This is a genomic window from Streptomyces sp. NPDC015171 (assembly GCF_043079545.1).
In the GTDB taxonomy this organism is placed as follows: Bacteria; Actinomycetota; Actinomycetes; order Streptomycetales; family Streptomycetaceae; genus Streptomyces.
Map to the genome: position 1 here is coordinate 61623 of NZ_JBIBUO010000001.1, position 55656 is coordinate 117278.

Annotated in this window: 54 protein-coding genes and 1 tRNA gene (1 of these 55 cut by a window edge); 18 read left to right on the forward strand and 37 right to left on the reverse strand. The window is 71.2% G+C overall.

Going from position 1 to position 55656, the window contains the following annotated elements; translation table 11 throughout:
• Window positions 1-527: 527 nt before the first annotated feature.
• From ACF073_RS00295 to ACF073_RS00310, 4 genes are all read right to left on the reverse strand, one after another.
• Window positions 528-3071: an ATP-binding protein gene (locus ACF073_RS00295; protein ID WP_392065393.1), complete on the reverse strand. Its 2544-nt coding sequence runs from the start codon at window positions 3069-3071 to the stop codon at window positions 528-530.
• 280 nt (window positions 3072-3351) lie between these two features.
• Entirely contained in the window at window positions 3352-3675 is a 324-nt protein-coding gene (locus tag ACF073_RS00300) for an STAS domain-containing protein (protein WP_392065395.1), read from the reverse strand.
• Between the two features lie 157 nt (window positions 3676-3832).
• On the reverse strand, window positions 3833-4681 hold the full coding sequence (locus ACF073_RS00305; protein ID WP_392065397.1) for a 3-hydroxyacyl-CoA dehydrogenase family protein: 849 nt from the start codon (window positions 4679-4681) through the stop codon (window positions 3833-3835).
• 124 nt (window positions 4682-4805) lie between these two features.
• Window positions 4806-5447 carry a TetR/AcrR family transcriptional regulator gene (locus ACF073_RS00310; RefSeq protein ID WP_392065399.1) on the reverse strand — a complete coding sequence of 214 codons (642 nt, stop codon included), beginning with the start codon at window positions 5445-5447 and terminating at the stop codon, window positions 4806-4808.
• An 80-nt stretch (window positions 5448-5527) separates the two neighbouring features.
• Here ACF073_RS00310 and ACF073_RS00315 point away from each other — a divergent pair, with 80 nt between their 5' ends.
• The 3 genes from ACF073_RS00315 to ACF073_RS00325 are packed head-to-tail and all read left to right on the forward strand — an operon-like array spanning window position 5528 to window position 7660.
• Window positions 5528-6313, forward strand: a complete 786-nt coding sequence (locus ACF073_RS00315) for an ABC transporter ATP-binding protein (RefSeq protein ID WP_392065401.1) — start codon at window positions 5528-5530, stop codon at window positions 6311-6313.
• A gap of 11 nt (window positions 6314-6324) precedes the next feature.
• On the forward strand, window positions 6325-7074 hold the full coding sequence (locus tag ACF073_RS00320) for an ABC transporter permease (RefSeq protein WP_392065403.1): 750 nt from the start codon (window positions 6325-6327) through the stop codon (window positions 7072-7074).
• Window positions 7075-7087: 13 nt separating this feature from the next.
• Entirely contained in the window at window positions 7088-7660 is a 573-nt protein-coding gene (locus ACF073_RS00325) for a cob(I)yrinic acid a,c-diamide adenosyltransferase (RefSeq protein ID WP_392065405.1), read from the forward strand.
• A gap of 18 nt (window positions 7661-7678) precedes the next feature.
• On the opposite strand, the gene ACF073_RS00330 is transcribed toward ACF073_RS00325, so the two are convergent.
• On the reverse strand, window positions 7679-8182 hold the full coding sequence (locus ACF073_RS00330; RefSeq protein ID WP_392065407.1) for a DinB family protein: 504 nt from the start codon (window positions 8180-8182) through the stop codon (window positions 7679-7681).
• The gene (locus ACF073_RS00335) at window positions 8179-8775 is read right to left on the reverse strand and encodes a hypothetical protein (RefSeq protein ID WP_392065409.1); all 597 of its coding nucleotides are present in this window, start codon (window positions 8773-8775) and stop codon (window positions 8179-8181) included. Before ACF073_RS00335 ends, ACF073_RS00330 begins: the two co-directional genes overlap by 4 nt.
• Window positions 8776-8927: 152 nt before the next feature.
• On the opposite strand from ACF073_RS00335, the gene ACF073_RS00340 reads away from it, so the two are divergent.
• The 3 genes from ACF073_RS00340 to ACF073_RS00350 all read left to right on the forward strand — a co-directional run bounded on the left by ACF073_RS00340 (window position 8928) and on the right by ACF073_RS00350 (window position 12684).
• Window positions 8928-10100 carry a sensor histidine kinase gene (locus ACF073_RS00340; protein WP_392065411.1) on the forward strand — a complete coding sequence of 391 codons (1173 nt, stop codon included), beginning with the start codon at window positions 8928-8930 and terminating at the stop codon, window positions 10098-10100.
• The gene (locus ACF073_RS00345; RefSeq protein WP_392065412.1) at window positions 10097-10738 is read left to right on the forward strand and encodes a response regulator; all 642 of its coding nucleotides are present in this window, start codon (window positions 10097-10099) and stop codon (window positions 10736-10738) included. Before ACF073_RS00340 ends, ACF073_RS00345 begins: the two co-directional genes overlap by 4 nt.
• A 125-nt stretch (window positions 10739-10863) precedes the next feature.
• Entirely contained in the window at window positions 10864-12684 is a 1821-nt protein-coding gene (locus ACF073_RS00350) for a glycosyl hydrolase family 18 protein (protein ID WP_392065414.1), read from the forward strand.
• An 80-nt stretch (window positions 12685-12764) separates the two neighbouring features.
• Here ACF073_RS00350 and ACF073_RS00355 read toward each other — a convergent pair whose 3' ends face one another.
• The 25 genes from ACF073_RS00355 to ACF073_RS00475 all read right to left on the reverse strand — a co-directional run bounded on the left by ACF073_RS00355 (window position 12765) and on the right by ACF073_RS00475 (window position 39213).
• Complete coding sequence (locus ACF073_RS00355) at window positions 12765-13211, reverse strand: DUF2550 domain-containing protein (RefSeq protein WP_392065416.1); 447 nt, start codon at window positions 13209-13211, stop codon at window positions 12765-12767.
• Between the two features lie 154 nt (window positions 13212-13365).
• Window positions 13366-13740: a F0F1 ATP synthase subunit epsilon gene (locus ACF073_RS00360; protein ID WP_030339282.1), complete on the reverse strand. Its 375-nt coding sequence runs from the start codon at window positions 13738-13740 to the stop codon at window positions 13366-13368.
• Window positions 13741-13850: 110 nt separating this feature from the next.
• On the reverse strand, window positions 13851-15287 hold the full coding sequence (atpD, locus tag ACF073_RS00365; RefSeq protein ID WP_392065418.1) for a F0F1 ATP synthase subunit beta: 1437 nt from the start codon (window positions 15285-15287) through the stop codon (window positions 13851-13853).
• On the reverse strand, window positions 15287-16204 hold the full coding sequence (locus ACF073_RS00370; protein WP_392065420.1) for a F0F1 ATP synthase subunit gamma: 918 nt from the start codon (window positions 16202-16204) through the stop codon (window positions 15287-15289). Before ACF073_RS00370 ends, atpD begins: the two co-directional genes overlap by 1 nt.
• Before the next feature lie 21 nt (window positions 16205-16225).
• On the reverse strand, window positions 16226-17818 hold the full coding sequence (gene atpA, locus ACF073_RS00375) for a F0F1 ATP synthase subunit alpha (protein WP_392065422.1): 1593 nt from the start codon (window positions 17816-17818) through the stop codon (window positions 16226-16228).
• 140 nt (window positions 17819-17958) lie between these two features.
• Complete coding sequence (locus ACF073_RS00380) at window positions 17959-18774, reverse strand: F0F1 ATP synthase subunit delta (protein WP_392065424.1); 816 nt, start codon at window positions 18772-18774, stop codon at window positions 17959-17961.
• The gene (locus ACF073_RS00385) at window positions 18771-19319 is read right to left on the reverse strand and encodes a F0F1 ATP synthase subunit B (RefSeq protein WP_392065426.1); all 549 of its coding nucleotides are present in this window, start codon (window positions 19317-19319) and stop codon (window positions 18771-18773) included. Before ACF073_RS00385 ends, ACF073_RS00380 begins: the two co-directional genes overlap by 4 nt.
• Before the next feature lie 39 nt (window positions 19320-19358).
• Window positions 19359-19601 carry a F0F1 ATP synthase subunit C gene (locus ACF073_RS00390; protein ID WP_392065428.1) on the reverse strand — a complete coding sequence of 81 codons (243 nt, stop codon included), beginning with the start codon at window positions 19599-19601 and terminating at the stop codon, window positions 19359-19361.
• Window positions 19602-19679: 78 nt separating this feature from the next.
• A complete protein-coding gene (gene atpB / locus ACF073_RS00395; protein WP_392066820.1) occupies window positions 19680-20450 on the reverse strand; it encodes a F0F1 ATP synthase subunit A in 771 nt (256 codons plus the stop codon).
• A 273-nt stretch (window positions 20451-20723) separates the two neighbouring features.
• Window positions 20724-21161, reverse strand: coding sequence for a hypothetical protein (locus ACF073_RS00400; protein ID WP_392065430.1), 438 nt, complete (start codon window positions 21159-21161; stop codon window positions 20724-20726).
• Between the two features lie 303 nt (window positions 21162-21464).
• The gene (locus ACF073_RS00405; protein ID WP_392065431.1) at window positions 21465-22796 is read right to left on the reverse strand and encodes an MraY family glycosyltransferase; all 1332 of its coding nucleotides are present in this window, start codon (window positions 22794-22796) and stop codon (window positions 21465-21467) included.
• Between the two features lie 182 nt (window positions 22797-22978).
• Complete coding sequence (glyA, locus tag ACF073_RS00410) at window positions 22979-24217, reverse strand: serine hydroxymethyltransferase (protein WP_392065433.1); 1239 nt, start codon at window positions 24215-24217, stop codon at window positions 22979-22981.
• 92 nt (window positions 24218-24309) lie between these two features.
• Window positions 24310-24969 (reverse strand): protein-tyrosine-phosphatase, encoded by a 660-nt coding sequence (locus tag ACF073_RS00415; RefSeq protein ID WP_392065435.1) that lies wholly within the window; start codon window positions 24967-24969, stop codon window positions 24310-24312.
• A 61-nt stretch (window positions 24970-25030) separates the two neighbouring features.
• Window positions 25031-25678 carry an L-threonylcarbamoyladenylate synthase gene (locus ACF073_RS00420; protein ID WP_392065437.1) on the reverse strand — a complete coding sequence of 216 codons (648 nt, stop codon included), beginning with the start codon at window positions 25676-25678 and terminating at the stop codon, window positions 25031-25033.
• 52 nt (window positions 25679-25730) lie between these two features.
• Window positions 25731-26576 (reverse strand): peptide chain release factor N(5)-glutamine methyltransferase, encoded by an 846-nt coding sequence (prmC, locus tag ACF073_RS00425; RefSeq protein ID WP_392065439.1) that lies wholly within the window; start codon window positions 26574-26576, stop codon window positions 25731-25733.
• A gap of 35 nt (window positions 26577-26611) precedes the next feature.
• Complete coding sequence (gene prfA, locus ACF073_RS00430) at window positions 26612-27688, reverse strand: peptide chain release factor 1 (RefSeq protein ID WP_392065441.1); 1077 nt, start codon at window positions 27686-27688, stop codon at window positions 26612-26614.
• A 106-nt stretch (window positions 27689-27794) separates the two neighbouring features.
• Window positions 27795-28016 carry a 50S ribosomal protein L31 gene (rpmE, locus tag ACF073_RS00435; protein WP_161291551.1) on the reverse strand — a complete coding sequence of 74 codons (222 nt, stop codon included), beginning with the start codon at window positions 28014-28016 and terminating at the stop codon, window positions 27795-27797.
• Window positions 28017-28194: 178 nt separating this feature from the next.
• On the reverse strand, window positions 28195-29325 hold the full coding sequence (locus ACF073_RS00440; protein WP_392065442.1) for an LCP family protein: 1131 nt from the start codon (window positions 29323-29325) through the stop codon (window positions 28195-28197).
• Between the two features lie 362 nt (window positions 29326-29687).
• Window positions 29688-31733, reverse strand: coding sequence for a transcription termination factor Rho (gene rho, locus ACF073_RS00445; RefSeq protein ID WP_392065444.1), 2046 nt, complete (start codon window positions 31731-31733; stop codon window positions 29688-29690).
• A gap of 404 nt (window positions 31734-32137) precedes the next feature.
• Window positions 32138-33055 carry a homoserine kinase gene (gene thrB, locus ACF073_RS00450; RefSeq protein WP_392065446.1) on the reverse strand — a complete coding sequence of 306 codons (918 nt, stop codon included), beginning with the start codon at window positions 33053-33055 and terminating at the stop codon, window positions 32138-32140.
• A gap of 273 nt (window positions 33056-33328) precedes the next feature.
• A complete protein-coding gene (gene thrC, locus ACF073_RS00455) occupies window positions 33329-34387 on the reverse strand; it encodes a threonine synthase (RefSeq protein ID WP_392065448.1) in 1059 nt (352 codons plus the stop codon).
• 6 nt (window positions 34388-34393) lie between these two features.
• Entirely contained in the window at window positions 34394-35686 is a 1293-nt protein-coding gene (locus ACF073_RS00460) for a homoserine dehydrogenase (protein ID WP_392065450.1), read from the reverse strand.
• A 154-nt stretch (window positions 35687-35840) separates the two neighbouring features.
• Entirely contained in the window at window positions 35841-37232 is a 1392-nt protein-coding gene (lysA, locus tag ACF073_RS00465) for a diaminopimelate decarboxylase (RefSeq protein WP_392065452.1), read from the reverse strand.
• Window positions 37233-37288: 56 nt separating this feature from the next.
• Window positions 37289-38296, reverse strand: a complete 1008-nt coding sequence (gene nrtL, locus ACF073_RS00470) for an ArgS-related anticodon-binding protein NrtL (RefSeq protein ID WP_392065453.1) — start codon at window positions 38294-38296, stop codon at window positions 37289-37291.
• Window positions 38297-38631: 335 nt separating this feature from the next.
• A complete protein-coding gene (locus tag ACF073_RS00475; protein WP_392065455.1) occupies window positions 38632-39213 on the reverse strand; it encodes a response regulator in 582 nt (193 codons plus the stop codon).
• A gap of 166 nt (window positions 39214-39379) precedes the next feature.
• On the opposite strand from ACF073_RS00475, the gene ACF073_RS00480 reads away from it, so the two are divergent.
• A tRNA-Arg gene (locus tag ACF073_RS00480) sits at window positions 39380-39451 on the forward strand.
• A 238-nt stretch (window positions 39452-39689) separates the two neighbouring features.
• The gene (locus ACF073_RS00485; RefSeq protein ID WP_392065457.1) at window positions 39690-40439 is read left to right on the forward strand and encodes a hypothetical protein; all 750 of its coding nucleotides are present in this window, start codon (window positions 39690-39692) and stop codon (window positions 40437-40439) included.
• A 28-nt stretch (window positions 40440-40467) separates the two neighbouring features.
• Here ACF073_RS00485 and ACF073_RS00490 read toward each other — a convergent pair whose 3' ends face one another.
• Complete coding sequence (locus tag ACF073_RS00490; RefSeq protein ID WP_392065459.1) at window positions 40468-40902, reverse strand: nuclease-related domain-containing protein; 435 nt, start codon at window positions 40900-40902, stop codon at window positions 40468-40470.
• Complete coding sequence (locus tag ACF073_RS00495; protein ID WP_392065461.1) at window positions 40833-41258, reverse strand: hypothetical protein; 426 nt, start codon at window positions 41256-41258, stop codon at window positions 40833-40835. The genes ACF073_RS00490 and ACF073_RS00495 overlap by 70 nt, the downstream gene beginning before the upstream one ends.
• 150 nt (window positions 41259-41408) lie before the next feature.
• Here ACF073_RS00495 and ACF073_RS00500 point away from each other — a divergent pair, with 150 nt between their 5' ends.
• The 3 genes from ACF073_RS00500 to ACF073_RS00510 all read left to right on the forward strand — a co-directional run bounded on the left by ACF073_RS00500 (window position 41409) and on the right by ACF073_RS00510 (window position 44306).
• Complete coding sequence (locus tag ACF073_RS00500; RefSeq protein ID WP_392065463.1) at window positions 41409-42209, forward strand: FkbM family methyltransferase; 801 nt, start codon at window positions 41409-41411, stop codon at window positions 42207-42209.
• A gap of 342 nt (window positions 42210-42551) precedes the next feature.
• Window positions 42552-43400 (forward strand): alpha/beta fold hydrolase, encoded by an 849-nt coding sequence (locus tag ACF073_RS00505; protein ID WP_392065465.1) that lies wholly within the window; start codon window positions 42552-42554, stop codon window positions 43398-43400.
• A 357-nt stretch (window positions 43401-43757) separates the two neighbouring features.
• Window positions 43758-44306, forward strand: a complete 549-nt coding sequence (locus tag ACF073_RS00510) for a DUF1062 domain-containing protein (RefSeq protein WP_392065467.1) — start codon at window positions 43758-43760, stop codon at window positions 44304-44306.
• Between the two features lie 137 nt (window positions 44307-44443).
• On the opposite strand, the gene ACF073_RS00515 is transcribed toward ACF073_RS00510, so the two are convergent.
• Entirely contained in the window at window positions 44444-45016 is a 573-nt protein-coding gene (locus tag ACF073_RS00515; protein WP_392065469.1) for a hypothetical protein, read from the reverse strand.
• Window positions 45017-45131: 115 nt separating this feature from the next.
• Window positions 45132-45539: an ArsR/SmtB family transcription factor gene (locus tag ACF073_RS00520; protein WP_392065471.1), complete on the reverse strand. Its 408-nt coding sequence runs from the start codon at window positions 45537-45539 to the stop codon at window positions 45132-45134.
• Between the two features lie 118 nt (window positions 45540-45657).
• Between ACF073_RS00520 and ACF073_RS00525 the strand changes: the two genes are divergently transcribed.
• Entirely contained in the window at window positions 45658-46914 is a 1257-nt protein-coding gene (locus ACF073_RS00525; protein WP_392065473.1) for an MFS transporter, read from the forward strand.
• Window positions 46915-47012: 98 nt separating this feature from the next.
• Here the strand turns inward: ACF073_RS00525 and ACF073_RS00530 are convergent, their stop codons facing one another.
• On the reverse strand, window positions 47013-48038 hold the full coding sequence (locus ACF073_RS00530; RefSeq protein ID WP_392065475.1) for a Ku protein: 1026 nt from the start codon (window positions 48036-48038) through the stop codon (window positions 47013-47015).
• Window positions 48039-48091: 53 nt separating this feature from the next.
• Here ACF073_RS00530 and ligD point away from each other — a divergent pair, with 53 nt between their 5' ends.
• Window positions 48092-48979: a non-homologous end-joining DNA ligase gene (gene ligD, locus ACF073_RS00535; protein ID WP_392065477.1), complete on the forward strand. Its 888-nt coding sequence runs from the start codon at window positions 48092-48094 to the stop codon at window positions 48977-48979.
• A gap of 210 nt (window positions 48980-49189) precedes the next feature.
• Here ligD and ACF073_RS00540 read toward each other — a convergent pair whose 3' ends face one another.
• A complete protein-coding gene (locus ACF073_RS00540) occupies window positions 49190-49993 on the reverse strand; it encodes a nuclease-related domain-containing protein (protein ID WP_392065479.1) in 804 nt (267 codons plus the stop codon).
• A gap of 101 nt (window positions 49994-50094) precedes the next feature.
• On the opposite strand from ACF073_RS00540, the gene ACF073_RS00545 reads away from it, so the two are divergent.
• From ACF073_RS00545 to ACF073_RS00565, 5 genes are all read left to right on the forward strand, one after another.
• On the forward strand, window positions 50095-50601 hold the full coding sequence (locus ACF073_RS00545) for a protein phosphatase (RefSeq protein WP_392065480.1): 507 nt from the start codon (window positions 50095-50097) through the stop codon (window positions 50599-50601).
• Window positions 50602-50725: 124 nt separating this feature from the next.
• Window positions 50726-51508, forward strand: coding sequence for a hypothetical protein (locus ACF073_RS00550; RefSeq protein ID WP_392065482.1), 783 nt, complete (start codon window positions 50726-50728; stop codon window positions 51506-51508).
• Complete coding sequence (locus tag ACF073_RS00555; protein WP_392065485.1) at window positions 51505-52749, forward strand: ATP-binding protein; 1245 nt, start codon at window positions 51505-51507, stop codon at window positions 52747-52749. Before ACF073_RS00550 ends, ACF073_RS00555 begins: the two co-directional genes overlap by 4 nt.
• A gap of 83 nt (window positions 52750-52832) precedes the next feature.
• Window positions 52833-54194, forward strand: coding sequence for an FtsW/RodA/SpoVE family cell cycle protein (locus ACF073_RS00560; RefSeq protein WP_392065487.1), 1362 nt, complete (start codon window positions 52833-52835; stop codon window positions 54192-54194).
• Window positions 54191-55656, forward strand: partial view of a penicillin-binding transpeptidase domain-containing protein gene (locus ACF073_RS00565; protein WP_392065489.1) — the 5' portion only. Its footprint extends 31 nt past the window's final position; the window shows 1466 of its 1497 coding nt (coding positions 1-1466); the start codon lies at window positions 54191-54193; its stop codon lies off the right edge, out of view. The genes ACF073_RS00560 and ACF073_RS00565 overlap by 4 nt, the downstream gene beginning before the upstream one ends.

Genomic DNA, 55656 nt, shown 5'->3' on the forward strand with positions numbered 1-55656 from the left:
GAGCCGCCCGCCGGCACCGCCTCCGCCAGGTCTAGCCGCCCGCAGCGGACCCGTCGGCGGTGCCCGCCGTGCCCGCCATCGTGCCGCCCGCCGTCGTACCGCCGGTGTCTCCGGCCGCGCCGCCGCCTTCGGTCGTAGTGCCAGTCGTCCCGCCTGCCGAGCCCCCGGAGCCCCCTGGGCGTGCCGCCCGACGAGTCTCTGGTGCAGGTGCCGCCCGACGAGCCTCCGGTGGGGGCGCACCGCCCGGTGAGCCGCCCGCCGGCACCGCCTCCGCCAGGTCTAGCCGCCCGCAGCGGACCCGTCGGCGGTGCCCGCCGTGCCCGCCATCGTGCCGCCCGCCGTCGTGCCGCCGGTGTCTCCGGCCGCGCCGCCGTCGTCGGTCGTAGTGCCAGTCGTCCCGCCTGCCGAGCCCCCGGAGCCCCCTGGGCGTGCCGCCCGACGAGTCTCTGGTGGGGGTGCCGCCCGACGAGCCTCCGGTGGGGGCGCACCGCCCGGTGAGCCGCCCGCCGGCACCGCCTCCGCCTGATCTAGCCGCCCGCAGCGGACCCGTCGGCGGTGCCCCCCGTGCCCGCCGTCGTGCCGCCGGTGTCTCCGGCCGTGCCGCCGCCGTCGGTCGTGGTGCCGGTCGTACCGCCCGTCGTACCGCCCGAGCCGCCGGTGGTGGTGCCACCACCGGTGCCGCCCGTGGGCGTACCGCCCGTCGAGCCGCCGGTGGGCGTGCCGCCGGTGGAGCCTCCGGTGGGGGTTCCGCCGGTGGAGCCGCCGGTCGGTGTACCGCCGGTCGAGCTACCCGTCGTACCGCCGCCGGACGGGCTGGTGGAGCCCGACGGCTTGGGTGACTTGGACGGCGAGCCGGACGGGGAGCCGGAGTCGGACGGCCCGGTCGTCTCCGAGGGGCGCTGCGAGGCCGTCGGCGGCGGCGCCGGATCGTCCGCCGTGCCGTACGTGCCGTCGGGGCCCGGCGAGGCGGGCCGGCCGACGGTCGTGCCGGTGCCGCCGCCCCCACCCCCGCCGGTGTCGGCCGGGTCCGCGTCCGGGCCGCCCTCCTCCAGGCCCTGGGTCGCCGAGGGGTTCACCTCGACCTTGCCCGCCGGGTTCCCGCCGTCCGCGTCGGAGGTCATGCCGAGCGCGATGACGGTGCCGAGCACGGCGGCGAGCAGCGCGCCCGAGCCGACCGCCACCAGGTTGCGCCGGACCATGGAGCGGACGCCGCCGCCCCGCGCCCCGGGCGGCGGGAACTGCCGGGCGACCAGGGTGTCGCCCGCGGGGCCGTACGGCGCGGGCGCAGGCTCCTGCCGGGCCGCCGCGTGCCATGACTCCGGCTGCCGCTCCTGCGCCGGCTCCTCCTCCGCCGGCGCCAGCGGCCCGGGTACCGTGCCGGCGCGGTCGGCGAGCAGCGCGAGGGCGCGGCGGCCGGCGACCGTACCGCGCTTGTCGGCGAGGGCGCCGCGCAGCCCGCCGGAGGACTCCAGCTCGGCGCGGGCCCGGTCGAGCTGTCCGGCGCAGAGCGCGAGGATGCCCAACTCATGGTGGAAATAGGCTTGATCGGGTACCTCTCCGGCCAGCCGGGAGGCCTCCGCGCCGGACCGCAGGGCCCGTTCCCAGGCGCTCCAGTGGAGTCCGGCGGCGAACGCGGGGGCGGCCGTGCGGGCCAGCCGTACGGCGCTGCTCTCCTCGCCCTCGGCGGGCGGGGACGTCTGCGGTACGACGGCGGCGAGCGCGGCCAGGACGGCGTCGGCCTCCGCGCACACCCGCTCGGGGGTGACGGAGGGGTGTCCGGCCCACCAGGCGTAGTGCTGGGCGGCGGTGAGGGCGTGGCCGGCGGCGTCCGCGGCGTATCCGGCCGCCTCCAGCTGGGTCTGCACACCGGCCGCGAGCCGGTAGCGGGAGCCGACCGGGGAGACCAGGCCGCAGCTCGCCAGCTCGCCGAGCGCGGCGTCCGCGTGGGTGTCGCCGACCAGGGCGGGCAGATGGGCCTGGTGGGGTATCTCGCCGCCGAGGGCGACGGCGAAGCGCAGGGCGGCGCGGGCGGAGGCGGTCAGCCGGGAGGCGAGCAGCGGGGCGGGGGCCGCGGCCTCGCCGAGCGAGGGCAGCGGAACCTCGTTCTCCAGGTCCACGGGTATGTCCGCGGGCGGCCGTACGTCCTCGAAGACGCCGTACTCGTCCACCGCGCCGGTGCTGGCCCGCAGCTGGTCGCGCTGCTGGAGCAGGGCGCCGGCCTGCACGAACCGCAGGGGCAGCCCCTCGGACTCGAACCACAGGTCACCGGCCCAGTTGGCCTCCTCCTCGGTGAGCACCCGGCCGATGGCGCGCTCCAGGATCTCCACTCCGGCGGCGCGGTCGAGGCCGCTGAGGAAGACCTCCTCCACCTCCGACTCGGCGGAGGGCGCGGGCACATCGGGGGTGGCGCCGAGCAGGAACGCGCACTCGGGGGTGGCGTCGAGCAGCTCGTCCAGGGCGGCGCCGCCGAACTCCAGGTCGTCCAGGACGACGACCGCGCCGATGTCCTGGACGCAGGCGACCAGTTCGTCCCGGTCGGGGCGGTGGCCGGGGGCGTCGTGGACGGCGTGGAACAGATCGTGCAGGACGTCGCCGGCGGTGCGGCGGAAGCCGCTGAGGCGGACCAGGCCGTCGGGGGCGAGGTCGAGGCAGTCCTCGGCGACCAGGTCGAGCAGGGCGCTGCGGCCGGAGCCGGCCGGCCCGGTGACGCGGACCGAGCGTCCGCGGGCGAGCAGCCGGACCAGGCGCTCGCGTTCGTCCTGGCGTTCCAGCAGGGAGAGCGCGGGCTGGGCGGGGCCCGGCGGTACGGGCGGACGGGCGGCGCGTTCGGCCTCGGCACGCTCCTGGGCGGTGCGCCTGCGGGGCCGGCCGGGGCGCCGGGCCGGCGGGCACGGCTCGATCTCGCTGCCGTCGACCGGATTGACCGTCACCTGCAGGTCGCCGGAGACGAGCTGAGCGGTGCGGGCGGGCGCGGGCGTGCCCGGGGCGAGGTCGGCGGTGAGGGACTCCCGGGGCTGGCGGCGGTTGTGTGCCCGGCCGTGCTCCTCGGGTCCCGGGTTGATCGGGTCCATGGGTTCAAGCCCCCCAAAAGCGTCGTGTGCCCGTGTTTCCGGCCCTCCCGGCCTTGTCGCACACCGCGCTGTCGCTTCTGGTCCGGGCCCGCTCGGTCGAGGGTTGCGAGAGGCGGGCGACCGCACCCTAATCCTTCGGCCGGTGTCTCCGACAGGGCGGGGTGCCATGCGGTCCGAGACGTCACGGTCTCATGGGGAATGCCCTCGACGGGTGCTTCGGCGGGTGCGCCCGGGTCTCCCCCCTCGCCCGCTTCACCGCCGCACGCGCCTCATATCCGGGTCATACCCGGGGCAGCGACTCCACGCCGATGCCGCCCTCGATGGCCAGGATGCGGTGCAGCCGGGTCGCCACCAGCAGGCGCTGCATCTGCGCCGGCACGCACCGCAGCACCAGACGGCGCCCGCAGCGGCCGGCCCGCCGGTGGGCACCCATGATCACCCCGAGCCCGGTGGCGTCCCAGGAGTCCAGTTCGGACAGGTCGAGCACCAGGTCGCCGACACCGGTGTCGACGGCCGAGTGCAGGGCCGTACGGGCGTCCGCCGCGCTGCGGACGTCGAGGCGGCCCCCGACGACCAGCTCGGCGTGGTCGCCCCTGATGTGCATATGCGCTCCCCGTTGAGTGCGGTTGGCGTCTCGATGGACGTTGGTGTGCAACGTCTGACTGTGCGAGTGGCGGTGCGGTTGCTGTTTGTAAGCGAACCGATACCGAATTCACCCCCGGGAGTGATGCTCCCGGGGCGGTCGGGCGTGGGCGGGTGACTCAGTACGTGTAGAAGCCCTGCCCGCTCTTGCGGCCGATGTCACCGGCGTCCACCATCCGGCGCATCAGCTCCGGCGGGGCGAACTTCTCGTCCTGGGACTCGGTGTAGATGTTGCCGGCGGCGTGCAGCAGGATGTCCACGCCGGTGAGGTCGGTGGTGGCCAGCGGGCCCATGGCGTGGCCGAAGCCCAGCTTGCAGGCGAGGTCGATGTCCTCGGCGGTCGCGACGCCGGACTCGTAGAGCTTGATGGCCTCGACCACGAGGGCGGAGATCAGCCGGGTGGTGACGAAGCCGGCCACGTCGCGGTTGACGACGATGCAGGTCTTGCCGACGGACTCGGCGAACTCCCGGGCGACGGCGAGGGTTTCGTCGCTGGTCTTGTAGCCCCGGACCAGCTCGACGAGCTGCATCATCGGTACCGGCGAGAAGAAGTGGACGCCGACGACCCGCTCGGGGCGCTCGGTGACCGCCGCGATCTTGGTGATCGGGATGGCGGAGGTGTTGGAGGCGAGCACGGCGTCCTCGCGCACGATCTTGTCGAGCGCGCGGAAGATCTCGTGCTTGACCTCCAGCTTCTCGAAGACGGCCTCCACGACGACATCGGCGTCGGCGGCGGCGTCCAGGTCTGTGGTCGCGGTGATGCGCGCGAGGGCGGCCTGGGCGTCCTCGGCGGACAGCTTGCCCTTGCCGACGAATTTGCCGTACGAAGCCTCGATGCCGTCGGTGCCGCGCTTCAGTGCCTCGTCGGTGACGTCCCGCAGGACGACGTCCCAGCCCGCCTGCGCGGCGACCTGAGCGATGCCGGAACCCATGAGACCGGCCCCGATGACAGCGAGCTTGCGTGCCACTCCGACTCCCTTGAACGCGCTGGATGGTCTGCCCCTCCGGCGGACCATAGCGCTCCGACGCCGCTGTGTGACCGGTAAGTAACGCGCGTCACGTCTCATTTGACGGACATCACACCGGCAGGGGTCAGGACGCTCCACGGACGGCGTAGTTGAGCACCTTTTCGCTCAACAGGTCCTCGATGTCATCGAGGAGAGCCAGTACCTCTCGTGATACTTCGCCCGGATCACGCTCCTTGACCATCTCGCGTGAGATGACCGCCATGACCGTACTGTGCACCCAGCTGATCTGACCTGCCATCAGCTGGGGCAGCTCGTCGCCGTCGGCCGCGCCGGTCTCCTCGCGCAGCGCCCGCGCCAGGGCGGCCTGCGCCTCCTGGGCGAGGGCCCACAGCCGGGAGCGCAGGGGCGGGGCCTCGTCGATGACCCGCATGAAGCCCGCGTATCCGGCGATCAGTCCCATCCGGGGCGAGACGGCCTGGACCTCGCCGCGCAGCTCGCGCAGTACGGCCCGGGCGGCGGACTCCCCCGCGTCCCGGGCCCGCACCCAGCGGGCGAGCCGGTCCACCACGCCGGACGAGCGGTCGAAGAAGAGGTCCTCCTTGGCCGGGAAGTAGTTGTAGACGGTGTTCACCGACACATCGGCGGCGTCGGCGATCTCGGCGACGGTCACCGCGTCGAATCCGCGCTCCAGGAAAAGACCCGTGGCGACATCCGAGATGTACTGCCTGGTCTGCCGCTTCTTCCGCTCCCTGAGTCCCTCAGCCATGCCCGCATCCTAACTTCACTGGGTCGACTGAAAATTTGGAGTCATTGCAAAATTTCAGGGACTCTGTTTTTCTGTGGGGCATGGCAGCAGTCATCAGCGCGGCCGGCCTGGCCCGCGCCTTCCCGAGCAGACAAGGCCCCGTCGAGGCCGTGCGCGGCGTCGACCTCACCGTCCGCGAGGGCGAGATCCTCGGCTTCCTCGGCCCCAACGGCGCCGGCAAGACGACCACCCTGCGGATGCTCACCACCCTGCTCAGGCCCACCGGCGGCACGGCCGCGGTCGCCGGGCACGACCTGGCGGGCGACCCGGCGGGCGTGCGCCGGGTCTCCGGCTATGTGGCCCAGTCCGGCGGGGTGGACCCGCGGATCTCCGTCCGGGAGGAGCTGGTCACCCAGGCCCGCATGTACCGCCTGTCGAGGGCCGAGGCGGCCCGGCGCACCGCCGAGCTGGCCCGGGACCTGGACCTCACCGGGCTGCTCGACCGGCGGACGGGCGCCCTCTCCGGCGGCCAGCGCCGCCGCCTGGACATCGCGATGGCGCTCACCCACCGCCCGAAGGTGCTCTTCCTCGACGAGCCGACGACCGGCCTCGACCCGGGCAGCCGCGCCGACCTGTGGGCCCTGGTCCGCCGGCTGCGCGACGAGCACGGCACCACGGTCTTCCTGACCACCCACTACCTGGACGAGGCCGAAGCCCTCGCCGACCGGATCGTGATCGTCGACCGGGGCGTGGTGGCGGCCGACGGCACGCCGAGCGCGCTCAAGCTGGCGCACGGCGGCTCGCTCGACGCCACCCTCCAGGACACCTTCCTCGCCATCACCGGCCGCGGCCCCGCCCCCGCCGGCTCCGCCCCCGTCGCCGTATAGGACCCGCCCGCATGCTTCTGCACGACACGGCCCTCGTCTACGGCCGCTATCTGCGCCAGTCCCTGCGCTCCCGCTTCGCGCTGCTCTTCGGCGTACTGACCCCGCTGCTGTACCTGGTCTTCTTCGGGCCCCTGCTCACCGGCCTGCCGCTGGGCGGCGAGGGCAGCTCCTGGCAGGTGCTCGTCCCCGGGCTGCTCCTCCAACTCGGGCTCTTCGGAGCCCTGTTCGCCGGATTCACGGTCATCATGGAGAACGCCCAGGGGGTGGTGGAGCGGATGCGGGTGACGCCGGTCAGCCGCCTCGCGCTGCTCCTCGGCCGGGTGCTGCGGGACGCCACGGTCTTCGTCTTCCAGGCGGTGCTGCTGGTGCTCGCCGCGGTGGTGATGGGCCTGCGCGCGCCCCTGCCGGGCGTCCTGATCGGCTTCGGGTTCGTCGCCCTGCTCACCGTCTCGCTGGCCTCGCTGTCGTACGCGCTGGGCATGAAGGTCCGCACCCCGCAGGAGTTCGGGCCGCTGATCAACGCGGTGTCGATGCCGTCGATGCTGCTGTCCGGCCTGATGCTCCCGATGACGCTCGCGCCCGCCTGGCTCGACGTGCTCTCGCACTTCGTCCCGTTCCGCTATCTGGTGGACGCGGTGCGCGACGCCTACCTCGGCCAGTACACGAGCGCGCACATGCTGTACGGCGTGCTGGTCGCGGTCGGCTTCGCGGGACTCGCCGTGACGGTGGGCACACGCGTGTTCCGTACCGCCGGGGCATAACTACGCTGGTCGCATGGTCAATCTGACGCGCATCTACACCAGGACCGGAGACCAGGGCAGCACCGCCCTCGGTGACATGAGCCGGGTCGCCAAGACCGACCTCAGGATCTCGGCGTACGCCGATGCCAACGAGGCCAACGCGGTGCTCGGCACCGCCCTCGCGCTGGGCGGTCTCGACGAGGAGATCGCCAAGGTCCTCACCCGGGTCCAGAACGACCTGTTCGACGTGGGCGCGGACCTGGCGACGCCGGTGGTGGAGAACCCGGAGTTCCCGCCGCTCAGGGTGGAGCAGTTCTACATCGACAGGCTGGAGGCGGACTGCGACCGCTTCAACGAGCGGCTGACGAAGCTGCGCTCCTTCATCCTGCCCGGCGGCACCCCCGGCGCCGCCCTGCTGCACCAGGCGTGCACCGTCGTACGCCGGGCCGAGCGCTCCACCTGGGCGGCGCTGGAGGTGCACGGCGAGACGATGAACCCGCTCGCCGCGACCTACCTCAACCGCCTCTCGGACCTGCTGTTCATCCTGGCCCGCACCGCCAACGGCGCGGCCGGCGACGTGCTGTGGGTGCCGGGCGGTGAGCGCTAGAAAGCCGCCCCCTCCCGGTCAGTCGCCGGTCCGGCCGTCGATCAGCTCGCGCAGGATGTCGAGGTGGCCGTTGTGCCGGGCCGTCTCCTCGACGAGGTGCAGCAGGATCCAGCGGAGGTCCACCGGGTCGCCGTCGGCACGCGCGCGCCGGGCCTTGGTGTCCAGGTCGTGCGCGGCGACCAGCTCGTTGTGCCGCGCCGACTCCTCGGCGTACTCCGCGAGCAGCCGGGGCAGCGGGATGTCCACGGCGATGCGCATCTCGCGGTCCGGGTCCTCGTCCGTCCAGGGACCCTCGTCCTCCTCCCCCAGGAAGACGACCCGGAACCAGTAGTACTCGACCCAGCGCAGGTGGTTGACGAGCCCGCTCAGGGTCATCAGCGGCGAGCCGGGCAGCAGCGCCTTGCGGGCGTCCTCGTCGGAGAGCTCCTCGCACTTGTGGCGCGCGGTGGCGCGTACGTAGTCGAGGAAGGTGGTCAGCTGGGTGCGTTCGTCCCAGGCGGCAGGTGTGTCGGTGCGTGTCATCGCCTGGATGATCGCCCGGAGCCCGACTCCGCGTCGACCGGTTTTCCGGCGCCCTCGCCCTCCGGCGCCCGCTTGGGGAAGAGGGTGTAGCTGACGGCGATGACCAGGTTGATGCCGATCAGCCAGACCATGCGCAGCTGCCAGGACCGCAGCGAGCTGACATCGCCCTGGTCGCCGACGTACCAGACGGCGCCCTGGAGCAGGGCGAGGGCGACGACCGAGGCCAGGACCCAGCGGGCCGCGACCTTCCACTCGTGCACGGCGCGGGCGGTGCCGTACCTCGGCGGCCTGACCGGGGGCGGGCCGCCGGCGAAGCGGTGGGCCACCCGGGCGTCCGCCCACGCGATGGTGGAGTGGCCGAGGCCGACCGTGAAGCCGATGTAGACCGCCGCGAGGCCGTGCCGCCAGTCCGGTTCGGCCCCGTTCCTGAGGTCGATCGCGGTGACGGTGAAGAGCACCGCCTCCAGCAGCGGCTCGCACAGCAGCAGGGCCAGGCCGGTACGCGGCATCCGCAGCGCGTACCGGAAGGCCAGCCCGGCGGCGAGCAGCACCCAGAAGCCCGCCTCACAGGCGATGATCAGTCCGACGATCACGGTTCGCTCCCCTCGTTCGCCCCTCAAGGCTCCCCCGGTCCCGGGCTCGTATCGTCGTCGGCGCAGACGACACCGCCGTAAGCGAAAGTCGCAGTCGGGGACCGTTCCCGGGGAGCAGGCGGAGCGCTCCGGGGCCGTGTTGGATGGGGGGCATGGCCCACCCACTTCCCCGCCCGCACCGCCACGACCTGCGGATCGCCGTCGGCGGACTGCTCGGCGGGGTGCTGCTGTGGACGCTCGGCATCCATCCGCGCGTGCCCTCGGACCATGTGGTGCTCTGGCGGGCCCTCTGGGCACCGCTGCTGCCGCTCGCGGCGACCGCGGCGTGCGAGCTGCTGCGCCGCACCCGGCCCCGCGCCGGACTGCTGATCGGCACCGCCGCGGTGGTCCTGGACACGGTGACGCTGGGCAGTGTCGTCACGATCGTGCTGTACACCGACCTGATGTACGCGGCCGTCCTGTACGGCACCCCGGCCGCGGCCCGCCGCATCCCCTGGGTCACCGGGATGCTGACGGTGCTCGGCGGGGTGGTGCCCGCCGCGCTCTGGCGCGATCCGCAGGGCCTGCTGATCGGGGTGGGCGTCGGCGTGGTCGCGTTCGCGCCCGCGTCCACCGGCTGGGTGGTGCGCAACCACCGCGACGCGGCCGAGGCCGCCCGGCTGCGCGCCGAACAGACCGCGCTGCTCGCCGAGATGGACCGCGCCCAGGCGGTCACCGCCGAACGGGCCCGGATGGCCCGCGAGTTGCACGACATGGTCGCCAACCATCTCTCCGCGATCGCCATCCACTCCACGGCCGCGCTCTCCCTGGACGACCCGAAGACCTCGCGGGACGCCCTGGCCGTCATCCGGGAGAACAGCGTCGAGGGACTGGCCGAGATGCGCCGCCTGATCGGGATCCTGCGGGACAGCTCGGACGACCACGAGCCCGCCGCGTCCCCCACCCTCGACGGCCTCGGCGCGCTGGTCGACGGCGCCCGCGCCAACGGTCTCGACGTCACGCTCGACACCGGCCACGGCACGGTGCCCGCACCGGTCGAACTCGCCGCCTACCGGATCGTGCAGGAATCGCTGACCAACGCCCTGAAGCACGCGGCCACGGGCCGCGTCCGGGTCTCGCTGCGGCAGCGGGAGGGGATACTGGACATCCACGTGACCAGCCCTTACCGGGCCGGCGACGCCCCGCGCGCCCCCGGCTCGGGCTCCGGTCTCACCGGGATGCGGGAGCGCACCGCGCTGCTCGGCGGCACGTTCGAGGCCGGGCCCGAGGGCACCCTGTGGGCCGTCCGCGCCACGCTTCCCGTCAGTGAAGGAGACCCCGCATGATCCGTGTCCTGGTCGCCGAGGACCAGTCCGCCGTACGCGCCGGACTCGTCCTGATCCTGCGCAGCGCGCCGGACATCGAGGTGGTCGGCGAGGCGGAGGACGGCGAGCGGGCGGTCGAGCTGGCCCGCGAGATCCGGCCGGACCTGGTCCTGATGGACGTTCAGATGCCCCGGCTCGACGGCGTGTCCGCGACCCGGCGGATCGTCGCCGAGCGGCTCGCGGACGTCCTCGTGCTGACCACCTTCGACCTCGACGAGTATGTGTTCGGAGCGCTGCGGGCGGGCGCGGCCGGGTTCCTGCTGAAGAACACCGAGGCGCACGCGCTGCTGGACGCGGTGCGGACGGTGGCGCGCGGGGAGGGGATCGTCGCGCCGGCCGTCACCCGGCGGCTGATCGCCGAGTTCGCCTCGGCTCCGGCGCGGGCGGCGGGGCCGGATCCGGCCGTGCTGGAGGGGCTCACCCGGCGGGAGCGGGAGGTGCTGCGCTGCATCGGCGAGGGACTGCCGAACGCCGAGATCGCGGCGCGTCTGGAGATGGCGGAGGGCACGGTGAAGACGCACGTCAGCCGGTTGCTGGCCAAGCTGGAGCTGCGCAGCCGGGTGCAAGCGGCCGTGCTGGCACGCGAGTTGGGGCTCTGACGAGGCACACACCCGGAATGGTCCAGACCTATTGACCTGTGGTCCAGACCTTTCTACCCTCGCAGCACCGTGGCATGAAGGCTCAGTCATGCCCCTGACACCCCCAATGACGAGGGAGGCGCAGCATGCGCTTCAGACACAGAGCCGCGGCAGGGTTCGCGACCCTGTTGCTCCCGCTGGCCGGCCTGGTCGGACTCGCGAGCCCGGCCCAGGCAGCGGCCAACGCGACGGCCAGCTTCACCAAGTCCAGCGACTGGGGCACCGGCTTCGGCGGCCAGTGGACCATCAAGAACACCGGCAGCAGCAGCCTCAGCTCCTGGACCGTCGAGTGGGACTTCCCCTCCGGCACCTCGGTCACCTCCGCCTGGGACGCGGACGTCACCAGCTCCGGCACCCACTGGACGGCGAAGAACAAGTCCTACAACGGCACCCTCGCCCCCGGCGCCTCGGTCTCCTTCGGCTTCAACGGCGCGGGCCCCGGCTCCCCGTCGAACTGCAAGCTGAACGGCGACAGCTGCGACGGCACGACGGTCCCGGGCGACGCGGCCCCGTCCGCCCCCGGCACCCCGACCGCCTCCTCCGTCACCGACACCTCGGTGAAGCTCGGCTGGAGCGCGGCCACCGACGACAAGGGCATCAAGAACTACGACGTGCTGCGCGACGGCACCAAGGTCGCCACCGTCACCAGCCCGTCGTACACGGACACCGGCCTGACCGCCGGCACCGACTACTCGTACACCGTGCAGGCCCGGGACACCGCCGACCAGACGGGGCCCGTCAGCGGCGCGGTCAAGGTGCACACCACCGGCGGCGGCACCACTCCCCCGCCCACCGGTGACAAGGTCAAGCTCGGCTACTTCACCGAGTGGGGCATCTACGGCCGTAACTACAACGTCAAGAACCTGGTGACGTCGGGCTCGGCCGCGAAGATCACGCACATCAACTACGCGTTCGGCAACGTCACCAACGGCCAGTGCGCCATCGGCGACTCCTACGCCGACTACGACAAGGCGTTCACCGCCGACCAGTCGGTCAGCGGCGTCGCCGACACCTGGGACCAGCCGCTGCGCGGCAACTTCAACCAGCTGCGCCAGCTGAAGGCGAAGTACCCGAACATCAAGGTGCTGTGGTCCTTCGGCGGCTGGACCTGGTCCGGCGGCTTCGCGCAGGCGGCGGCCAACCCGGCCGCCTTCGCCCAGTCCTGCTACAACCTGGTCGAGGACCCGCGCTGGGCCGATGTCTTCGACGGCATCGACATCGACTGGGAGTACCCGAACGCCTGCGGCCTGACCTGTGACACCAGCGGGGCCGCGGCCTACAAGAACCTGATGTCCGCGCTGCGCGCCAAGTTCGGCTCCAACAACCTGGTCACCGCCGCGGTCACCGCCGACGGCTCGGCCGGCGGCAAGATCGAGGCCGCGGACTACGCGGGCGCCGCCCAGTCCGTCGACTGGTACAACGTCATGACGTACGACTTCTTCGGTGCCTGGGACGCCAAGGGCCCGACCGCCCCGCACTCCCCGCTCACCTCGTACTCCGGCATCCCGAAGGCGGGCTTCACCACCGCCGACGCGCTGGCCAAGTTCAAGGCGATCGGTGTCCCCGCGAAGAAACTGCTCATCGGCATCGGCTTCTACGGCCGCGGCTGGACCGGTGTCACCCAGGACGCCCCCGGCGGCACGGCCACCGGCCCCGCGTCCGGCACCTATGAGCAGGGCATCGAGGACTACAAGGTCCTGAAGTCGTCCTGCCCGGCCACCGGCACCGTCGCCGGCACCGCGTACGCCCACTGCGGCAGCAACTGGTGGTCGTACGACACCCCCGCCACCATCAAGTCCAAGATGGCCTGGGCCAACAGCCAGGGCCTCGGCGGAGCGTTCTTCTGGGAGTTCAGCGGCGACACCAGCAACGGTGAACTGGTGAGCGCCATCAGCGACAACCTGTAGAAACGGGCACGACCCCTGAGCGACGTTGACGCTCCCCCAGACTTCGTCCGGGGGGTCCCCCGGTCAGCGGGTGAACGAGGCTACGCCACGTTCACCCGCTGACCGGGCGGGGCTGCTTCCAGCCACGCGAGAAATCCGGTCAGCGCGTCTTCGCTCATCGCGAGTTCGAGGCGGGTGCCCCGGTGCGTACAGGCCAGCACCACCGCGTCGGACAGCAGCGCCAGTTCCTCCTCGCCCTCGGGCAGCCGGCGGCCGGCCACCTCGATCGCGGCGCGCTCCAGGGTGCGCAGCGGCCGGGGGGCGTAGGAGAAGACGCGGTACCACTCGATCCGGTCACCGTTGTAGCGGGCGACGCCGTAGCTCCAGCCCTTGCCGCCGGTGTCCGTCTTCTCGGGCAGGTCCCAGCGCAGCGAACAGTCGAAGGTCCCGCCGGAGCGCTGGATCAGTCTGCGCCGCAGCCCGAACAGGAAGAGTCCCACCACCACGAGCGCGATCACGATCCCGCACACAGTCAGAGCGAGGACCATCGGCACCGACCTCCTCGTCTCCTAGGTAGGGGAACTGCTTCTGCTACTGAGTAATGAAACGGAAAAAACACCTACATCTGCCTCAGCCGCGACCGGCACCGGATTGCTCCGGGCCGGCCGCGGCTGAGTGACGTCAACGTACAGCGCGACTGGTTCAGCGCGCCGTCGCAGCGCGCAGTCGGACGTCCGCGCGACGCTCGGCGGCGGCATCGCCCTCCGCCTTCGCGCGCTCCAGCTCCCGCTCCGTGCGCTGGACATCGATCTCGTCCGACAGCTCGGCGATCTCGGCCAGCAGCGACAGCTTGTCGTCAGCGAACGAGATGAAACCGCCGTGCACCGCGGCGACGACCGTTCCGCCATCACTCGTACGGATGGTCACCGGGCCCGACTCCAGCACACCGAGCAGCGGCTGGTGACCGGGCATGACGCCGATGTCGCCGGACGTGGTGCGCGCGACGACCAGGGTGGCCTCACCGGACCAGACCTGGCGGTCGGCGGCGACCAGCTCGACGTGCAGCTCAGCAGCCAAGGGTGGCTCCTCGGGTCACCACCCGGCAGGGGCGCCGGGTGTTGGGGTCAATTCTAGTGGGCGTGGATGAGGGGGCGGGACGCACCCGCCCCCTCACACGAGCGCGAGGCTCAGGAGACGCCCAGCTCCTTGGCGTTGGCCTTGAGGTCCTCGAGGCCACCGCACATGAAGAACGCCTGCTCGGGGAAGTGGTCGTACTCACCGTCGCAGATCGCGTTGAACGCGGCGATCGACTCGTCGAGCGGCACGTCCGAACCGTCCACGCCGGTGAACTGCTTGGCGACGTGGGTGTTCTGGGACAGGAAGCGCTCCACACGACGGGCACGGTGGACGACGAGCTTGTCCTCCTCGCCCAGCTCGTCGATACCGAGGATCGCGATGATGTCCTGGAGGTCCTTGTACTTCTGCAGGATCGTCTTCACGCGCATGGCCGCGTTGTAGTGATCCGCGGCGATGTAGCGCGGGTCCAGGATCCGGGACGTGGAGTCCAGCGGGTCCACGGCCGGGTAGATGCCCTTCTCGGAGATCGGACGGGACAGAACCGTCGTCGCGTCGAGGTGGGCGAAGGTGGTGGCCGGGGCCGGGTCGGTCAGGTCGTCCGCGGGGACGTAGATCGCCTGCATCGAGGTGATCGAGTGACCGCGGGTCGAGGTGATGCGCTCCTGGAGGAGACCCATCTCGTCGGCCAGGTTCGGCTGGTAACCCACCGCGGACGGCATGCGGCCGAGCAGCGTGGAGACCTCGGAACCGGCCTGCGTGAAGCGGAAGATGTTGTCGATGAAGAACAGCACGTCCTGCTTCTGGACGTCACGGAAGTACTCGGCCATGGTGAGGCCGGCCAGCGCGACGCGCAGACGGGTGCCCGGGGGCTCGTCCATCTGACCGAAGACCAGAGCGGTCTTGTCGATGACGCCCGAGTCCGACATCTCCTCGATGAGGTCGTTGCCCTCACGGGTGCGCTCACCGACACCGGCGAACACGGAGACACCGTCGTGGTTGTTGGCGACGCGGTAGATCATCTCCTGGATGAGCACCGTCTTGCCGACACCGGCACCACCGAACAGACCGATCTTGCCGCCCTTGACGTACGGGGTCAGCAGGTCGATGACCTTGACGCCGGTCTCGAACATCTCGGTCTTCGACTCGAGCTCGTCGAAGTTGGGCGCCTTGCGGTGGATCGGCCAGCGCTCGCCGTCGTACTGCTCGTCGACGTTGAGCACCTCACCGAGGGTGTTGAACACCTTGCCCTTGGTGAAGTCGCCGACCGGGACGGAGATGGCGGAGCCGGTGTCCGTCACGGCGGCCTGGCGGACCAGGCCGTCGGTGGGCTGCATGGAGATGGTGCGGGCCAGGCCGTCACCCAGGTGCTGGGCGACCTCCAGGGTCAGCGTCTTCTTCTCGCCGTCGTTCGCCGGGTCGGCGACCTCGACGTGCAGGGCGTTGTAGATCTCCGGCATCGCGTCGACGGGGAACTCCACGTCGACGACCGGGCCGATGACCCGGGCGACGCGGCCCGTGGCCGTCGCGGTCTCAACAGTGGTGGTCATTATCGGTCACTCCCCGCGGTCGCGTCGGCCAGGGCGCTGGCGCCACCGACGATCTCGCTGATTTCCTGGGTGATTTCGGCCTGGCGGGCCGCGTTGGCAAGCCGGGAGAGCGTGTTGATCAGATCTCCCGCGTTGTCGGTGGCCGACTTCATCGCGCGCCGCGTGGCGGCGTGCTTCGAAGCGGCCGACTGGAGCAGCGCGTTGTAGATACGGCTCTCCACATAGCGCGGCAGCAGGGCGTCGAGGACGTCCTCCGCCGAGGGCTCGAAGTCGTACAGCGGAAGGATCTCGCCCTTGGGGGCGGCCTCCTCCGCGACCTCTTCGAGACGCAGCGGCAGCAGCCGGGCGTCGAGCGCGGTCTGCGTCATCATCGAGACGAACTCGGTGTAGACGATGTGGAGCTCGTCCACGCCGCCGTCCGCCGTCTCCTTCTCGATGGCCTCGATCAGCGGCTCCGCCACCTTCTTGGCGTCCGCGTACGACGGCTCGTCGGTGAAGCCCGTCCACGACTCCGCGACCTTGCGCTCACGGAAGTTGTAGTGGGCGACACCACGACGGCCGACGATGTACGTGTCCACCTGCTTGCCCTCGCGCTCCAGGCGCTCGGTCAGCTGCTCCGCCGCCTTGATGGCGTTGGAGTTGAAGGCGCCTGCCAGACCGCGGTCGCTCGTGAGGAGCAGAACCGCGGCACGGGCCGGGTTCTCCGCCTCCGTGGTGAGCGGGTGCTTGGTGTTCGAACCCGTACCGACCGCCGTGACCGCGCGCGTCAGCTCGGTCGCGTAGGGCGTGGAGGCCGCCACCTTGCGCTGCGCCTTGACGACGCGCGAGGCGGCGATCATCTCCATCGCCTTGGTGATCTTCTTGGTCGCGCTGACGGATCGGATGCGACGCTTGTAGACCCGGAGCTGGGCTCCCATGAGTCAGGTCCCTTCCTTACGTCACTTGGAAGCAGCGGCAGGAGTGTCCTCGCCGAGCAGCTTGCCGTCCGAGGTCTCGAACTGCTTCTTGAACTCCGCCACCGCGTCGTCGATCGCCTGGATCGTGTCGTTCGACATCTTGGCGCCCTCGCGGATGGAGGTGAGCAGGCCCGCCTCCTTGCGGTGCAGGTAGTCCAGCAGCTCGCGCTCGAAGCGGCGGATGTCGACGACCGGGACCTCGTCCATACGGCCGTTGGTGCCGGCCCAGACGGAGACGACCTGGTCCTCGGTGGACATCGGCTGGTACTGGTCCTGCTTCAGCAGCTCGACCATGCGCTGACCGCGCTCCAGCTGGGCCTTGGAGGCCGCGTCCAGGTCGGAACCGAAGGCGGCGAACGCCTCCAGCTCACGGAACTGGGCGAGGTCCACACGGAGGCGGCCGGAGACCTGGCGCATCGCCTTGTGCTGCGCGGAACCACCGACTCGGGAGACGGAGATACCGACGTTCAGCGCGGGACGCTGACCGGCGTTGAACAGGTCCGACTCCAGGAAGCACTGGCCGTCGGTGATGGAGATGACGTTGGTCGGGATGAACGCCGAGACGTCGTTGGCCTTGGTCTCGACGATCGGCAGACCGGTCATCGAACCGGCACCCATGTCGTCGGAGAGCTTGGCGCAGCGCTCCAGCAGGCGGGAGTGCAGGTAGAAGACGTCACCCGGGTAGGCCTCACGGCCCGGCGGGCGGCGCAGCAGCAGCGACACGGCGCGGTAGGCGTCGGCCTGCTTCGACAGGTCGTCGAAGATGATGAGGACGTGCTTGCCCTCGTACATCCACTGCTGACCGATGGCCGAACCGGTGTACGGCGCCAGGTACTTGAAGCCGGCCGGGTCGGACGCCGGGGCGGCGACGATGGTCGTGTACTCCAGCGCGCCGTTCTCCTCCAGCGCGCGGCGCACGCCGGCGATGGTGGAGCCCTTCTGGCCGATGGCGACGTAGATGCAGCGGACCTGCTTCTTCGGGTCGCCCGAGCGCCAGTTGTCGCGCTGGTTGATGATCGTGTCGACGGCCAGGGCGGTCTTGCCGGTCTGGCGGTCACCGATGATCAGCTGACGCTGACCGCGGCCGATCGGGGTCATCGCGTCGACGGCCTTGTAGCCCGTCTCCATCGGCTCGTGCACCGACTTGCGCTGCATGACCGTGGGGGCCTGCAGCTCGAGGGCGCGGCGGCCGGACGTCTCGATCTCGCCGAGGCCGTCGATCGGCTGGCCGAGCGGGTCGACGACGCGGCCGAGGTAGCCCTCGCCGACCGCGACGGAGAGGACCTCGCCGGTGCGCGTGACCGGCTGACCCTCCTCGATGCCGCTGAACTCACCGAGGACGATGGCGCCGATCTCGCGCTCTTCCAGGTTCAGCGCGAGGCCGAGGGTGCCGTCCTCGAACTTCAGCAGTTCGTTGGCCATGGCCGAGGGCAGACCCTCGACCTTCGCGATGCCGTCGCCGGCAAGGGTGACCGTACCGACCTCCTCGCGCGAGGCCGCGTCCGGCTTGTACGACTGGACGAAGTTCTCCAGCGCGTCCCGGATCTCCTCCGGCCGGATCGTGAGCTCCGCCATCTGGGTTCCCTGCTCTCCTTGTTGGGCCCGAAGTTTCACTTTGGGGGGATGGGGACTCCCCCTCGAAAGAGGTGAATCCTCTGCACGGCCCAACCAGGGCCGTAAGTACGTACTGCTTTTCTCGAAATATCGAGGTGCTGCTAGCTCGCCATGCGGCGGGCGGCGTCATCCAGCCGGTCCGCGATCGAACCGTTGATGACCTCGTCACCGACCTGCACCCGGATGCCGCCGACGACCTCGGGGTCGACGTCGAGGTTGAGGTGCATCCGACGACCGTAGAGCTTGGTCAGAGCGGCGCCGAGGCGCCCCTTCTGCCCGTCGCTCAGCGGCACCGCCGTGGTGACGACGGCGACCATGCGGTTCCGGCGCTCCGCGGCCAGCTTGGACAGGGACTCCAGTCCCGCTTCCAGGCTACGTCCACGCGGCGCGGTCACCAGGCGCGTCACCAGCCGCTCGGTGGCCGGCTTGGCCCGGCCGCCGAGGAGGCGGTTCAGCAGCTCGGTCTTGGCCGAGGCGCCGGCGGCGCGGTCGGTGAGCGCGGCGCGCAGCTCGGTGCTGGAGGAGACGATCCGGCCGAACCGGAACAGCTCGTCCTCGACGTCGTCGAGGGTGCCCGTCTTCTCCGCGGCCGTGAGGTCGGCGATGTTCGCCAGCTCCTCCAGCGCGTCCACCAGGTCGCGGGGCTGCGACCAGCGGGAGCGCGCCAGCCCGGACACCAGGTCGGCGGTCGTCCCGCTGACCTGGCCACCGATCAGACGCTGGACCAGCTGGGCCTTCGCCTCTCCGGCCTGGGCCGGGTCGGTGAGGACCCGGCGCAGACCGGCCTCGCGGTCGAGCAGCGCGGTGACGGCCGCCAGCTCGTCGGCGAGCTGCGCGGCGTCCACGGACGTGGAGTCCGTCAGCGCGTCGAGACGCTCACGTGCGGCTGCCAGGGCCTCGCGGCTCGCTCCGTTCATCGCGTGGCCTCGGCCTTCTCCTCAAGCTCGTCGAGGAAGCGGTCGATCACACGGCTCTGGCGGGCGTGGTCCTCGAGGGACTCGCCGACGAGCTTGCCGGCCAGGTCGGTGGCGAGCTTGCCGACGTCCTGACGCAGCGCGGACGCCGCGGCCTTGCGGTCGGCCTCGATCTGGGAGTGACCGGCGGTGACGATCTCCTCGCGCTGCCGCTGGCCCTCGGCCCGCATCTCGGCGATGAGCGCGGCACCCTGCTCCTGCGCCTCCTGGCGCAGGCGCGCGGCCTCGTGCCGAGCCTCGGCGAGCTGAGCCTTGTACTGCTCAAGGACGCTCTGGGCCTCGACCTTCATGGCGTCGGCCTCTTCGATGCCGCCTTCGATCGCCGCGCGACGCTCCTCCAGAACCTTGTTGATGTTCGGAAGCAGCTTCTTCCAGAAGAAGAAGAACACGATGGCGAAGGCGATGGTGCCGACGAGCAGCTCGGGGCCGGCCGGGATGAGCGGGTTCTGCTTCTCCTCGGCCGCCAGCTGCACCAGGTTGGCGATCACATCAGTGCCTTTCGTCGAAACGTGTGCGGTAAGTAGGAATTACTGACCGAACACGAACGGCATAACGATGCCGATGAGGGCGAGCGCCTCACAGAAGGCGAAGCCGAGGATCTGGTTGGCGCGGATCAGACCGGCGGCCTCGGGCTGACGGGCCAGGGCCTGGGTGCCGTTACCGAAGATGATGCCGACGCCGACACCGGGGCCGATGGCCGCGAGGCCGTAGCCGATGGAACCGAGGGAGCCGGTGACACCGTCGGCGGCGAGGGTCTGGAGAGCGGACATGCCGGTTCTTCCTTCTCTTTCATGGACCGGTGGGGGTTGGCCACCGGACGTCTGGAGGTTTAAGGGAGGTGGTTCGACTCAGTGGTGCTCGGCGAGAGCGCCCTGAATGTAGGAGCAGGCGAGGAGTACGAAGACGTACGCCTGGACGGCCTGCACGAAAAGCTCGAAGCAGATCATGGCCATGGTCATCACGAAGGAGACACCGGCGGCCGGGATCATCCAGCTGTTCAGGAGGTACCAGGAGGCGACGGTGAACATCACCAGCATCAGGTGACCGGCGAACATGTTGGCGAACAGTCGCACCGCGTGGGTGAAGGGCCGCACGAACAGGTTCGAGAGGAACTCGATGACCATGACCAGCGGAAGGACCGGACCCAGCGACTTGTCGTAGCCCGTGACGTTCTTGAAGAAGCCGACGAAGCCGTGTCGCTTGAAGGTCAGTCCGACCCACAGCACCCACACGAGCAGGGCGAGTACGAGCGGGAAGGCGAAGACCGAGGACACCGGGAACTGGGCCAGCGGGATCACGGACCAGATGTTCATGATCCAGATGAAGAAGAAGAGGGAGACCATGAGCGGCACCCACTTCTCGCCCTCGCGCTTGCCGAGCGTCTCGTAGACGATGCCGCGGCGCACGAAGTCGTAGCCGGCCTCGCCGATCATCTGCAGCTTGCCCGGGACGACCTTGGCCTTGCCGAACGCCGTCGCGAAGAACGCGACGACGAGCAGCGAGGTGATGAGCGCGAGCAGCATCACCTTGTTGAACTCGAAGCCGCCGACCGTGGCGAGCGGCTTGAACAGGAACGAGTGCAGGCCCGGAGCCGGGAAGCCACACCCGTTGTCGGACATGATCCGACAACTCCAGTCAAAGGCGAGCTGGGTCTGGTCAGCACTCACCGCGGGCTCCTTCGGCGTGACGCATGGGTACGGCAACCTCGTTGTGTCGGCGCGGCGCACGGCCGCGGATCGGCACCGGACTGGTGTTACGGATGTGGGGGCGGCTGGAGGGCATCGAGCCTCGCGATCGAGCAGGCGTCAGCTCAGGTGCCCGCGCCCGCGATGCCGCAGTTGGCACCGGACGATAGCAGGAGATCTCACAAGCCTTTATCCCGCCCCTACCCCTCACTGCTTCGGCCCTGTCTTCTCGGGCTTCTCACTCTTCGCGGAGTCCGGGTCGATGTAGAAGAGCTTGGCCTTCATGTGCGCGCGTGCCTGCGCGGCCATCCACACGACGGTCGCGACGACGAGCGACACGGCGAACGTCTTCGCGTTGAAGAGAGAGGTGTCCTTGAAGACAGCGACGAAGATCAGAAGAAGCAGCAGCTGGGCGACGTAGAGCATCAGACCCATGGCCTGGAACAGCTGCGGGAGCGATTTCGCGGTCCGCTGCAGCACAAGGAGGCCGACTCCCATGAACAGGATGGCCAGCACCGTGCCGACGGCCGCTCCCAGCGCACCCTTGCCCCCCGCGACCGCTGCGCTCACGGCGACAGCGATCACGCCGACAGCCGCTGTGGGCACAGCGATCTGCAGCAGGTTCCGGGCGTCATTGGACGGCATGGCGGCAACTCCGCTTTCACAAGGGGGCAGGGTGTCGTCATGGACGAGCGTAGTCCCGGGCTGAGTGATCGAGACCTCACACCTTTGGACCGTCGCACTCGGGTCCTTCGGCTCTATCCGGGGTTCTCGTGAACCGTATCACAAACTATTTGATGAGGTCTTTACCTGCTGGGTGTGCTTGCTGTCACACATGAGAGTGACAGTGCCCGTCTGTGCAAAAACCGAGCCGAGTTGTCTGGTATTAGGGAGCTTTGCTCCCCCACGAGTTGGCAATGCTCTAGTCAGATTCTTACCTTGACCGTCTCAGGGGCGATCAATGAAACGCGATCGAGCGCCGATCGCGGTCGCCCCGTTGACGCCGGAGACCCCGGCCGTCACAGGCGCCCGCTCCCCTGTTCCGGGAGCGTCCGGGGCGTCCTGCGCCTCCGGCTCCTCCTGCGCCGCCGCCGGGTCCTCGGGAGACGTGCCCCGCCTCCGGTACCGCGGCGGCACGAACCGCTGGGCCCACCTCGGCACCCGCGGGGTGAAGCGCGGGAGCAGCAGCAGGACCAGGCCCACCGCGCTCAGGAAGACCACGCCCAGCACGATCCACATGGACGCCGAGTTGACCGAGTAGGCGAGGGCGCCGAAGGCGATCAGGGCCGACCAGAAGTACATGATCAGGACCGCGCGGCTGTGCGAGTGGCCGATCTCCAGCAGGCGGTGGTGCAGATGGCCGCGGTCGGCGGCGAACGGCGACTGGCCGCGCCAGGTGCGGCGGACGATGGCCAGCACCAGGTCGGCGGCGGGTACGGCGATGATCGTCAGCGGGAGCAGCAGCGGGATGTAGACCGGGACCGTCTGGTGGACCGCCGCCTTCTCGGAACCCGCGTACAGGTTCAGCGCGTCCGGGTCGAGCTGCCCGGTGATCGAGATCGCGCCGGCTGCCAGCACCAGGCCGATCAGCATCGAGCCCGAGTCGCCCATGAAGATCCGCGCGGGATGCATGTTGTGCGGCAGGAAGCCCAGGCACATGCCCATCAGGATCGCCGCGAAGAGCGTGCCGGGGGCGGCGGCCTCGATGCCGTACGAGTACCAGATGCGGTACGCGTACAGGAAGAACGCCCCGGCCGCGATGCACACCATGCCGGCCGCGAGGCCGTCCAGGCCGTCCACGAAGTTGACCGCGTTGATCGTGATGACGACGAGCGCCACCGTCAGCAGCGTGCCCTGCCACTGGGTCAGCGCCACGTTCCCGACGCCGGGGATGGGCAGCCACAGGATCGTCAGACCCTGCATGACCATCACGCCCGCGGCGATCATCTGGCCGCCGAGCTTGATCAGGGCGTCGATCTCGAACTTGTCGTCCAGGACGCCGATCAGCCAGATCAGGGCGGCGCCGGAGAGCAGCGCCCGCGGCTCGTTCGACTTGGCGAAGACCTCGTTGAGGTTGGTCAGGTGGTCCGCGACCAGCAGGCCCGCGCACAGTCCGAAGAACATCGCGATACCGCCGAGCCGCGGAGTGGGTTCCCGGTGCACGTCACGGGCCCGGATCTCCGGCATCGCCCCGGCCACGATCGCGAACTTGCGTACCGGCCCTGTCAGCAGATACGTCACCGCGGCCGTGATGCAGAGCGTCAGCAGGTATTCACGCACGGGCTTCCCCACAGGTCTCGCTGGCCATCACAGCCCCACACCCTAGCGACGGATGCATACGGATGAAGACTGCCGGGTAGCGACGATGGTTGCACGCACGGCTGTGCACCACGTCTCGGGGTGGTCCCCGGACGGTCACAACGGGACACATCCGGGCGTACGGAACGGCGTCTCCCCCGGGATCAGCCGGGATACGGCGGAAACTGAGCGGTGAGTGCGCGCACCTCCTCCCGCGCGGTCGCCGGCTCCGCCTCACCCCGCACCACGGCAGCGAGCAGCGCGGCGATCCGCACCATCTCCGCCTCGCCCATGCCCTGGGTGGTCACCGCCGCCGTGCCGAGGCGCAGCCCCCGGCTGTCGCCGTGCGGCAGCACACAGCAGTCCAGCACCAGCCCGGCCGCGAGCAGCCGGCCGCGCGCGGTGCGGCCGTCGACGCCGAGCGGGGCCGGGTCGGCGGTGATCAGGTGGGTGTCGGTGCCGCCGGTGGTGACCGCGAGCCCCTCCGCGGCGAGATGGCCGGCCAGCACCCGTGCGTTGGCGACCACCTGATGGGCGTACACGGTGAAGGCCGGTGTGGCCGCCTCGCCGAACGCGACGGCCTTGGCGGCGATGGTGTGCATCTGGGCGCCGCCCTGGGTGAAGGGGAAGACCGCCCGGTCGACGCGCTCGGCCAGCTCGGCGCCGCACAGGATCATCCCGCCGCGCGGGCCGCGCAGCACCTTGTGGGTGGTGGCGCACACGATGTCCGCGTACGGCACGGGGTTCGGTGCCGCTCCCCCGGCGACCAGCCCGATCGGATGGGCCGCGTCCGCGATCAGATAGGCCCCCACCTCGTCGGCGACCTCGCGGAAGAAGGCGTGGTCGAGGTGGCGGGGGTAGGCGATGGAACCGCACACGATGGCCTTGGGCCGGTGGTTGCGGGCGAGGTGGCGCACCTGGTCGTGGTCGACGAGACCGGTCTCGGCGTCGACGCCGTAGCCGACGAAGTCGAACCAGCGGCCGGAGAAGTTCGCCGGGGAGCCGTGCGTGAGGTGCCCGCCGTAGTTCAGGCCGAGGGCCAGGACGGTGTCGCCGGGACGCAGCAGGGCCGCGTAGGCGGCCAGCACGGCCGAGGAGCCGGAGTGGGGCTGGACGTTGGCGTGCTCGGCGCCGAACAGGGCCTTGGCCCGGTCGACGGCGGCGCGTTCGGCGACGTCGACGATCTCGCAGCCGGCGTGGTGCCGGGCACCGGGGTAGCCCTCGGCGTACTTGTTGGCCAGCGGCGAGCCGAGGGCGGCGAGCACGGCCGGCGAGCAGAAGTTCTCGGCGGCGATCAGCTGGAGCGTCGTGGACTGCCGTGCCAGCTCCCCGAACAGGATCTCGGCCATCGCCGGGTCCTGGCGCCGCAGGACATCGGTCTCGTGAGCGGTGGTGACCGACATGACGGGCTCCGGGCGGTCGACGGTGACGTATCCCCAATGTAGGCCCGGGGTGCGGCGGACGCGCGGCCGTCGCGGCCGCCGCCGGTATCCGCCTAGGTGTGGGTGCGTACGCCCGTCAGCGCGGTGACCACCGGGTCGAGTGCCTCCCGTATCTCGTCGCCGACGGAACGGAAGAAGGGCAGCGGGGCGCCGTAGGGGTCGTACACCTCGTCCGCCTCGGCGGTCGGGGCGAGCAGCCAGCCGCGCAGCGCCGCCGCCGCCCGCACCAGCGCACGGGCCCGCATGACCACACCGTCCTCCAGGGGCGGCAGCGTGGCCGGGTCTATCGCCCGGACCAGGCGGGTGAACTCCTTCAGGGTGAAGGTGCGCAGCCCTGCCGAATGGCCCATGGAGATGACCTGGGCGCGGTGGTCGCGGGTGGCGGTCAGCACCAGGTCGGCCATGATCACATGCTCGTCCAGCAGCTCCCGGCCGACGAACCCGGTGGCGTCCGCGCCGAACTCGGCGAGCACGGTCTCCGCGTTCTCCTCCATGGGTGCGCCCTCGTGGCCCCAGGTGCCCGCGCTCTCCACGACGAGTCCGCCGCCGAGCACACCGAGCCGCTCCGCGACGAAATGGCGGGTCAGCCGCTCGGTGATGGGCGAACGGCACACATTGCCGGTGCTGACGTGGAGGATGCGGAAGCTGTCGCGGGGAAGCCCGAACGTCGTCGTCTCCTCCGCGCTGTAGCGCCCGCCGCCTATGCCACGCATGGGGGCACCCCCTGCGAGAGCGACTCCGGGAGTTCGGGGGACTCAGGGGACTTGGGGGCCGTCAATTCGCCACCTCAAGGTCGGGTACGACCTTGCGCAGCTCCTCCGGGGAGATCGCGCCCTCGCGCAGCAGCAGCGGCACCTCGCGGGAGACGTCCACGATGGAGGACGGCACGTTGCCCGGGGTGGGGCCGCCGTCGAGGTAGACGGAGACGGAGTCGCCGAGCATGCCCTGGGCGGCGTCGCAGTCCTCCGGCGCCGGGTGTCCCGTCAGGTTCGCCGAGGAGACGGCCATCGGGCCGACCTCGGTGAGCAGCTCGATGGCGACCGGGTGCAGCGGCATGCGCACGGCGACCGTGCCCCGGGTGTCCCCGAGGTCCCACTGCAGGGACGGCTGGTGCCTCGCGACGAGGGTCAGGGCGCCCGGCCAGAACGCGTCGACCAGCTCCCAGGCCAGCTCGGAGAAGTCCGTGACCAGGCCGTGCAGGGTGTTCGGGGAGCCGATGAGGACGGGCGTGGGCATGTTGCGGCCCCGGCCCTTGGCGGCGAGCAGATCGGAGACCGCCTCCGAGGAGAACGCGTCGGCGCCGATGCCGTACACCGTGTCGGTCGGCAGCACCACCAGCTCGCCCCGGCGGACGGCGGACGCGGCTTCGCGCAGACCCGTCACGCGGTCGGTCACGTCGTTGGTGTCGTATCGCCGTGCCATGTCTAGCGGGCCTCCTCGTACACGTACTGCGGGGTCGAAGTCTGCGGGGTGGTCACGGCAGCGCCTTGCGGGCGGTGGCGAAGCGTGGCCGGTTGTTGAGGTCGGGGTGGTCCGCCGCGTCGGCCCAGCCCCGCTCCTCGGTGAAGATCCACGGCACCTGGCCGCCCTGGGTGTCGGCGTGCTCGATCACGACGACTCCGCCGGGGCGCAGCAGCCGGTGCGCGGTGCGCTCGATGCCCCGGATGAGATCGAGTCCGTCCTCGCCGGAGAACAACGCCAGCTCCGGGTCGTAGTCACGGGCCTCGGGGGCGACGTACTCCCACTCGGTGAGCGGGATGTAGGGCGGGTTGGAGATGACCAGGTCGACCTGGCCGTCCAGGTCGGGGAAGGCGGACAGGGCGTCGCCCTGGCGCAGGTCGACCCTGGACCCCGCCATGTTCTTGCGGGTCCACACCAGGGCGTCCTCGGACAGCTCCACGGCGTGCACCCGGGAGCGCGGGACCTCCTGGGCGAGGGCCAGCGCGATGGCGCCCGAGCCGGTGCACAGGTCGACGATGCAGGGCTCGACGACATCCATGGCGCGCACGGCGTCTATGGCCCAGCCGACCACGGACTCGGTCTCCGGCCGGGGCACGAACACCCCGGGGCCGACCTGGAGCTCCAGGTACCGGAAGTAGGCCCGCCCGGTGATGTGCTGCAGCGGCTCGCGCTGCTCGCGCCGGGCGATGACCTCCCAGTACCGGGCGTCGAAGTCGGCGTCCTTCACGGAGTGCAGTGCGCCGCGCTTCACGCCGTGCACGAACGCGGCCAGCTCCTCCGCGTCGGTGCGCGGCGAGGGCACGCCGGCGTCGGCCAGCCGCTGGGTGGCCTGGGCCACCTCGGCGAGCAGCAGGTTCACGCGAGTCCTCCGTGTCGTACTCGTGCGTACGGGTCTTACGCGGCGGCGAGCTTCGCCGCCGAGTCGGCGTCGACGCAGGCCTGGATCACCGCGTCGAGGTCACCGTCCAGGACCTGGTCCAGGTTGTACGCCTTGAAGCCGACGCGGTGGTCCGAGAGACGGTTCTCCGGGAAGTTGTAGGTGCGGATCTTCTCGGAGCGGTCGACGGTGCGGACCTGGCTGCGGCGCGCGTCGGCCGCCTCCCTCTCCGCCTCCTCCTGCGCCGCGGCGAGCAGCCTGGAGCGCAGGATACGCAGTGCCTGCTCCTTGTTCTGCAGCTGGCTCTTCTCGTTCTGGCAGGAGGCGACGACTCCGGTCGGCAGGTGCGTGATGCGCACGGCGGAGTCGGTGGTGTTGACGGACTGGCCGCCCGGTCCCGAGGAGCGGTAGACGTCGATGCGGAGGTCGTTCTGGTTGATCTCGACGTCGACCTCCTCCGCCTCCGGCGTGACGAGGACGCCGGCCGCCGAGGTGTGGATGCGGCCCTGCGACTCGGTGGCCGGCACGCGCTGCACGCGGTGCACACCGCCCTCGTACTTCAGCCGCGCCCAGACGCCCTGGCCGGGCTCGGTGGCGCCCTGGCCGCCCTTGGTCTTCACGGCGACCTGGACGTCCTTGTAGCCGCCGAGCTCGGACTCGGTCGCGTCGATGATCTCGGTCTTCCAGCCGACGCGCTCCGCGTAGCGCAGGTACATCCGCAGCAGGTCGCCGGCGAACAGCGCCGACTCGTCGCCGCCCGCGCCCGCCTTGATCTCCAGAATGACGTCCTTGTCGTCGCTGGGGTCGCGCGGGACGAGCAGCAGGCGCAGCTTCTCGGTCAGCTCCTCGCGCTGCTTCTCCAGGTCCTTCACCTCGGCGGCGAAGTCGGGATCGTCGGCCGCGAACTCGCGGGCGGTCTCGATGTCGTCGCCGGTCTGCTTCCAGGAACGGTACGTGGCGACGATCGGGGTCAGCTCGGCGTAGCGCTTGTTCAGCTTGCGCGCGTTGGCCTGGTCGGCGTGGACCGACGGGTCGGCGAGCTTCTTCTCCAGATCGGCGTGTTCGACGACGAGTTCGTCGACGGCCTCGAACATCTTGGGCTCCTGTACTGCGGTGAAGGGGAAGGGCGGGCGACCAAAAACGCCGGTCCCGGGCACACCCCCGCGAGGGCGTGGCCGTGGACCGGCGAAATGGGGCTCGCTACTTCTTGGAGCCGGCGGCCTTGCCGAAGCGGGCCTCGAAGCGGGCCACACGGCCACCGGTGTCGAGGATCTTCTGCTTGCCCGTGTAGAACGGGTGGCACTCGGAGCAGACCTCGGCCCGGATGGCGCCGGACTCGATGGTGCTACGGGTGGTGAACGACGCGCCACAGGTGCAGCTGACCTGCGTCTCGACGTACTCGGGGTGGATGTCGCGCTTCAAGGTGTCTCCTAGGTTCGGGAGGGCGCCGGGTCGCTGTCGCGGAGTGCGCAAGCGTGAACCGGAGCCGACGTACCAGTCTGCCAGGACTGGGGCCATCCACCCAAACCGGGGGTGCGGTTGTTCTATTCCTGCGGGTGAGCGCCCCTGGCGGGGCCTGCGGGTGAGCGCCCCTGGCGGGTCAGCTCACCACGCCCTTGGCCTCGCCGGTGGCGGTGCCCTCGGTCGCCGACCTCGGGATCGGCCGGTCGGCCTTCAGGGCGTCCCAGACCAGCTGGGCCTTGGCCTTCTCCAGCAGGACCCGGTTGGGGTTGGCCGGGTCGTAGGCGACGGGCATCGTGACCATCTTCATGTGGGACGAGCTGATGCCCTTGAGGCCGCCGGCGAAGTCCATCAGGGAGTTGACCGAGCCGAGGTCGGAGTCGGTGGTGACGGCCTTGGTCGCGGTGTCGGCGAGGTCGTACAGCTTCTTGGGGTTCGTGAAGACGCCGACGTGCTTGACCTGGTCGATCAGCGCCTTGATGAACGCCTGCTGGAGCTGGATGCGGCCGAGGTCGGAGCCGTCGCCCACGCCGTGCCGGGTACGGACGAGGCCGAGGGCCTGCTCGCCGTCGAGGTTGTGCTTGCCGGCCTTGAGGTCCAGATGGCTCTGCGGGTCGCGGATGCTCTTGGTGGTCGTGACGTCGACCCCGCCGAGGTCGTCGATGAGCTTCTGGAAGCCCTCGAAGTCGACTTCCAGGTAGTGGTCCATTCGGATGCCGCTGATGGACTCGACGGTCTTCACCGCGCAGGCCGCGCCCCCGGTGGAGTACGACTCGTTGAACATCACCCCGGAGGCGGCGGGGTGCTCGGTGCCCTGGGTGTCGGTGCACTGGGGGCGGTCGACGAGGGTGTCCCGGGGGATGGAGACCACGCTGGCCTTCTTGTGGCCCTCGTACACGTGGACGATCATCGCCGTGTCGGAGCGGGCGCTGCCGTCGTCCGTGCCGCCGCCCAGCTTCTTGTTCTTGCCGGAGCGGGTGTCCGAGCCGAGGACCAGGATGTTCTCGGAACCGTTGTCGACCTTCGTGGGCCGGTCGGCGCCGAGGGCCTGGTTGATGTCGACGCTGTGGATGTTGCCGTTGAGCTTGAAGTACACGAAGCCGGCGCCGGCCCCGCCCAGGACGACCACGCCCGCGGCCGTCCAGGCGGTCGCGCGCAACGCCTTGCGCCCCGTGCTGGGCGCCTTGCGCCGGCGCCCCTTGCTCCGGCGGCGGGGCCCGGTCGTGCCCGGCTCGGTTATGACGGGCTCCGGCGTGCTCTCGGCGGCCACATCGCTCCTAGGTCTCGGCGGTCGAATACCCCCTGCTGTCAGGGTCGGACGCGGTTGTCACCGCTCCATCGTCGCTCCGCCTGGTCAGACGGAGAAACTCGGGAAAGGGTTGCACAACGCACAGTGCCCCTCGCGTACGGCGATGGACACGCTGCGTAGTCGGCCGCTCCTGGTGTACCGCGCTCACCTGCGCATTCGACCCCACAGCTCGTCTGTCCGCCGCCCGGCGCCCACCGGGACCCTTGTGGCAAAGATCTCGAACAGGACACGGCCGGACCCCGGGTGGCGGGCCACGTGCCCGCCCAGCGCAAAGGCCGCCCCCGGTCACGGGAGCGGCCTCTGCCACGGCGGTGCGGGCGACGTCAGTCGTTGCCCGGCGTCGGCGTCGTCTTCTGGATCTGCATCAGGAACTCGACGTTCGACTTGGTCTGCTTCATCTTGTCGAGAAGCAGCTCGATCGCCTGCTGCTGGTCCAGCGCGTGCAGCACCCGGCGGAGCTTCCAGACGACGGCCAGCTCCTCGTTGCCGAGCAGGATCTCTTCCTTGCGGGTGCCGGACGCGTCCACGTCCACCGCCGGGAAGATGCGCTTGTCGGCGAGCTTCCGGTCGAGCTTGAGCTCCATGTTGCCGGTGCCCTTGAACTCCTCGAAGATCACCTCGTCCATGCGGGAGCCGGTGTCGACGAGAGCCGTGGCCAGGATGGTCAGCGAGCCGCCGTCCTCGATGTTGCGCGCCGCACCGAAGAACCGCTTCGGCGGGTAGAGCGCGGTCGAGTCGACACCACCGGACAGGATGCGGCCGGAGGCCGGCGCGGCCAGGTTGTAGGCACGGCCGAGACGCGTGATCGAGTCGAGCAGCACGACCACGTCGTGGCCCAGCTCCACCAGGCGCTTGGCGCGCTCGATGGCCAGCTCGGCGACCGTGGTGTGGTCCTCGGCCGGACGGTCGAAGGTCGAGGAGATGACCTCGCCCTTGACCGACCGCTGCATGTCGGTGACCTCTTCCGGACGCTCGTCGACCAGGACGACCATCAGGTGGCACTCGGGGTTGTTGTGGGTGATCGCGTTGGCGATCGCCTGCATGATCATGGTCTTGCCGGTCTTCGGCGGGGCCACGATCAGACCGCGCTGGCCCTTACCGATCGGCGACACGAGGTCGATGATGCGGGTGGTCAGCACGCCCGGGTCGGTCTCCAGACGGAGCCGGTCCTGCGGGTAGAGCGGGGTCAGCTTGTTGAACTCCGGGCGGCCACGGCCGTGTTCGGGGGCCATGCCGTTGACGGAGTCCAGGCGGACGAGTGCGTTGAACTTCTCGCGGCGCTCGCCCTCCTTCGGCTGGCGGACCGCACCGGTGACGTGGTCGCCCTTGCGCAGACCGTTCTTGCGGACCTGGGCGAGGGAGACGTACACGTCGTTCGGGCCGGGCAGGTAGCCGGAGGTCCGGATGAACGCGTAGTTGTCGAGGATGTCCAGGATGCCCGCGACCGGGATCAGGACGTCGTCCTCGCCGACCTGCGGCTCGGCGATCTCGTCGCGGCCGCGACGGCCACGGCGGTCGCGGTAGCGGCCCCGGCGGCCACGACGGCCGCCATCGAAGTCGTCCCCGTCCTCGTCAGGGCGCTGCTGGCGGTCCGGCCGGCCGCCGCCCTGCTGCTGGCCCTGCGACTGACGCTGCTGGCCGCCCTGCTGCTCGTCGCCCTTGTTGCGGCGGTCGCGGTCGCGGTCACGGTCGCGCTCGCGGTCCCGGCCGCGCTCACGGCGGTCACGGCGGCCACGGCCCTCGCCGTCGGCGTCGCCCTTGGCCTCGCCCTGCTGCGACTGCTGGGCCTGCGTCTCGGCCTTGGTCTCGCCCTTGGCGTCCGCGGCGACGGTCTCGGCACCGCTCGCGGCCGGGCTGCCCGCGTCGGCGGTGGCACGGCGACGGCGGCGCTCGGTCGGAGCCTCGTCACCGGCGGCCTCGCGGCCCCGCTCGACCTGGGAGTTGCCGCCGCCCGGCTGGCCGGGGATCTCGATCTGCTGCTGGGCCACGGCCTTCTCGGCGGGCGCCTCGGCGGTCTTCTCCGCCTTCTTCGCCGTGTCCTCGCCGGTGCGGGCCTTGGAGGTGGCCCGGCGCTTCGGCTTGGACTCGGTGGCGTCCCCGGCGGGGGCGGACGCTGCCTTGGGGGCGGCGCCCCCGGCGGCCTGCGCCTCCTTGATGACCTCGATCAGCTGGCTCTTGCGCATCCGCGCGGTGCCCCTGATCCCGAGGCCCGAGGCGACCTGCTGCAGCTCGGCCAGCACCATGCCCTCGAGGCCGGTACCACGGCGCCGCCGGGAGCCGGCACCGGTGGCAGGCGCGGAGGCGTCCGTGGCGGGCGCGGCAGCGGTCTCCTCGACACGTGCGCCCATCAGATCGGTGGTGTCGCTCACGAAGGGTCCTTCCCTGGAGCGGACGTCGGCCTGTCTGGCTCGGCGACCGGTTGTGCTGTCCGGCTACGGTCCTGTCTTCTGCGAACCGTGCCGGGGCGGTGGTCCGCCAAAGCGGCGGAAGAAAATGTGCGGTGATGGCGCTTCCGCGAGTCGTGGCACCTGGTGTCACGTGGCGTGGGAGCACCGATTCCGGAGCGTGCCCGGCGGCCCGCTCAGCGTTCGCATACGACGTACTGCCCAGGTACGGCGCAAGGAACACGGAGTGGCGCGGGAGACTCCCGGAGGAATGTCTGTCCCGGACGGGGACACGAGGCACCTCGCCATGGTGGGGTCGGGTGCAGACTTGAGATTAACACTACCGGATCCAACAAACATTCCCCCTCTCCAAATCCGGCAACCGTGTGTCAGGTCGCAAGCGGCAGCACGCTCGCTCCCTGCACGTCCAGGCTCAGCCGGTTGGCGGCCCAGTCGGTGCCGGCAAGGGCTTCGACCTTGTCGGCGGTCCCCGCGTCGGCGAGGGCCATGACGGTGGGACCGGCGCCCGAGATGACGGCCGGGATGCCGTCGGCGCGCAGCCGCTCGACCAGCGCGGCGCTCTCCGGCATGGCCGGGGCGCGGTACTCCTGGTGGAGGCGGTCCTCGGTGGCGGGCAGCAGCAGCTCGGGGCGCCTGGTCAGGGCCTCGACGAGCAGGGCGGCGCGGCCCGCGTTGGCGGCGGCGTCGACGTGCGGCACGGTGCGCGGGAGCAGACCGCGCGCGGTCTCGGTGAGGACCGGCTTCCCGGGCACGAAAACCACCGGAACGATGGAATGGTTCGGCTCCATCCTGATGGCGCGGGCGGCGCCTGCCTCCATCCAGGACAGGGTGAAACCGCCGAGCAGACAGGCGGCCACGTTGTCCGGATGGCCCTCGATCTCGGTGGCCAGCTCCAGCAGCGCCGCGTCGTCCAGACGGGTCTCGCCGCCTATGGTCACGGCGCGGGCGGCGACGATGCCGGCGCAGATGGCCGCGGAGGAGGAACCCAGGCCCCGGCCGTGCGGAATGCGGTTCGCGCACACGATCTCCAGGCCGCGGGGCTGTCCGCCCAGCAGATCGAAGGCGGTGCGCAGGGAACGGACGAGGAGATGACTCTCGTCCCGCGGCAGGGTCTCGCTGCCCTCACCCGCGATGTCGATGTGCAGCCCGGAGTCGGCCACCCGGACGACCACGTCGTCGTACAGCCCCAGCGCGAGGCCCAGGGCGTCGAAACCCGGGCCGATGTTGGCGCTGGTGGCGGGCGTGCGCACCCGGACGGCGGCGGCGCGGAAGGCTGGACCGGCCATCGCTCGAAGACTCTCCTTGAGCTGCGTGATCTGTCGGGTGACGTGCGACGGGGTCGACGGCCACCCGGTGGACATCCGATGACGTACGAAGGACCCGTGGGGCCGCGGAGACGGCGCGGCGCCGTGCCATACGCGCGGGCATATGCGGTAGGCGGGTTCAGTACAGCCTATCGAAGGAAGGTTCTGTGGCGACATAGGGCGCACAGGAGGCGCACGATGCGTGTCGCAGGCCCCCTGTGCACCCTGTCAGGGACTTCCCGGATCCCGGGGCGCTCAGGCGAGGCCGAGGCGCTCGGCCGCGGTGGCCGCGTCGACCGGGACGGTGACCGGCTGCGGAGCGCCGGCGACGGCCCAGTCGGGGTCCTTCAGGCCGTTGCCGGTGACCGTGCACACGATGCGCTGGCCCGGGTCGACCTTGCCCTGTTCGGCCGCCTTGAGCAGACCGGCCACGGAGGCGGCGGAGGCGGGCTCCACGAAGACGCCCTCCTGCGCGGCCAACAGCCGGTAGGCGCGCAGGATTTCACGGTCCGTCACCTCGTCGATGGCACCGCCGGACTCGTCCCGCGCGGCCAGCGCGTACTGCCAGGAGGCGGGGTTGCCGATGCGGATGGCGGTGGCGATGGTCGACGGGTCCTTGACCACCTCGCCGCGCACGATCGGGGCGCTGCCGGACGCCTGGTACCCCCACATGCGGGGCGTCCTCGTGGAGATGCCGTCGGCGGCGTACTCCTTGTAGCCCCTCCAGTAGGCGGTGATGTTGCCCGCGTTGCCGACCGGGAGGACGTGGATGTCGGGCGCGTCGCCGAGCATGTCGACGATCTCGAAGGCGGCCGTCTTCTGCCCCTCGATGCGCACCGGGTTGACCGAATTCACGAGCGCCACGGGGTAGTTCTCGCTCAGTTCCCGGGCGAGGGTGAGGCAGTCGTCGAAGTTGCCGTCGACCTGGAGGATCTTCGCGCCGTGCACGAGGGCCTGGCCCATCTTGCCGAGGGCGATCTTGCCCTGCGGCACGAGCACGGCGGAGACCATGCCCGCGCGTACGGCGTAGGCGGCGGCGGACGCGGAGGTGTTGCCGGTCGACGCGCAGATGACCGCCTTCGCCCCCTCCTCCTTCGCCTTGCTGATGGCCATGGTCATGCCGCGGTCCTTGAAGGATCCGGTGGGATTGGCGCCCTCCACCTTGAGGTGGACCTCGCAGCCCGTGCGCTCGGAGAGCACCTGTGCGGGCACGAGAGGCGTTCCGCCCTCGCGGAGCGTCACGACCGGCGTGGTGTCGGACACCGGAAGCCTGTCCCGGTACTCCTCGATGATTCCGCGCCACTGGTGGGTCATTGCTGGTTACTCTCCTTCAACCCGCATGATGCTGGCGACACCCCGCACGGTGTCGAGCTTGCGCAGTGCCTCGACGGTCCCGGAGAGGGAGGCGTCCGAGGCCCGGTGGGTGACGACGACGAGGGAGGCCTCGCCGTCCTTGCCCTGCTGCCGAACGGTGTCGATCGACACCCCGTGCTCGGCGAAGACGGTCGCGACCTGGGCGAGCACGCCCGGCTTGTCCGCGACGTCGAGGCTGATGTGGTAGCGCGTGACGACCTCGCCCATCGGGGAGACGGTCAGGTCGGCGTAGGCGGACTCGCCGGGCCCGGTGGCGCCGCCCAGCCGGTTGCGGCAGACGGCGACGAGGTCGCCGAGGACGGCGGAGGCGGTCGGCGAGCCGCCGGCGCCCGGGCCGTAGAACATGAGCTGTCCGGCGGCGTCGCTCTCCACGAAGACGGCGTTGTACGCGCCGCGCACGGAGGCCAGCGGATGGGTCAGCGGGATCATGGCGGGGTGCACCCGCGCCGTGACGGACTGCCCGTCCGCGGCCCGCTCGCAGATGGCGAGCAGCTTGATGGTGCAGCCCATCTCCTTGGCGGAGCGGAAGTCGGCGGCGGTGACCTCGGTCATGCCCTCGCGGTAGACGTCGTCGAGGCGCACGCGCGTGTGGAAGGCGATCCCGGCGAGGATGGCGGCCTTGGCGGCGGCGTCGAAGCCCTCGACGTCGGCGGTCGGGTCGGCCTCCGCGTACCCGAGGGCGGTGGCCTCGTCGAGGGCCTCCTGGTACCCCGCCCCCGAGTTGTCCATCTTGTCGAGGATGAAGTTGGTGGTGCCGTTGACGATGCCCAGCACCCGGTTCACCTTGTCGCCGGCGAGGGACTCGCGCAGCGGCCGGATCAGCGGGATGGCGCCGGCGACGGCGGCCTCGTAGTAGAGGTCCTTGCCGTGCTCACCGGCGGCGGCGTGCAGGGCGGCACCGTCCTGGGCGAGCAGCGCCTTGTTCGCGGAGACGACGGAGGCGCCGTGCGCGAAGGCGGTGGTGATGAGCGTCCGGGCGGGCTCGATCCCCCCGATCACCTCGACGACGACGTCGATGTCCCCGCGTTTGACGAGGGCGGTCGCGTCGGTGGTGACGAGTGCCGGATCGATGCCCTCGCGTACCTTGCCGGGACGCCGCACGGCCACGCCGGCAAGCTCCACCGGGGCCCCGATCCGGGCGGCGAGGTCGTCGGCGTGCGTCGTCATGATGCGCGCCACCTCTGAGCCGACCACTCCACAGCCCAGCAGCGCCACCTTCAGCGGACGCGTACGCATCATCCGACCTCGTTTCCTCATACCGTCTACGGTTGGACCAGTCTCACTCACCGGACGGGAGTTTCTACCCTTCGTCCGGATCGTGAGACATCTATTTCATTTGTACGGGGGTGGCCGACCGGAGATCTTCCACCCCCGAGTCTGGGGGGCGGGCAGGTCACCCGACGTCGAGACGGAGGAGGTCCTCCTCGGTCTCCCGCCGGACGATCACCCGGGCCTCGCCGTCGCGCACGGCGACGACGGGCGGCCTGAGCACATGGTTGTAGTTGCTGGCCATGGACCGGCAGTACGCGCCCGTGGCCGGTACGGCGATCAGGTCGCCCGGCGCCAGGTCGGCCGGCAGGAACGCGTCCTTGACCACGATGTCCCCGCTCTCGCAGTGCTTGCCGACGACCCGGGCGAGCATGGGCGCGGCGTCGCTGGTCCGGGACACGAGAGCGACGCTGTACTCGGCGTCGTAGAGCGCGGTCCTGATGTTGTCCGACATGCCGCCGTCGACGGAGACGTAGGTGCGCAGGCCGTCGAGCGGCTTGACCGTGCCGACCTCGTACAGGGTGAAGGCGGTGGGCCCGACGATGGCCCGGCCGGGCTCGACGGAGATCCGCGGCGTCCGCAGCCGCGCGCTCTCGCACTCCCGCGTGACGATCTCGGTGAGCGCCTTGGCGATCTCGTGCGGCTCGCGGGGGTCGTCGTCGCTGGTGTAGGCGATCCCCAGGCCGCCGCCGAGGTCGATCTCGGGCAGCTCGACACCGTGCTCGTCCCGGATGTCCTTCAGCAGCCCGACCACCCGGTGGGCGGCGACCTCGAACCCGGACATGTCGAAGATCTGCGACCCGATGTGCGAGTGGATCCCGATCACCTCCAGCCCGTCGAGCTGCAGGGCCCGCCGCACGGCCTCGGCGGCCTGCCCGCCGGCGAGCGGGATCCCGAACTTCTGGTCCTCGTGGGCGGTGGCGATGAACTCGTGCGTGTGCGCCTCCACACCCACGGTGATCCGGATCTGGACCCGCTGCCGCTTCCCGAGCGACTGCGCCGCATGGGCGACCCGCACGATCTCCTGGAAGGAGTCGAGGACGATCCGCCCGACGCCCTCGCTGACGGCCCGGTGGATCTCCTCGGCGGACTTGTTGTTGCCGTGGAAGGCGATGCGCTCGGCGGGCATGCCGGCGCTCAGCGCGGTGGCCAGCTCACCGCCCGAGCACACGTCCAGGTTGAGCCCCTCCTCGTTCAGCCACCGCACGACGGCGCGGGAGAGGAAGGCCTTGCCCGCGTAGAAGACGTCGGCGTCCGGACCGAACGCGGTACGCCAGGCACGCGCGCGGGCCCGGAAGTCGGCCTCGTCGAGGATGTAGGCCGGGGTCCCGAACTCCTCGGCGAGCCGGGTGACCTCGATACCGCCGACGGTCACGGCACCGTCGGCGTCGCGCGTGACGGTCTGCGCCCAGACCTTGGGGTCCAGGGCGTTCAGGTCGGCGGGCGGTGCCGAGTAGTGCCCCTCGGGCAGGACATCGGCGTGGCGGGGCCCGGCGGGGTGGGCGGAACGGCTCATGACGTGGACTCTCAGACTCTCTGTCTCTCTCCGGGGCGCATCGCTCTCGGGGCGCCTCAGAGATGTTCGGGTGCGTCGATGCCGAGCAGGGACAGGCCGCCGGCCAGCACCGTCCCAGCGGCTTCGGCGAGGGCCAGCCGGGCACGGTGGGCGGCCGAGGGTTTCTCCTCACCGACGGGAAGCACGAAAGGCAGCAGGGTCAGCACGGCATCGGCGACGGTGACGAGATGCCGGGCGACCCGGTCCGGGGCACGGTGGATGGCGGCCGCGGCGAGGATGCGGGGGTGGTCGGCGAGGGGGGTGAGAAGGGGGCTCGGGGACGGACCGACGGCACCGGGCTCGCCGGCGGCGGCGTCGAGGGGCCCGGGCTCGGCGGTGAATCCCAGGCGGGCGGCGTTGCGGCTGAGGGAGCGGACGCGGGCGTGGGCGTACCGGACGCGGAAGAGGGGGTTGCCCTCGCGCTGGACCAGATGATCGGCGGTGATCCTGGGCCGGTCGTGCGGGGCGGGGTGGAGCAGCGACCACCGGGCGGCGTCGGGCCCGAGCGGGGCGGGGTCCTCCGGCGCGGGCACGGGCCGCAGATTGACGGGCTCGCCGTGCTCGACGGTGGCCCGCCCGCCCTGGGTCCCGACGATCCGTACGACGGCGTCGGCGACGACCTCGGCCCGCACTTCGTACGGCACGCGCAGCGCGACGACCTGACCGGCCAGGGCGTCCCCGTGCCCGTACCGGGCGCCGCGCTCCCGGATCTCCCGCACGAGCCCGGCGACAGGATCGGCTTCGCCGTCGAGGCTGATGTTGAGGAACCCGGGCCCGGTGACGACGACGTCCCGGATCCCGGCGGCATCCGCGAGACGGTCCCGCAGGATCTCGGCCACCCGCAGCGGCGGCTGCCCCGCCGGCCGCGCGAGCCGCAGCGCGACGTTGGTCGCGAAGTCCCCGCACCCCCCGGGCCCCGGCTCGGTCACCACGACCCGCTCGGGCACGGTCACACTCAGCTCCCCGTCATCGACAGCACGACGCACCGCGTGCAACACGGTGCGGGACAGCTCGACGGGGGTCACGGGACAAGCGTAGGGGAGGCGGGGGGTGGGGACGCTAACTGGTTGGGGGTGACGCGGGGGGTGGGCACGCGAACTGGTTGGGGGTGACGCGGGGGGGTGCTCGGGGGCGGGGCGTTTGGAGTGGGGGCGGGGGGGCTCGGGGGTGCGGGCGTTCGTTAAGGGGCGGGGCGGGGGCGCGGGGAGGGACTGGTACGTGCGGGGGCTGCCGTCCCGGCGGGGGGCGGCGTGCGGTCCGAGGGAGGCTCCGGCTGCGGGGGACGCTGGCCGTGGAGACGGGCGGATATGCGGTGAGGAGACGGACGCTCGGGGCGGGACCGCTGGCTGTGGTGGGTGGGTTATGCGGTGCGGCGAGAGACGCCGTCATGAGGGGAGACAGGCGAAGCAGATGAAGCAGGCGAGACGGGCGAGACGCCATGACCGGGGGAAACCTCGTCACCATCGGCCTCCCCGTCACCACCCCCGCCGGGTTCTCGGCCACCGTCTCCCCCGCGGCCGCCCCCACCCCCTTGCCCACCCCGTCCTCCGTGCTCGCCCTGCCCGCTCCGGCGCTCCATGAGGCCCATGACGAGCCGCACCAGCTCGGCGGGTTCGAAGGGCTTGGCGAGAAAGGCGTCCACGCCGACGTCGAGCCCGGTCTCGACCTCGTACTGCGTGCAGGCGCTGATGATGGCGAGCGGCAGATCGCGCGTACGAGGATCGGCCCGGAGCCTGGCGGCGGTGCGCAGCCCGTCGAGCCGGGGCATGACGACGTCGAGCGTCACGACGTCGGGCCGCACCTGATGCACCACTTCCAGGCACTCGACACCATCGGCCGCGGTCACGACCTCTAGCCCTTCCAGCTCGAGGTTGACCCTGATCAGCTGCCGGATGACCTTGTTGTCGTCCACAACAAGCACCCGACCCGAAGCGCCTGGCACACGTCGAGAGTAGGTCCGGACCGGCCACCGCGTCCGGGTTTTCCCTACTTCCACCCCCTACCGGGGACCCGCCCACCCTCACCCGGGGAAACGGGTTCCTGATCACCCCGCCGGACCTGCTAATGTTCTACCCGTCGCCGCGAGCGAGAAGCTCAGCGCCCGACACGCCCCCGTAGCTCAGGGGATAGAGCAACGGCCTCCGGAGCCGTGTGCGCAGGTTCGAATCCTGCCGGGGGCACTTCGTATGGAGTGTCTGAAGACCCCGCCGACAGCGTGTTCGCTGCGGACGGGGTCTTCGCGTATGTGCAGGTGCTTGCCGCGCAGGGCGGCCGTATGTCGGGCTGTGGACGGGATCTAGAAGCACCGCCGCAGGTCGTTCCCCCTTCCGGCGCTCGGCTTGGCTTGCCGTGGTGGCAGGGCAACGGGCGCGGCCCCAGCCGTACAGCCTGCTGTGCCCGACTGCTTGGATCGCTGACATGACGGACTGGTCCCGGCTCCACCACGCCTACGGCTCGGCAGAAGACATTCCCGGCTTGCTCAACGCGGTGAGCCCGGCAGCAAATGATCCAGGCTGGACCGCCCTTTGGTCCCGACTGTGCCATCAGGGCACCGTCTACTCGGCAAGCCACGCGGCCCTGCCGGTTCTGCGCGACATGGCACGCCGATGGTCACCCGGGGACAGGCAGATGCCACTCGTGCTGGCCGGCGCCATCGCGGCCAGCACTGATCAGCCATACGGCGAGCAAGATCCCCACATTGCCTACGCCTCGGAGATGGCCGACCTGGCGCAACTGACAGAGGAAGCCCTTCGAGATCCGACTCTCGGCGACGACCCTGGCACTTACGTCTACTTGCTGGCCGCGCTCATCAGCTTCGAGGGGGTCGAGATCTGGGGCGAGCAGCTCGACGGGCTGAACGACGAGGAATACGAGGTGCCCTGCCCTTTTTGCGGCACGGAGAACTTCATCGTCCTCGGCGAGTACGGCTTCTTCTCGACCGCGGACAGCATGTACATGGATGAGACTGCGGTAAAGAAGATGCCGTTGCAGCCCGCAGACGCCTCAGCTCTGCAGGGGCTGGCCCGAAGACTCCACAGTCGCGCGCTCGCCGACGGCCAGAGCGGTGTCGCGCATAAGTTGACCTACGTTTTCGGCACAGCACAGTGCGCGGAGTGCGATGCGCTCTTCAGCGTCGCGGAAGCCATCACCACCCGCTGGGACGCCTGAACCACGCGCCTTGCCAAGGCGTACCGAATCAGGCCTTGCTCCAAGCCTGCCTATGGCGGGCCACGCTGTACACCTGCTCCACCTGGTCCGCCATGAGTACGCCTGAGAGTGGGGCGAGGGAGGCCACTTGGCGTTCCTCGTACACCCGGACATCGAGCTGCGAAGCGACCACCTTCAGCTCGGTGACGCCGACGAAGACGAGCACCGGCTGGACCCGTACGGGAAAGTCGCAGTAGCGCTCAAGCACTCGGACCACTCGATTGGCCTCCGCCCGGCTCTTGCGTACGTAGGGCGCCGGTTTCCCGTGATCGACTTTCACGGAATCGTCCCCGACCCATACGGCCTTCTTGTGGTGGTGTTTCGTGTTGATGCTGAACACCCCGCCAGGACCGATCAGCAAGTGATCGACATCCACTTTGCCGGACAAGGGGACCCCGCCAGTCCCTTGCGCCAGGAGTCCCATTCCGTCGGTCGCCGCAGAAGCCGTGCGACGAGTCGCTCGATCAGTCCCGGGCCGGCTTCGTCAAGCAGGTCGCGCAGGGACTGCCCGGGAGGGTTGACGGCCAGGTCGTCGGCCGGCGTCAGGGGCGGGAGCATGGGACGGGCCTCGGCCTCGGGTGTCCTGTCCGGCCAGAGCGTCGCGGTGAGGTTCTGTAAGTGCCTTGTCAGGGCGGCGGTTACGTCGTCGCGGTGCTCGGTTCGTAATACCGTGATGCCCCCGGTCCTGACGTCCGCCCACCCGACCGCGGTGCCATCAGGCAGGTTGGCGTACAGGCGGTCGTGCCCGTACTTCCTCCAGCGCGTGACGTGCAGCTCCACGAGGCCCCCCTGTGCTCAAACGGGAGGGGGCCACAAGACCGCAGGGCGAGGGGCGGGACTGCGGGGCAGTTCGGCCGGCCGCTCGCAGGGCGGCCGAAGTGAAGCGTGCGCGCTGGATTGTTGGCTCCGATCCTGGTACATGACCTTGTCATGACCATGAATACGATTGAACTGCACAGTATCAATCGTTGGGAGGCGTCCTTCCTGCGCAAGGAGGTGGGCGGCTACTTCAGCCACGGCGTCGCGTGCGCGCCGGGCGCGACGGTGCTCGACGTGGGTGCCAACATCGGCGTGTTCTCGGCGGCCGTCTATGAGCGGCTCGACGGGGACGTGCGGATCTACGCCTTCGAGCCGGTTCCGCCACTCCACGCGACGCTCGAACGCAATGCCCGCGAATTCTTCGACGGACGTCTGACCGCGCTCCCTTACGGCCTGGCGTCCCGTGACGACGAGCTCGATTTCAGCTATGTCCCGGCCGCCACGATCTTCTCGTCCTCCTCGCGGGATCAAGGGAACATCGAGGCCGAGCGGCGGCGGGTCACCGCCAGCGTCGTCGAAATGATCCGCCGGGGCGGCCTCGGGCCGGTCCTGCGCCGCGTACCCGCTCCCCTCCTCGCCCTTCTCGTCAGCCGCAAGCTGCGGGCGATGCTGCGGCTCGAGACGCACCGGGTGAAGGTCAGGCCCCTGTCATCCGTGCTCGACGAGCAGGGTATCGACCACATCGACCTGCTCAAGGTCGATGTGGAAGGCGCCGAACTCGATGTGCTCAGAGGCATCGAGGAACGGCATTGGCCGCTGGTCCGCCAGGCCGTGGTCGAAGTGGAGCGCTGGCAGCAGAACCGCGACACGGTCTGCGAGGTCCTCCTCGCGCACGGCTTCACGGTCAGCACCGAGCAGGACCCGGTGCAGCAGGCCGGCGACATCGGCATGGTGTTCGCGGTCAGGCCCTGACCGCCGGCCGGACAGGGCTCGCGAATGACGGCCCTGTGCCGTCCGGCACTGTCGTCGGCCGGCCAGGTCTTTGGGGACGGGATCTCAAACAGGATTTCAAAAGCAGGCGGATTTCCGGGATTCCGTCAGGCAGATCGGCGGGTGATTCAGTGTATGAATGGGCTTCATTCTGCTGTTTCCGGATAGATTCTCGGCTTGCCCCGGGTCGAATCAGGGATACGCTGGTCTGGTGCCCATCATCGGCTCGCGCGGCGGCTGTGTTCCACGCCTTCCGCCTGATCCTCGCCGTTCTCCGGCGCGGAGGTGCCGAGTTCGCCTTGTACGTCGAGGAAGTGGAAGCACATGAGCGGCTCTGGGATCCTGACATCAGGACGGGTCGGGCTGGCGCTCGGAGCGGCGGTGATTTCCGCCGTGACCGTGGTGCCTGCTCACGCAGCGGACGGTATCGGCAGGGCGCCGGGGAGTCAGCAGAAGCCGACCGTGGTGCTCGTGCACGGAGCGTTCGCCGACGCGTCGAGCTGGAACGCGGTGGTGCAGCGTCTGCAGGGGGACGGCTACCAGGTCATCGCCCCGGCCAACACGCTGCGCGGCATACCCCAGGACTCGACCTACCTGAACAGTCTGCTGAAGACCATCAAGGGGCCCGTCGTCCTCGTCGGGCACTCCTACGGCGGCGAGGTGATCTCGCAGGCGGCCGCCGGGCTCGACAACGTCAAGGCACTTGTCTACGTCAACGCGCTCATGCCGGACAAGGGCGAGTCGTTCACCAGCCTCTCCGGCAAGTTCCCGGCCGCTCCGCTCGCCAAGGCGCTCAAGCAGGTGCCGTTCCGCAACGGCGACGGCGGCACCGGCACGGACCTGTACATCCAGGCCGACAAGCTCCGCTCGGTCTTCGCCCAGGACCTCCCGCAGCAGCAGACGTCCGTCATGGCGTCGACGCAGCGCCCGATCGCGCAGTCCGCGTTCACCGACAAGCTCACCGCGGCGGCCTGGCGGGACAAGCCGGTCTACATGGTCGTGGGCAAGCAGGACCGGGCCATCAACCCGAGTCTGGAACGGTACGAGGCCAAGCGGGCCCACGCGCGCAAGACGGTGGAGATCGACGCCTCGCACGTGTCCATGATCTCCCACCCGCAGGTGGTCACGGATCTCATCGTGAGCGCGGCCCGCGGCGGCTCCGGCCAGCAGTGACCGCACCGCGTCGCGTCTGCCGTGGCGCCGTCGCCCCACAGTCCCGTCGCCCCGTAGTCCCCGTCGTCCCGTCGCCCCGTAGTCCCCGTCGTCCCGTCGCCCCGTAGTCCCCGTCGTCCCGTCGCCCCGTAGTCCCCGTCGTCCCGTCGTCCCGTCGCCGGGATCCAGCGGGGCGTCGGAAAACCGGTGGAGCGGCGCGGTCGTGCTTCAGTACCGTGCCGTCGGACCGAGTCGTCTGACCGAGGACGTGCCGTTGTACACCCTGTGAGACCTCCCGAGCGATGAATCGTCGCGCGTCGCGCATAGGCGCCGCGCTCCTTTTTGCTGCGGATTTCTCACTGGAACCGGTGTACATCTGTGCTCAATACCTGGGTGGTCGTACCCACCTGCCTTCCGCTCGTTCTCCGGCGCTGCCACACGTGCGCTTCCGAGCGTTTCCGGGCGAACGGCAAGTTTCGCGTCAACGCCAACCACAAGCTCATCGACGCCTGGCTCCTCGCGCTCTGTACCGGCTGCGGGGAGACGGCGAAGTTCACGGTCCTGGAGCGGATGAACGTGCGCTCCGTACGGCCCGGACTGCTGGACCGGATGCATGACAACGACCCTGGCCTGGCAGCCGAGTTGCTCCAGGATCCGGTCGTGCGGCGCCGTAATCGCATCGCCCTCGACTGGGACGGCGCCTGGCGCCTCGACACCGGCGGACCGGGTCACCTGGACCGCGAGGTGATCGACGTATCGGTCCGCTTCGCGGCGCGGATCCCCGTCCGGCCGGTGCGGCTGATCGCCGAAGGCTGCGGTCTTTCGCGGGCCGAGGTCGAGAGGCTGATCGCGGAGGGGAGACTCGTCTCGGCCGTCCGGCTGAGCGGGAAACTCTCCGGTGGCTTCACCTTCACGCTCAAACGCTGAGGGCTCCTCGGGGGCGGGGGCCTGTCCGGCGCCACCCGCCGGACAGGCCCCCGCCCCCGCCACAGCGACAGCGACAGCGACAGCCACAGCTCGTCCGGGGCGGCTCCTCGTCCACGGCTCTTCGCAGGCCGCCGGGGTCACCGGGCAGCCGGGCACTTCTCCCCGTTGCGGACCACGTTGAACCGGACGTCCTGGTCGATCGTCTCGCCGGGGGCGGGCACCGTGGTGCAGACGCGCCAGTCGTTCTCGTTGTCCGTGCCTCGGTGCTTGCCCGTCGCGTCGACCGCGGTGACCTCTCCGGTCAGGGCCGCCATCTGATCCATCGCGTCCATGAGTCCGCGTCCGCCGTAGCCGGGCATCTCGTCGCCCGGCATGGCCAGGTAGCCGTCCGTCGAGGAGGGGCAGGACTCGCCCTTCTTGACGACCTGGAAGACCACGAGGGTCTCCGGGTCCGCCTCGCCGGCCTTGGGATTCTGGGAGCACACACGCCAGTTGCGGTCCCAGAGCCGGGCCCGGCCCCGGCCGGTAGCGTCCTCGGAGCTGAGGTTGGTGAAACCGGCGCTCTGTGCCTCGTCCTGGGCCGCCTGGAGCTGCGAACCGGTCATGTTCGGCAGCTTCTTGGCGGACGAGCACGCGCCGGCCGCCGCCACGAGCAGTGTCGCGGCCGCTGCGGCGTACGCGGTGGTGCGAGCACGTCGGCTCGTCGTCATGCCCCCCCATGATCTTGATCCGTGCAAGAGCGTGATCTTAGCGTCCGGTCGCGCGGCCGGCCCCTGTGACCGGAGGCCGCCCGGTCGCCCGCGCCCACGCCCGCGCCCGCAGCGGTCAGTCCTGGTCCGGCGGGGTCCATGCCGTCACGAGGTCCAGCAGGCCCGGGAAGCGGGCGTTCAGGTCGGCGACGCGCACCTGGCTGCGGCGTTCGAGGCCGTACTGGCGCTGGCGGGTGATGCCCGCCTCCCGCAGCGCCCGGAAGTGGTGGGTGAGCGAGGACTTGGGGCGGTCAAGGCCGAACCAGCCGCAGGTGTGGTCGTACGCCTCCGACTCCAGGAGCAGTTTGCGGACGATCCGCAGCCGCAGGGGGTCGCTGAGCGCGCCGAGCACCGTTTCGAGACGGAGGTCGCGGACGGCCGGTTCGGGCAGCGGGTCGGGCACGCCCGGCGGTTCCGGCAGCACCTTGATCGCCCCGGCCGGCCGAGGCCGAGTCCGGGTCCGTTCGCTCCGCTCCGCGGTCATCTGCGGCTCCCTCTCCCCGACTTCCTGTACGACTCCGATCGTACTACGTGTTAGGTTCGATCGAACTCGTACAAGTACGAGTCAAGTCGTACTGCCGGTGCTCGGGGAGGACTGTGTCATGACGGAGACGACGGGCGACGTGCGCGCCGCGGGGGTCGCGGGAGCCGCGGGGGCCGCGGGCGGCGACGGGAGCGGTGATGCGCCCCTGCGCTGGGTCTGGCTCGCCGCGTGGCCCGTGACAGCGGTGTTCGTGCTGTCCAACGCGGCCACCCCGCTCTATGTGCTGTGGCAGCGGGAGATGGGGTTCAGCAAGGGCACGCTGACCGTGGTGTTCGCCTGCTACATCGCCGGGCTGCTCGGCTCCCTGCTGGTCTGCGGTGTCGTCTCCGACCGGCTCGGCCGCAAGCCCGTGCTGCTGCCCGCGCTGGGGCTCGCGCTGGTGGCCTGCCTGGTCTTCGCCACCGCCGGCGGGGTGGCCGCGCTGGTCGTCGCCCGGCTGTGCACCGGTGTCGCGGTCGGGGCCGTGGTCTCGGCGGGGATGGCCGCGGTGACGGACGTGGCCGGTCCCGGCCGCCGCCGGCTCGCGGCGCTGCTCGCCTCCTGCGCGATGGTGTTCGGCGCCGGCCTCGGGCCGCTGCTCGCGGGTGTGCTGTCGGAGACGCTGCCCGGGCCCACGGTCACCGTGTTCGCGGTGGAGGCGGTGCTGCTGGCCACGGCGGTCGTGGTGGTGCTCCGGATGCCGGTACGGCGGCCCGGCCGGGCCGGCGCGGGTGCCGGGACCTGGGTACGGGTGCCGGGGGTGCCGCGCGGCGCCGGACGGCAGCTCGCCCTGGGCGTCGCCGTGTTCGCGCCCGGCATCACCGCCACGTCCTTCGTGCTGTCCCTCGGCCCCTCGCTGCTGTCGGGCCTGCTGGGCACCGACAGCCGGATCGTCTCCGGGGCGCTGGCGTTCGCGATGTTCCTCAGCGCGACGGGGGTGCAGTTCGCGGTACGCCGACTGCGCCGCCGTACGGTCCTGGTGACCGGTGCCGCCGCCACCGCTCTCGGCATGCTCGCGCTCGTCACCGCCGTGCACGCCGGGTCGGTCCCGGCGCTGGCCGCGGCGGTGCTGCTGGCGGGGGCGGGGCAGGGCCTGGGGCAGCTGGGCGGTCTGTCCCTGCTGAACTCCACGGTGCCGGGGGCGCGGCTCGCCGAGGCCAACGCGGCGCTCAGCGTGGGCGGTTACCTGCCCGCCGGCCTTCTTCCGGTCACCGCCGGGTACCTGACCGACGCGGTGGGGCTGACCACCGGCACGACGGCCTTCGGCGTCACGCTGGCCGTCCTGGCCGTCTGCGGGGGCGGTCTGGCCGTGGCGGCTCGGGGGCGGGTGGGGTGACCCAGGGGTGAGGTGGAGGGGGAGGGGGAGGGGGAGGTGAACGGGGTGCTTGCCCCGCCGGCGGGGGGCGACCTGAAGCGCCGCGCCCCTCTACCCCGTCAAGCCGACCGCTTGCGCGAAGCCGTCTTCTTCGCCGGCGCCTTCTTCGCCGTGCTCTTCGCCGTGCTCTTCGCCGCCGACGTCTTCTTCGCCCCCTGCGTCGCCTTGGAGGTTGACTTCCTCGCCGACGCCGTCTTCTTGGCGGCGGTCTTCTTCGCCGTGGACGTCGACTTCTTGCCGCCCGTCTGCTTGGGCGCGGTCTGCCGTCGGGGCAGGGGTCTGACCTCGGCCCCGCCGCCGGCGGGCTCGGCGCGCGACTCCCGTGCCGCCCGTACGCTGCTCTCCAGCGCGGCCATCAGGTCGAGCACCTTGCCGCCTGCGGCGGGCTCCGGAGCCTCGGGCAGGACGCCGCCCGATGCCTTCGCGGCGATGACCTCCTCCAGGGCCTCCCGGTACTCGTCGTGCAGGTCCGCCAGGTCGACCTCGCCGAGGGTGTCCATCAGGGCGTCCGCCAGGTCGAGTTCCTGGTCGCGGATGGTGACGTCGACGTCCGGGGCGACACCCTCCGGCGCGCGGACCTCGTCCGGCCACAGCAGGCCGTGCATGGCGATGGCCTCGCCGACCACGCGCAGCATGCCGAGGCGCTCCCGGCCGCGCAGCGCGTACTTGGCGATGGCGACCTTGTTGCTGCGCTTGAGGGCCTCGCGCAGCAGCGTGTACGGCTTGGCCGCGGGGGCGCCGCCGGCCGCCAGGTAGTAGGCGGCGTCCATCTGGAGCGGGTCGATCCGGTCGGCCGGCACGAAGGCGACGATCTCGATGGTGCGGGCGGTGGGCAGGGGGAGATGGGAGAGGTCCTCGTCGGTGATCGGGATGATCGTGCCGTCGGCGTCCTCGTACCCCTTGCCGATCTCGGCCTGGCCGACCTCGCGGTCCTCCACCTCGCACACCTTGCGGTAGCGGATGCGGCCGTTGTCCTCGGTGTGGATCTGCCGGAAGGAGATCGAGTGGCTCTCCGTGGCGTTCACCAGCTTGATCGGGATGCTGACGAGGCCGAAGGAGATGGCGCCGTTCCATATCGATCGCACGTGCCGCACCCTTCCTTTCCCGATTTATCCGGTTCATCTGGGATTGTCATCCTATGACGCCTATCACTGAGGTGGAGGGGCGCCGGGTCGCGCTCAGCAATCTGGAGAAGGTGCTGTATCCGGAGACGGGCTTCACCAAAGGGGAGCTGCTGCACTACTACGCGACCACCGCCGCCGCCCTGCTGCCGCACCTGCGCGACCGGGCGGTGTCCTTCCTGCGCTATCCGGACGGTCCCACGGGGCAGCGGTTCTTCACCAAGAACGTGCCGCCGGGTACGCCCGAGTGGGTCACCACCGCCGAGGTGCCGCGGTCGTCGGCGGACAGCCCGGCCCGGATGGTGGTGGTGCAGGATCTGCCGAGCCTGGTCTGGGCGGCGAACCTGGTCGCCGAGTTCCATACGCACCAGTGGCTGGTGGGGCGCCCGGAGGAGGCGGACCGGCTGGTCTTCGACCTCGATCCGGGGCCGCCGGCGACCGTGGTGGACTGCTGCGAGGTCGCCCTGTGGCTGCGCGAGCGGCTGGCGGCGGACGGGATCGCGGCGTACCCGAAGACCGCCGGGTCGAAGGGGCTGCACCTGCTGGCGGCGGTGCGCGGGAGTTCGTCCGAGCGGGCGTCCGAGTACGCGAAGGCGCTGGCGGTGGAGGCCGAGCGGGCGCTGCCCCGGCTGGTGGTGCACCGGATGACCAAGAGCCTGCGGCCGGGCAAGGTGTTCGTCGACTGGAGCCAGAACGCGGGCCGCAAGACCACGGCCACCCCGTACACCGTGCGCGCCCGCCGCGCCCCGCTGGTGTCCGCGCCGGTGACCTGGGACGAGGTCGCCGGCTGCCGGAGCCCGGGGCAGCTGGAGTTCCTGGCCGGCGACATCGCCCAGCGGCTGGCGGACCTCGGCGAGCTGATGGCACCCCTGACGGATCCGGCCGAGGCCGTGCCGCTGCCCTGACCCGCGCCCGCCGCCGGGTCCGCGGTCCCGGACCGCAGGTCGCAGGTCGCAGACCACGGGTCGCAGGCCGCAGGCCGCAGACCACGGGTCGCAGGCCGCAGACCGCAGACCACGGGTCGCAGGCCGCAGACCGCAGACCACGGGTCGCAGGCCGCAGACCACGGGTCGCAGGCCGCAGACCGCAGACCCCAGACCGCAGACCCCAGACCGCTACACCCTCCCCCAGGTGTTCCGGTCCCGCGCCATCCCGTGCAGCGCCTCCACGTCGGCCGGTTTGAGCACCCCGCCCAGCCGGGCCAGGCCCGCCAGCTCGGTGTCCGCCAGGATCCGCACCCCGCGCGGCTCGGCCGTCACGGTCACCTCGGCCGGGCCGAGCAGGGCCAGCAGCGGGCGGACCTCGGCGGTCAGGGCGTAGGAGGCGCGGTCGGCGTCCGCGCGCAGCCGGCGCAGCAGCGGCTCGGCCTCGCGGCGGCCCAGGGTGACCATCGGACCGGCGACGAGGACCCGGGTCTTGCGGGCGTACAGGGCGTGCACGGCGAACAGGCCGCCGGGGCCGATCAGCAGATGGTGGACGCGGTCGCCGCCGGGCAGCGGGACGGAGTGCAGGGTGTGCCAGCCCGCGCCCTCCAGCCCGTCCAGTGCCCCGCCGACGGTCTGCTCGGCGGCCAGTGCGCGCCGGCGCGGGTCGGGGCGCAGCCGGCGGGCGGGGCCCGGGTCGCGTTCGAGGGCGACGAGCAGGGCCTCGCCGGGGCGGTTGGGGGCCAGGTCGTCGTCCGGGTGCAGGGTGAGCCGGGCGAGTTCCGCCGGAGTCGGGACCGGTGGCGGGCCCACGGTCACCGGGCCGGTGAGGAAGGGTTTCAGGGTGTCGAGCACGTCCTGTCCGCTGTCCTCGGCGAGCAGATTGACCCGGCCCGTCTCACGGTCGTACCAGGCGACGTTGCTGCCGTCCTCACGGCAGACGTACAGCCGCTCCCGGCCGTGCCGGAAGGCCGGCACCACGCGCAGTCCGCTCATGCGCCATCACCCCCCGACCATGGGAACAGGCGGGGTGCTCCCGGGGCAAGACCGGTTACCGTGGAGGGCGGCCCCGTGCGGGGGGAGTTGGGGAGGCGCCGTTGCGGACCCGCGGAAAGCAGCCCGACGTACCGGCTCCGGAGAGCCCGTGGAGCGAGATCGTGCCCGGCCTGTGGATGGGCGGGCACGAGTTCCGGGCCCGTTCGGGCCGGCTGGAGTTCGCGGTCGTGCGGGACGAGTTCGATGTCGTGCAGTCCCTGCTGCGGCTGCCGGGGTACGGCCCCGATCCGGGGGTGGAGCACCATGTGTGGCCGATTCCGGACGGTCCGCTGGACGGGACGCAGCTCGCGGGGGTGATCCGGCTGGCGCGCGCGGCGAACGAGGCGCGGGAGGCCGGCCGCCGGGTGCTGGTGCGCTGCTACCACGGGTACAACCGCTCGGGGCTGGTGATCGCGCACGCGCTGGTCCAGCGGGGTGACTCGGCGGACCGGGCGATCCAGCTGGTCCGGGCCGGGCGCGGGGCGTGGGCGCTGCACAACGAGCTGTTCGTGGAGTACCTGCGGGCGGGCCTGACGACCGCGCGGCTGCTGGAGGAGCTGGCCGAGTAGCCTCTCTCCCAGCACGCGGGTCCGATACGCAAAACGGACTTTCGTCATGAATTAATAACACTTGCCTACGAAATCACCGATTAAGGTGTACGGGGCCCCGCCCGACCCCGACCCCAGGAGCACCGTGCCAGCCCCTCGCCCCGTGCGCGCCGCCCTCGCCGTGGCCGCCGTCGCCGTGCTGTCGGCCACGGCGACGGCGTGCGGGGACACCGGCGGACTGCGCGCCGCAGGGTCGACCCCGACGGCCGTGAGCCCCGCCAAGCTCTGGCCGAACCTGAGGCCCGCCTCCAGCCCGGCCTACCCCTACGACGTGTCGACCCGGGAGACCGTCAAGGGCATCACGGTCCCCGGCGACGACATCCGGAAGGTGGATCCGGTCGCGGTCGTCGAGGCGGAGCTGGCGGCGCACCCCGACGACTACGGCCCCAAGGGCCCGTACCACGGGACCGTCGACCGGATGGCGCAGTGCCGGCCGGGCGGGGACCGGGCCCGGTGTCCGCTGCTGAAGCCGTACTACCGGGACCTCACCGGGGACGGCAGGGCGGATCTGACGCTCGGCTTCCGGCTGTACCCGACCAATCAGACGGCGGTGCGGGTGTACACCGTCGAGGGGCACAGGCTGGTGCAGGTGCTGGCCGACAACGACGCGCTGACCGGGGTGGAGCTGGCCGGCCGGGCGCTGATCGAGCGCTCGCCCGCCGACATCTCCGGCTACGAGTACCGCACCACCTGGGTGTGGGACCCGGACCAGCGCGCGATGGTCTTCTCCCGCGACGAGTACCTGCACGTCGGCGACGGCCGGCACAGCAAGACGCCGTCTCCCTCCACCGCGCCGTCCCCCTCGACCGCGCCGTCCCCTTCTACGACGCCGTCCGCCTCGCCCTCGTCCGCCGAGAGCGCGCGATGAGGCTCACGCTGCCGCACTGGGCCGGAGCCCTCGCCGTCAAGGCCGCCGCGTTCATCACGGTGATGTGCTGCGCGCTGGCCGCGCTGCTCGGCGTCCTGGTGCACGTCTCGGTGACCGACCAGACCGTCGGCCAGGCGCGCGACCTCGCGCTGTCCCGGCTCGCGGACGCCACCGAGGCGTACGAGTCCGGGGACACGCCGCCGGCCGGCGCCGGGGTGGACCCGGCGGGGCTGCCGGAGCCGCTGCGGACGCTGGCGGCGGCCGGGAAGCGCGGCACGATGGTGGCCGCGCACCGGGGGCGACCGACCATGTGGGCGGCGGGCCCGGTGGCCGGGCACCGGGCGCTCGCCGTGGAGGTCGACTACTCGCAGCAGTCCCGCACCATCGCCGGGCTCGACCAGTCGATCGTGTGGTCGTCGGGGCTGGCGATCGGGGCGACCGTGCTGGTCGGCGTGTTCGCGACGACCCGGGTGACCCGCCGGCTGCACGGCACGGCGCAGGTGGCCCGGCGGATCACCGCGGGCGACCTGGACGCCCGGGTGCACGACGCCCGCACCAAGGATCCGACCCGCCCGCAGGACGAGGTCGCGACGGTGGCCGCCGCCCTGGACTCGATGGCCGCCTCGCTGCAGAGCAAGCTGCTGAGCGAGCAGCGGTTCACCGCGGACGTGGCGCACGAGCTGCGCACCCCGCTCACCGGACTGCACGCGGCGGCCGAGCTGCTGCCGCCGGGCCGGCCGACGGAGCTGGTGCGGGACCGGGTGGCGGCGCTGCGCACGCTCACCGAGGACCTGCTGGAGATCTCCCGGCTCGACACCGGGCGGGAGCGCCTGGAGGTGGACACCGAGGAGCTGGCGGCGCTGGCCGCGCGGGTGGTGCGGGGCTCGGGCACCGGCACCGAGGTGCGCGTCCTGCGGGACGTCCGGGTGGAGACCGACCGGCGGCGCCTTGAGCGGGTGCTGGGCAATCTGGTGGCCAACGCGCACAAGCACGGGACGCCTCCGGTGGTGCTGACCGTGGACGGCCCCGTGGTGACCGTGCGGGACCACGGGGGCGGGTATCCGGAGTACCTCCTCGCGCACGGTCCGCAGCGGTTCCGCACCGAGGGCGGCTCCAAGGGGCACGGGCTCGGGCTGACCATCGCGCTGGGGCAGGCGGAGGTGCTGGGGGCGCGGCTCTCGTTCGGCAACGCGGCGGACGGGGGCGCGGTGGCCACGCTGACGCTGCCCATGGCCGACTAGCGCCGGGCCGCCGCGCGCTCCCGGGCGCTCCGCCGTGTGTGGCTGAACGCGCACATGACGCCCTATTTGGGTAGGTTCCGGGCATGACGAAGGCCGGAACCACCGTGGCGGCGGCTCCCGCCCCCGCGCGCGCCGTGCGCCTCCCCCGGCGCCGGGGCATCGAGCTGTCCCTGCTCGTGCTGGCCGTCCTGCTGTCCGTCTACGGCTACTGCGCCGTGGGTCTGGCCCGGACCGGCACCGTGCCGCCCGGCGCCGCCGGCTACGGTGCCGGGCTCGCCGTGCTCGCCCTGTTCGCCCATGTCGCGGTCCGGATCCGGGCGCCGTACGCCGATCCGCTGCCGCTGCCCATCGGCGTGCTGCTCAACGGGCTCGGCCTCGTCCTCATCTACCGGCTGGACCTGGAGACGCCCCACGACCACGCGGCCCCCGCCCAACTGGTGTGGTCCACCCTCGGGGTGGGCCTGTTCATCGGCGTCGTCCTGGTGCTGCGCGACCACCGGGTGCTCCAGCGGTACGCGTACGTCTGCGTGGTGGCCGCCCTCGTCCTGCTGGCGCTGCCGATCCTGTTCCCGGCGGTCAACGGCGCCCGGATCTGGATCCGGATCGCGGGGTTCTCCATCCAGCCGGGCGAGTTCGCGAAGGTGCTGCTCGCGGTGTTCTTCGCCGCCTATCTGGCCGCCAACCGCAGCGCGCTCGCGTACACCGGCCGCCGGCTGTGGCGGCTGCAGTTCCCGACCGGGCGGGTGCTCGGGCCGATCCTGACGATCTGGCTGGTGAGCGTGGGCGTGCTGGTGCTGGAGCGGGACCTGGGCACCTCGCTGCTGTTCTTCGGGCTGTTCGTGGTGCTGCTGTACGTGGCCACCGGGCGCACCGGCTGGATCGCGGTCGGCCTGCTGCTGGCCGTGCTCGGCGCGGTCGCCGTCGGGCAGCTCGAACCACATGTCAACGGGCGGATCGAGGACTGGCTGCACCCGTTCGCCACCATCGAGGCCGGGCAGGGCCCCAACCAGCTCTCCCAGTCGCTGTTCGCGTTCGCGGCGGGCGGGGTCCTCGGCACCGGCCTCGGGCTCGGCCACTCCACCCTGATCGGCTTCGCCACCAAGTCGGACTTCATCCTGGCGACGGCCGGGGAGGAGCTGGGCCTCGCGGGTCTCGCGGCGATCGTGCTGCTGTACGCGCTGCTCGTGGAGCGCGGCTACCGGGCGGCCCTCTCGCTGCGCGAGCCGTTCGGCCGGCTGCTCGCGGTCGGGCTCGCCTCGATCGTGGCGCTCCAGGTGTTCGTGATCGCGGGCGGGGTCACCGGGCTGATCCCGCTGACCGGCATGGCGATGCCGTTCCTCGCCCAGGGCGGCTCCTCGGTGGTCACCAACTGGGCGATCGTGGCACTGCTGGTCCGGGTGAGCGATTCGGCACGCAGCCAGTACGACGGCCGGGAGGCCCCATGAGCGAGTACGGCAGGACTCCCGAGGGCGGGCGGCCGATGACCCGGTACATCCGGCACGCCTGCGCGTTCTGCGCCCTGCTGCTGGCGGCCCTGCTGGTCAACGCCACCCGTGTGCAGGTCGTGCAGGCCCCCGAGTACGACGGCAACCCGGCCAACCGCCGCGCCACGATCGCCCGTTACCAGCAGCCGCGCGGGAACATCCTGGTGGGCGGCGGGCCGGTCACCGGGTCCCTGGACACCGGCGAGCAGCTGCGCTACGAACGCACCTATCTGAACGGCCCGTTGTACGCGCCGGTCACCGGTTTCTCCTCGCAGACGTACGGCACCACGTTCCTGGAGCACGCCGCCGACGGGGTGCTCTCCGGCAGCGATCCGATGCTCGCGCCGCTGCCGCTGTGGAACGACATGACCCGCAAGCCGGCCCGCGGCGGTGACGTCGTCACGACCCTGAACCGGCAGGCGCAGGAGGCCGCGTACCGGGCGCTCGCCGGGCGCAAGGGCGCGGTGGCCGCGATCGAGCCGGCCACCGGCCGGATCCTGGCGCTGGTGACCAGCCCGTCGTACGACCCCGCCGAGCTGTCCGGCAACAACGAGGCGGTGTCGTCGGCGTGGGCCAGGCTCAACCACGACCCGGAGAAGCCGATGCTCAACCGGGCGGTGCGGCAGACCTATCCGCCGGGGTCGACGTTCAAGGTGGTCACCGCGGCGGCGGCCCTGGACGCCGGCGTGGTCACGGACCTGGACGAGCGGACCGACTCGCCGGACCCCTACCGGCTGCCCGGCACCACCACCCGGCTGACCAACGAGGGCGAGGGCTGTGCGGACGCCTCGGTGCGGGACGCCTTCGAGTGGTCCTGCAACACGGTCTTCGCCAAGCTGGGCGTGGACGTGGGCGTGCGGGACATGGCGGCGACGGCCCAGGCGTTCGGGTTCAACGACACCGGTCTGCGCATCCCGTACACCGCGGCGCCCAGCACCTTCGACACCCGGGTGGACAAGGCGCAGCTGGCGCTGTCCTCGATCGGGCAGTACAACACGCGGGCCACTCCGCTGCAGATGGCGATGGTCGCGGCGGCGGTCGCGGACGGCGGCCTGCTGCGTCCGCCGTACCTGGTGGAGCGGACCACCCGGCACGGCGGGGAGACGGTCGCCGGCAGCGGGGCCCGGCCGGGGCGGCAGGTGATGCGGCCGGCCACCGCGGCCCGGCTGATGGAGCTGATGGCCGGTGTGGTCGAGGACGGCACCGGCACCAACGCGGCCATCCCGGGCGCGCTGGTCGGCGGCAAGACCGGCACCGCCCAGCACGGGCTCGGCAACTCCGGGGTGCCCTACGCCTGGTTCGTCTCCTGGGCGCAGGCCGACACCTCGCCGGAGCCGCAGGTGGCGGTCGCGGTGGTGGTGGAGGACGCCTCGGCGGACCGGGGCGAGATCAGCGGCGGCGGCGACGCGGCGCCGATCGCCCG

What these genes read in the sequence shown, in the direction of transcription:
- ACF073_RS00415 (WP_392065435.1), bottom strand. Translation starts at nt 24,969, where the DNA reads ATGCGTGGCATAGGCGGCGGGCGCTACAGCGCGGAGGAGACGACGACG.
- ACF073_RS00370 (WP_392065420.1), bottom strand. Translation starts at nt 16,204, where the DNA reads ATGGGAGCCCAGCTCCGGGTCTACAAGCGTCGCATCCGATCCGTCAGC.
- ligD (WP_392065477.1), top strand. Translation starts at nt 48,092, where the DNA reads ATGACGCCTATCACTGAGGTGGAGGGGCGCCGGGTCGCGCTCAGCAAT.
- lysA (WP_392065452.1), bottom strand. Translation starts at nt 37,232, where the DNA reads ATGAGCCGTTCCGCCCACCCCGCCGGGCCCCGCCACGCCGATGTCCTG.
- ACF073_RS00540 (WP_392065479.1), bottom strand. Translation starts at nt 49,993, where the DNA reads ATGAGCGGACTGCGCGTGGTGCCGGCCTTCCGGCACGGCCGGGAGCGG.
- ACF073_RS00300 (WP_392065395.1), bottom strand. Translation starts at nt 3,675, where the DNA reads ATGCACATCAGGGGCGACCACGCCGAGCTGGTCGTCGGGGGCCGCCTC.
- ACF073_RS00400 (WP_392065430.1), bottom strand. Translation starts at nt 21,161, where the DNA reads ATGCCGTCCAATGACGCCCGGAACCTGCTGCAGATCGCTGTGCCCACA.
- glyA (WP_392065433.1), bottom strand. Translation starts at nt 24,217, where the DNA reads ATGTCGGTCACCACCGCTCACGAGACCGATGTCCTGCGGCGCCAGGAC.
- ACF073_RS00310 (WP_392065399.1), bottom strand. Translation starts at nt 5,447, where the DNA reads ATGGCTGAGGGACTCAGGGAGCGGAAGAAGCGGCAGACCAGGCAGTAC.
- atpD (WP_392065418.1), bottom strand. Translation starts at nt 15,287, where the DNA reads ATGACCACCACTGTTGAGACCGCGACGGCCACGGGCCGCGTCGCCCGG.
- ACF073_RS00525 (WP_392065473.1), top strand. Translation starts at nt 45,658, where the DNA reads ATGACGGAGACGACGGGCGACGTGCGCGCCGCGGGGGTCGCGGGAGCC.
- ACF073_RS00325 (WP_392065405.1), top strand. Translation starts at nt 7,088, where the DNA reads ATGGTCAATCTGACGCGCATCTACACCAGGACCGGAGACCAGGGCAGC.
- ACF073_RS00345 (WP_392065412.1), top strand. Translation starts at nt 10,097, where the DNA reads ATGATCCGTGTCCTGGTCGCCGAGGACCAGTCCGCCGTACGCGCCGGA.
- thrC (WP_392065448.1), bottom strand. Translation starts at nt 34,387, where the DNA reads ATGACCCACCAGTGGCGCGGAATCATCGAGGAGTACCGGGACAGGCTT.
- ACF073_RS00500 (WP_392065463.1), top strand. Translation starts at nt 41,409, where the DNA reads ATGACCATGAATACGATTGAACTGCACAGTATCAATCGTTGGGAGGCG.
- ACF073_RS00505 (WP_392065465.1), top strand. Translation starts at nt 42,552, where the DNA reads ATGAGCGGCTCTGGGATCCTGACATCAGGACGGGTCGGGCTGGCGCTC.
- ACF073_RS00520 (WP_392065471.1), bottom strand. Translation starts at nt 45,539, where the DNA reads ATGACCGCGGAGCGGAGCGAACGGACCCGGACTCGGCCTCGGCCGGCC.
- ACF073_RS00490 (WP_392065459.1), bottom strand. Translation starts at nt 40,902, where the DNA reads ATGGGACTCCTGGCGCAAGGGACTGGCGGGGTCCCCTTGTCCGGCAAA.
- ACF073_RS00350 (WP_392065414.1), top strand. Translation starts at nt 10,864, where the DNA reads ATGCGCTTCAGACACAGAGCCGCGGCAGGGTTCGCGACCCTGTTGCTC.
- atpB (WP_392066820.1), bottom strand. Translation starts at nt 20,450, where the DNA reads ATGTCCGACAACGGGTGTGGCTTCCCGGCTCCGGGCCTGCACTCGTTC.
- ACF073_RS00340 (WP_392065411.1), top strand. Translation starts at nt 8,928, where the DNA reads ATGGCCCACCCACTTCCCCGCCCGCACCGCCACGACCTGCGGATCGCC.
- ACF073_RS00390 (WP_392065428.1), bottom strand. Translation starts at nt 19,601, where the DNA reads ATGTCCGCTCTCCAGACCCTCGCCGCCGACGGTGTCACCGGCTCCCTC.
- ACF073_RS00330 (WP_392065407.1), bottom strand. Translation starts at nt 8,182, where the DNA reads ATGACACGCACCGACACACCTGCCGCCTGGGACGAACGCACCCAGCTG.
- ACF073_RS00460 (WP_392065450.1), bottom strand. Translation starts at nt 35,686, where the DNA reads ATGATGCGTACGCGTCCGCTGAAGGTGGCGCTGCTGGGCTGTGGAGTG.
- ACF073_RS00515 (WP_392065469.1), bottom strand. Translation starts at nt 45,016, where the DNA reads ATGACGACGAGCCGACGTGCTCGCACCACCGCGTACGCCGCAGCGGCC.
- ACF073_RS00315 (WP_392065401.1), top strand. Translation starts at nt 5,528, where the DNA reads ATGGCAGCAGTCATCAGCGCGGCCGGCCTGGCCCGCGCCTTCCCGAGC.
- atpA (WP_392065422.1), bottom strand. Translation starts at nt 17,818, where the DNA reads ATGGCGGAGCTCACGATCCGGCCGGAGGAGATCCGGGACGCGCTGGAG.
- ACF073_RS00355 (WP_392065416.1), bottom strand. Translation starts at nt 13,211, where the DNA reads ATGGTCCTCGCTCTGACTGTGTGCGGGATCGTGATCGCGCTCGTGGTG.
- ACF073_RS00420 (WP_392065437.1), bottom strand. Translation starts at nt 25,678, where the DNA reads ATGGCACGGCGATACGACACCAACGACGTGACCGACCGCGTGACGGGT.
- ACF073_RS00380 (WP_392065424.1), bottom strand. Translation starts at nt 18,774, where the DNA reads ATGAACGGAGCGAGCCGCGAGGCCCTGGCAGCCGCACGTGAGCGTCTC.
- ACF073_RS00560 (WP_392065487.1), top strand. Translation starts at nt 52,833, where the DNA reads ATGACGAAGGCCGGAACCACCGTGGCGGCGGCTCCCGCCCCCGCGCGC.
- thrB (WP_392065446.1), bottom strand. Translation starts at nt 33,055, where the DNA reads ATGGCCGGTCCAGCCTTCCGCGCCGCCGCCGTCCGGGTGCGCACGCCC.
- ACF073_RS00295 (WP_392065393.1), bottom strand. Translation starts at nt 3,071, where the DNA reads ATGGACCCGATCAACCCGGGACCCGAGGAGCACGGCCGGGCACACAAC.
- ACF073_RS00485 (WP_392065457.1), top strand. Translation starts at nt 39,690, where the DNA reads ATGACGGACTGGTCCCGGCTCCACCACGCCTACGGCTCGGCAGAAGAC.
- ACF073_RS00555 (WP_392065485.1), top strand. Translation starts at nt 51,505, where the DNA reads ATGAGGCTCACGCTGCCGCACTGGGCCGGAGCCCTCGCCGTCAAGGCC.
- ACF073_RS00320 (WP_392065403.1), top strand. Translation starts at nt 6,325, where the DNA reads ATGCTTCTGCACGACACGGCCCTCGTCTACGGCCGCTATCTGCGCCAG.
- prfA (WP_392065441.1), bottom strand. Translation starts at nt 27,688, where the DNA reads ATGTTCGAGGCCGTCGACGAACTCGTCGTCGAACACGCCGATCTGGAG.